At 47.3% G+C, this 48,148-nt stretch carries 37 protein-coding genes and 1 tRNA gene; 13 read left to right on the top strand and 25 right to left on the bottom strand.

Annotated elements, in window-relative coordinates:
* Positions 1-857: 857 nt before the first annotated feature.
* The 3 genes from JTN23_RS24675 (at position 858) to JTN23_RS24665 (ending at position 5,726) form a co-directional block, all read left to right on the top strand.
* Positions 858-1,754, top strand: coding sequence for a poly(ethylene terephthalate) hydrolase family protein (locus tag JTN23_RS24675; RefSeq protein WP_247237787.1), 897 nt, complete (start codon positions 858-860; stop codon positions 1,752-1,754).
* A 439-nt stretch (positions 1,755-2,193) separates the two neighbouring features.
* Positions 2,194-4,590: a TonB-dependent receptor gene (locus JTN23_RS24670; protein ID WP_247237786.1), complete on the top strand. Its 2,397-nt coding sequence runs from the start codon at positions 2,194-2,196 to the stop codon at positions 4,588-4,590.
* A 41-nt stretch (positions 4,591-4,631) separates the two neighbouring features.
* Positions 4,632-5,726, top strand: a complete 1,095-nt coding sequence (locus JTN23_RS24665; protein ID WP_247237785.1) for a DUF4249 domain-containing protein — start codon at positions 4,632-4,634, stop codon at positions 5,724-5,726.
* 31 nt (positions 5,727-5,757) lie between these two features.
* On the opposite strand, the gene JTN23_RS24660 is transcribed toward JTN23_RS24665, so the two are convergent.
* The 12 genes from JTN23_RS24660 to JTN23_RS24605 form a co-directional block, all read right to left on the bottom strand.
* Positions 5,758-6,756 (bottom strand): GRP family sugar transporter, encoded by a 999-nt coding sequence (locus JTN23_RS24660; protein WP_247237784.1) that lies wholly within the window; start codon positions 6,754-6,756, stop codon positions 5,758-5,760.
* Between the two features lie 167 nt (positions 6,757-6,923).
* On the bottom strand, positions 6,924-7,730 hold the full coding sequence (locus JTN23_RS24655) for an SDR family NAD(P)-dependent oxidoreductase (RefSeq protein WP_247237783.1): 807 nt from the start codon (positions 7,728-7,730) through the stop codon (positions 6,924-6,926).
* A gap of 250 nt (positions 7,731-7,980) precedes the next feature.
* Entirely contained in the window at positions 7,981-9,702 is a 1,722-nt protein-coding gene (locus JTN23_RS24650) for a sulfatase family protein (RefSeq protein WP_247237782.1), read from the bottom strand.
* A gap of 183 nt (positions 9,703-9,885) precedes the next feature.
* Positions 9,886-12,432 (bottom strand): alpha-L-rhamnosidase-related protein, encoded by a 2,547-nt coding sequence (locus JTN23_RS24645; protein ID WP_247237781.1) that lies wholly within the window; start codon positions 12,430-12,432, stop codon positions 9,886-9,888.
* Between the two features lie 406 nt (positions 12,433-12,838).
* Positions 12,839-13,090, bottom strand: a complete 252-nt coding sequence (locus JTN23_RS24640; RefSeq protein WP_247237780.1) for a hypothetical protein — start codon at positions 13,088-13,090, stop codon at positions 12,839-12,841.
* 775 nt (positions 13,091-13,865) lie between these two features.
* On the bottom strand, positions 13,866-16,289 hold the full coding sequence (locus JTN23_RS24635; RefSeq protein WP_247237779.1) for an ABC transporter permease: 2,424 nt from the start codon (positions 16,287-16,289) through the stop codon (positions 13,866-13,868).
* A 402-nt stretch (positions 16,290-16,691) separates the two neighbouring features.
* The gene (locus JTN23_RS24630) at positions 16,692-18,212 is read right to left on the bottom strand and encodes a PQQ-dependent sugar dehydrogenase (RefSeq protein ID WP_247237778.1); all 1,521 of its coding nucleotides are present in this window, start codon (positions 18,210-18,212) and stop codon (positions 16,692-16,694) included.
* A complete protein-coding gene (locus JTN23_RS24625; RefSeq protein WP_247237777.1) occupies positions 18,209-19,456 on the bottom strand; it encodes a M14 family zinc carboxypeptidase in 1,248 nt (415 codons plus the stop codon). The genes JTN23_RS24630 and JTN23_RS24625 overlap by 4 nt, the downstream gene beginning before the upstream one ends.
* Before the next feature lie 42 nt (positions 19,457-19,498).
* Positions 19,499-20,941, bottom strand: a complete 1,443-nt coding sequence (locus JTN23_RS24620) for a RagB/SusD family nutrient uptake outer membrane protein (protein WP_247237776.1) — start codon at positions 20,939-20,941, stop codon at positions 19,499-19,501.
* A 20-nt stretch (positions 20,942-20,961) separates the two neighbouring features.
* Positions 20,962-24,432, bottom strand: coding sequence for a TonB-dependent receptor (locus tag JTN23_RS24615; RefSeq protein ID WP_247237775.1), 3,471 nt, complete (start codon positions 24,430-24,432; stop codon positions 20,962-20,964).
* Positions 24,433-24,698: 266 nt separating this feature from the next.
* On the bottom strand, positions 24,699-25,883 hold the full coding sequence (locus tag JTN23_RS24610) for a FecR family protein (protein WP_247237774.1): 1,185 nt from the start codon (positions 25,881-25,883) through the stop codon (positions 24,699-24,701).
* A 64-nt stretch (positions 25,884-25,947) separates the two neighbouring features.
* Positions 25,948-26,547, bottom strand: a complete 600-nt coding sequence (locus JTN23_RS24605; RefSeq protein WP_247237773.1) for an RNA polymerase sigma factor — start codon at positions 26,545-26,547, stop codon at positions 25,948-25,950.
* 320 nt (positions 26,548-26,867) lie between these two features.
* On the opposite strand from JTN23_RS24605, the gene JTN23_RS24600 reads away from it, so the two are divergent.
* Together JTN23_RS24600 and JTN23_RS24595 are read left to right on the top strand one after the other, a co-directional pair.
* Positions 26,868-26,941, top strand: a tRNA-Arg gene (locus tag JTN23_RS24600).
* A 103-nt stretch (positions 26,942-27,044) separates the two neighbouring features.
* Positions 27,045-27,917, top strand: coding sequence for a DNA/RNA non-specific endonuclease (locus JTN23_RS24595; RefSeq protein WP_247237772.1), 873 nt, complete (start codon positions 27,045-27,047; stop codon positions 27,915-27,917).
* A 101-nt stretch (positions 27,918-28,018) separates the two neighbouring features.
* Here the strand turns inward: JTN23_RS24595 and JTN23_RS24590 are convergent, their stop codons facing one another.
* Positions 28,019-28,342, bottom strand: a complete 324-nt coding sequence (locus JTN23_RS24590) for a hypothetical protein (protein ID WP_247237771.1) — start codon at positions 28,340-28,342, stop codon at positions 28,019-28,021.
* Between the two features lie 202 nt (positions 28,343-28,544).
* On the opposite strand from JTN23_RS24590, the gene JTN23_RS24585 reads away from it, so the two are divergent.
* Together JTN23_RS24585 and JTN23_RS24580 are read left to right on the top strand one after the other, a co-directional pair.
* Entirely contained in the window at positions 28,545-28,736 is a 192-nt protein-coding gene (locus tag JTN23_RS24585; protein WP_247237770.1) for a hypothetical protein, read from the top strand.
* 36 nt (positions 28,737-28,772) lie between these two features.
* A complete protein-coding gene (locus tag JTN23_RS24580) occupies positions 28,773-29,207 on the top strand; it encodes a hypothetical protein (protein ID WP_247237769.1) in 435 nt (144 codons plus the stop codon).
* Between the two features lie 34 nt (positions 29,208-29,241).
* On the opposite strand, the gene JTN23_RS24575 is transcribed toward JTN23_RS24580, so the two are convergent.
* From JTN23_RS24575 to JTN23_RS24560, 4 genes are all read right to left on the bottom strand, one after another.
* On the bottom strand, positions 29,242-30,093 hold the full coding sequence (locus tag JTN23_RS24575) for a hypothetical protein (protein WP_247237768.1): 852 nt from the start codon (positions 30,091-30,093) through the stop codon (positions 29,242-29,244).
* A 176-nt stretch (positions 30,094-30,269) separates the two neighbouring features.
* Entirely contained in the window at positions 30,270-30,485 is a 216-nt protein-coding gene (locus JTN23_RS24570) for a hypothetical protein (protein ID WP_247237767.1), read from the bottom strand.
* Positions 30,486-30,517: 32 nt separating this feature from the next.
* Positions 30,518-30,877, bottom strand: a complete 360-nt coding sequence (locus tag JTN23_RS24565) for a VRR-NUC domain-containing protein (RefSeq protein ID WP_247237766.1) — start codon at positions 30,875-30,877, stop codon at positions 30,518-30,520.
* 181 nt (positions 30,878-31,058) lie between these two features.
* The gene (locus JTN23_RS24560; RefSeq protein WP_247237765.1) at positions 31,059-31,316 is read right to left on the bottom strand and encodes a hypothetical protein; all 258 of its coding nucleotides are present in this window, start codon (positions 31,314-31,316) and stop codon (positions 31,059-31,061) included.
* Between the two features lie 168 nt (positions 31,317-31,484).
* On the opposite strand from JTN23_RS24560, the gene JTN23_RS24555 reads away from it, so the two are divergent.
* On the top strand, positions 31,485-33,830 hold the full coding sequence (locus tag JTN23_RS24555; RefSeq protein ID WP_247237764.1) for a tape measure protein: 2,346 nt from the start codon (positions 31,485-31,487) through the stop codon (positions 33,828-33,830).
* Between the two features lie 106 nt (positions 33,831-33,936).
* On the opposite strand, the gene JTN23_RS24550 is transcribed toward JTN23_RS24555, so the two are convergent.
* Positions 33,937-35,334 carry a phage integrase SAM-like domain-containing protein gene (locus JTN23_RS24550; RefSeq protein ID WP_247237763.1) on the bottom strand — a complete coding sequence of 466 codons (1,398 nt, stop codon included), beginning with the start codon at positions 35,332-35,334 and terminating at the stop codon, positions 33,937-33,939.
* A gap of 811 nt (positions 35,335-36,145) precedes the next feature.
* Between JTN23_RS24550 and JTN23_RS24545 the strand changes: the two genes are divergently transcribed.
* The 3 genes from JTN23_RS24545 to JTN23_RS24535 all read left to right on the top strand — a co-directional run bounded on the left by JTN23_RS24545 (position 36,146) and on the right by JTN23_RS24535 (position 40,132).
* The gene (locus JTN23_RS24545; RefSeq protein ID WP_247237762.1) at positions 36,146-37,975 is read left to right on the top strand and encodes a T9SS type A sorting domain-containing protein; all 1,830 of its coding nucleotides are present in this window, start codon (positions 36,146-36,148) and stop codon (positions 37,973-37,975) included.
* 382 nt (positions 37,976-38,357) lie between these two features.
* Positions 38,358-38,927: a hypothetical protein gene (locus JTN23_RS24540; protein ID WP_247237761.1), complete on the top strand. Its 570-nt coding sequence runs from the start codon at positions 38,358-38,360 to the stop codon at positions 38,925-38,927.
* 602 nt (positions 38,928-39,529) lie between these two features.
* Positions 39,530-40,132, top strand: coding sequence for a hypothetical protein (locus JTN23_RS24535; RefSeq protein WP_247237760.1), 603 nt, complete (start codon positions 39,530-39,532; stop codon positions 40,130-40,132).
* 83 nt (positions 40,133-40,215) lie between these two features.
* Here the strand turns inward: JTN23_RS24535 and JTN23_RS24530 are convergent, their stop codons facing one another.
* From JTN23_RS24530 to JTN23_RS24505, 6 genes are all read right to left on the bottom strand, one after another.
* Positions 40,216-41,664 carry a DUF6371 domain-containing protein gene (locus JTN23_RS24530; RefSeq protein WP_247237759.1) on the bottom strand — a complete coding sequence of 483 codons (1,449 nt, stop codon included), beginning with the start codon at positions 41,662-41,664 and terminating at the stop codon, positions 40,216-40,218.
* A 158-nt stretch (positions 41,665-41,822) separates the two neighbouring features.
* Positions 41,823-43,025: an AAA family ATPase gene (locus tag JTN23_RS24525; RefSeq protein ID WP_247237758.1), complete on the bottom strand. Its 1,203-nt coding sequence runs from the start codon at positions 43,023-43,025 to the stop codon at positions 41,823-41,825.
* Position 43,026: 1 nt separating this feature from the next.
* Positions 43,027-43,329, bottom strand: a complete 303-nt coding sequence (locus tag JTN23_RS24520; RefSeq protein ID WP_247237757.1) for a hypothetical protein — start codon at positions 43,327-43,329, stop codon at positions 43,027-43,029.
* Positions 43,326-43,640 carry a helix-turn-helix domain-containing protein gene (locus JTN23_RS24515; protein ID WP_247237756.1) on the bottom strand — a complete coding sequence of 105 codons (315 nt, stop codon included), beginning with the start codon at positions 43,638-43,640 and terminating at the stop codon, positions 43,326-43,328. Before JTN23_RS24515 ends, JTN23_RS24520 begins: the two co-directional genes overlap by 4 nt.
* Positions 43,641-43,734: 94 nt before the next feature.
* The gene (locus JTN23_RS24510; RefSeq protein WP_247237755.1) at positions 43,735-44,685 is read right to left on the bottom strand and encodes a hypothetical protein; all 951 of its coding nucleotides are present in this window, start codon (positions 44,683-44,685) and stop codon (positions 43,735-43,737) included.
* Positions 44,686-44,741: 56 nt separating this feature from the next.
* Positions 44,742-46,130, bottom strand: coding sequence for a site-specific integrase (locus JTN23_RS24505; protein WP_247237754.1), 1,389 nt, complete (start codon positions 46,128-46,130; stop codon positions 44,742-44,744).
* Between the two features lie 585 nt (positions 46,131-46,715).
* Here JTN23_RS24505 and JTN23_RS24500 point away from each other — a divergent pair.
* On the top strand, positions 46,716-47,048 hold the full coding sequence (locus tag JTN23_RS24500; protein WP_247237753.1) for a DUF6883 domain-containing protein: 333 nt from the start codon (positions 46,716-46,718) through the stop codon (positions 47,046-47,048).
* A complete protein-coding gene (locus JTN23_RS24495; protein ID WP_247237752.1) occupies positions 47,045-47,275 on the top strand; it encodes a DUF4926 domain-containing protein in 231 nt (76 codons plus the stop codon). Before JTN23_RS24500 ends, JTN23_RS24495 begins: the two co-directional genes overlap by 4 nt.
* A gap of 73 nt (positions 47,276-47,348) precedes the next feature.
* On the opposite strand, the gene JTN23_RS24490 is transcribed toward JTN23_RS24495, so the two are convergent.
* Positions 47,349-47,840: a recombinase family protein gene (locus JTN23_RS24490; protein ID WP_247237751.1), complete on the bottom strand. Its 492-nt coding sequence runs from the start codon at positions 47,838-47,840 to the stop codon at positions 47,349-47,351.
* Positions 47,841-48,148 lie beyond the last annotated feature (308 nt).

The following is a 48,148-nucleotide window of genomic DNA, read 5'->3' as shown; positions in this document are numbered from 1 at the left end:
TTCCTATGCTCGGGAAGTTTTATAGGACTTTCTTATTGTTAAAAGAAAGGGCCCCGATTTAGTAGCGGGACCAGAAGTATAACAGCAGTTACTCTTCGTAAAGTTCCTAAGTACAGAAAGATTTTGTAGATAGTCTTTCCTCATAAAGGAACGGCCTTGGCTTTGTCAGTGGGATCTTATATAGAACACTTCTACCTCTTCTTGAAGTTCCTCCTTAATATGAAGATTTTGTAGAGGTCCTATATCGCCAGAGGATCGGGAAGATAACATGGGTGTTATTTCCGCCTCTACTCGCAGTCGTTTTAGGGCAGCTCATTCCCATAAAGACTAGCGCAAGGTAGTCTGCCTGGATGGTCTAAAAGCTGCTGCTCCGAAAGGTTGTGTTTGCGGTGCTCTCGCCTGGTACTTCTTTTCAACTGGGGGAGCTATCTTGGTCCGAGTACTATCCGCCGTAGATTGGGCGCCTGCCCAAGCGGAGAATCCGCCTATCAAAACTTTGATTATGATAAATGATCTAACCTTCATATCCCTATAGTTTATAGCGTTGATACGCTCATTATTAATAGAAACGAAGGTCAGGTAATTCAGTTGATGAGGATACCCTTTAAATATATGCCGGCTGCTTCCCCTCCTACTTACCTGAAGTACCATGCAAAGTACCGGCTGGCATTTGATCTGTAATGTTTTAGGAATAGTAGTACGCTAAGATTTCATACTTTTAGAGTTCTATTAGCAGCCTGGCTTCTCTTTCAGTAGATTGCCTCCCGCCAATAACTAGTCAAAGCAGTTTTCCAGACTCAAGCAGTACATTGTAGCTGAAATCCAAATTGATAACATAAACTAAATACATGAGCTAAATGAAAAAATCAAATTTCATAGTACTGGCTTTGGCCCTATTTATTTCACTACATGCATCATGGGCACAGGAAGTAAGTTCAAGAGTTGTTGAAGATGGAGGAACGGGTAAGCACCCTGCCATTATGATGACGGAGGCTTCCCTGCCAACGCACACCATCTTCAGACCAAAAGATATGAGTGCATTTGGCAAAAAGGATAAGTTGCCGGTCATTACTTGGGGGAATGGTGCATGTTACAATTCACCTTGGGAGCATGTCAACTTCTTGAATGAGGTAGCTTCCCATGGTTTTCTGGTCATTGCCGTTGGTGTAATGCCCAGGGAGACTGGTGAACAGGTAAAGGATCGCTCAAAATCTACCCAATTGTTGGATGCCATTGATTGGGCCACCGCACAGAATAATGACAAGAAAAGTCCATACTATAACAAAATAGATTTATCAAAAATCGCCGTGAGCGGCATGTCCTGTGGGGGTCTGCAAACTCTCGAGGTCGCCGGCGATCCAAGAATCACCACCACCGTTGTTTGCAACAGTGGTATTTTTGTCAATCCATCTAACAACAGGATGCCCGGAATGCCTCAGCTTGGTAAAGATCAGTTAAAGAAGATACACACCCCTACACTCTATCTTTTAGGCGGCCCATCGGATATAGCTTATAATAATGGCATGGATGATTATAAACAGATAAACCACGTGCCTGTTTTTGTAGGTAATATGGACGTAGGGCATGGCGGTACATACAGTAAACCGCATGGTGGCGAATTTGCGAGGGTGGCGACCCATTGGTACAAATGGCAGTTGAAAGGGGATCGTGAAGCAGGTAAAATGTTTAGCGGTAATCCCGCCGGGCTTGCTCAGTCACCGGGATGGACGGTCGAGAAAAAGAATATGCCTTAATCTGAAATGGTCCCGACCTAACCAGACAGTTAAAGAGTTTGAAGCTTTTTTCCGACGAGTCCTGCCATGTTCAACTACAATGGCAGGACTCGTCGGTTTATTGCGAAGCCATAGTATCCCCTACCCGGCACATCTCCCAGTCATTCAAGATAGTTTAGCATTGTCCCAAGCCTTATAATCACCCATTTTAAATACCCCCATTTGGATCAACATAACTTTCCAAAACATTTTACACATAGACTATTATGTTTAAGAGTACAAGTACGTTAAAGCTTCTCCTCCTGACCTCATATGAAACCTGTGGGTCAACAACCTACTATTAATTATTTATGAAGCCCTTGTTTAACTACTATTTCCACCTTTACTTTGAAAAACAAAGTACTTTCTAACAAAAGAAGTACCTGGCTATATTCGTATCAATCAAAACAACCCCCGGCTTATGCGTCTAAGTTTTACGTGCCTGCTCATATGCTTGTCCCTGATAGCGGTGGCCCAGGACAAGGTTACCATCAGTGGCTTTGTGAAAGAAATGGGCAGCCAGGAACAGTTGCCGGGGGTGAATGTTTACGTGTCAGGTACAGCCTACGGGGTAGTGACCAATACCTACGGTTTTTACTCGCTTACCCTGCCCGCCCATGATAGTATTCGACTGGTTTATTCCTACGTAGGCTACCAGCAAACCGTGCGGAACCTGTACCTAACCGAAAATACCCGGATTGATGTACTGCTTACCAGTGTCAACCAACTGGAAGAAGTGACCATTTCGGCGCGCAGACAGGATGATTACAGTAGTCGCTCGGCCCAGATGAGCCAGGTGGAAGTACCCATTCAGCAAATCAAGAAGATCCCGGCTTTCTTCGGGGAAAAGGATGTACTCAAAGTACTGCAGCTGATGCCGGGTGTACAGAAAGGATCGGAAGGACAGACGGGGCTGTACGTGCGAGGCGGCGGACCGGATCAGAACCTCATTATCCTAGACGATGCGGTGGTATACAATGCCAATCATTTATTCGGCTTCTTCTCTATTTTTAACAGCGATGCGCTCAAAAGCGTCGAGCTGACGAAGGGTGGTTTTCCGGCTCGGTACGGAGGGCGGTTGTCGTCGGTACTGGATATGAATATGAAGGAGGGCAGTAAGGACAAACTGCACGGCGAGGGCGGCATCGGTATTATTTCTTCGCGCCTGACGCTGGAAGGACCGCTGGTCAAGGGAAAATCTTCTTTTCTGGTATCGGGACGGCGTACGTACATTGATGCACTGGCCGCGCCGCTCATTGCCTCACAGCAGAGAAACGAAGAAAACAAGGTCAGCCCCGGGTACTACTTCTACGATCTGAACGCTAAAGTCAACTATGATCTGGGGCAAAAGGATAAACTATACCTCAGCGGGTACTTTGGACGTGACCGGTTTTATGTCAACGAAGCCGGCCCTGATACAGACTCACAAAACGGCCTGAACTGGGGAAATACCACGGCTACCCTTCGCTGGAATCACCTGTTCGGACAAAAGCTCTTTTCCAATACCTCGGTTATTGCCAGCAATTTTGTATTCGGGATCCACAGCAACATCAAGAACAAAAACGAAGATGGTAGCGTAGCCAATGAATTTAGCCTACGCTACGACTCCCGGATCCGTGACTACGGCATCAAGACTGACTTCGACTACTACCCTGCCTCCGGTCATGCCATCAAGTTCGGGGCTCAGGTGACTCTCCACCAATTTGTACCTTCGGCCGTTGCGATCCAGGGGTCTTTCCTCAATCAGGCGATCGAGCGCTCGGTAAAACCCGTCAATACAGTAGAGAGCGGACTGTATGCGGAGGACACCTGGCAGCCTTTCGACGCTCTTAAGATGAATATAGGTTTGCGGTTGAGTTCTTTCAAAACCGAGACTAAAAACTACATCCGCCCCGAACCCCGATTTTCGGCGGCCCTGCGACTGGCGCAGGACTTTTCGTTAAAAGCGTCTTACGCGCAGATGAACCAGTACGTGCACCTGCTGTCCAATACCGGGCTCGGACTACCTACCGACCTGTGGGTACCTACCACCGACCGCGTAGCACCTCAGCAGTCGCAACAGGTAGCCGTGGGCCTGGCCAAAGACCTCGAGAAGCCCGCTCTGACCCTAACGCTGGAAGGGTACTACAAAAACATGAATAACATCCTTAACTATAAGGAAGGAGCCTCTTTCCTGAGTCTGAGCGGAGAGAATGCCAACGAATTAAGCTGGGAGGATAACATTACCGCCGGGCGCGGGTGGTCGTACGGTACTGAATTTCTGATCCACAAAAAGACCGGCCGGTTTTCTGGCTGGGTTGGCTACACGCTTTCCTGGACCAAGTGGCAGTTTCCTGAGCTTAACTTCGGCGAAATCTTCTTCCCCCGCTACGACCGCCGTCACGATATATCGGTGGTTGGTATTTACGAACTCAGCAAACGCGTGACCCTGTCGGGCACCTGGGTATATGGTACTGGCAACGCCCTGACGGTACCTCTGTCGCAATACAACGCCTACCCCGACAATGCTACCACGCCCCGGAACCAGATGAATTGGTTTGGTATACCGGTCAATGAGTACGGGGCCAAAAACAGTTTCCGGGCGGAGCCCTACCACCGCCTCGATCTGGCGATACAGCTACATAAGAAGATGAAACGCCACGAACGTACCTGGGAATTTGGGCTATACAATGCGTACAACCGTCGTAATCCGTTTTTTTACAACATTGACTCTGAACCTACGACCGATTCTAAGGGACAAACTAAAACCCGGATGGTACTGAAGCGTTACTCGCTGTTTCCCTTACTACCTTCTGTTAGCTACAACTTTAAGTTTTGAGAAAGTACCCAAACCGACACGACAAGAGCCCAGATAAGGTTATGATACCAACCATAAAAGCTACCTTTACCACAATGCTACCCGCACAGGGAAGAGCCGCCAAGGCGGGCCATCTGCGGCCTCAATTCCGTCTGTACATGAGCCACAGCCTGGTAGGTATTCTGTTCCTGCTACTGATGGGGATGTCGTCCTGCGAGACGCTGGTCAATACCATACCCGAGTCCAAACTTCCCAGGACGGAATCACAACTGACCGTTTTTTCTTTCATCTCCCCACAGGACACAATTATTAGGGTGAAGGTGAGCCAGACCTATCCGCTGTTCAGTGAGTATAGTAGTTCGCCGGGTACTTCATTAGTCATTTCGGATGGAGATACGGTAGTCAACAACATCGATAGTTTTGCCACTGCTACCGTGGTGATTAGTGACGGGGCTACGAGTGTTACCCTACCCTACGACTCCCGGGAGCAGGTCTATTCACTACCAGTCCAACGTTTCCCGATCAAGGCAGGCATGACCTATTCACTTACCGTTACCGATGGAAAACGTAGCTTACAAGCCAGTTGTACCATTCCCCCGGATCAGGTACCTATTACAAACTATACCCTCGACACTACCCTCATCACCAGTTTCACAGGCCGCGACACCACTCTTCGGCTGAGTTTCAGGTGGAATGACATCGCCGGCAAAGAAAACTACTACCGGGTGAGAGCCTATGAGCTTTTTGAGTACTCAGAGGTCAATGTAGACTCCATTTTACAAACCACCCGGGAAACGCGTAAGGTGGGACGGTCCTATTTCAGGTGGACCGATGCCTTTAGTAGCGGGGCTTTTCAGAACGACACGAATCTGGACGGTACTCAATTTTCCTCGCCGCAGGGCCGTAAGCCCAGGGTAAATGCACAGTACGTTGAATCATTGGTGAATAATCCCGTCAAGCCCAGGCGTGGCCCCGTTAGTAAGGGCCTCTATCTTTTGCTTCTGAATACCGACTCCCACTACTACCGGTTTCACCGCAGCGTGCAGGCACAGGACGATAATCCTTTTTCGGAGCCAGCCCTGATTTACACCAACGTCACGGGCGGGCTGGGTGTTTTTGCTTCCTATAATCAGAGTGTGCGAGTAGTCAGACCCTGATAGTACCACCTGCCGGGCGTACGGTTACCAGCTATCCCCGCGCCAGTACGATAAGTACAAGACCCGCCACATAGGTGAATCCCATCAGCCACAGGAGGCGAATGGCTTTCTTTGGAGCGTCCTTAAATTCAGCCCAGGCAAATAAGCCCCATAGAACCGCGATAATAGTAGCCCCCTGGCTGAGCCCGAACGATACGGCTTCGCCCGCTTCAGGTGATCCTAGCAGAAGGGTGATCATGCCTATGCCCCATATGACTCCGCTAGCCAATCCAATGCCGTGTAGCTTTAAAGGTACTTCTTTGTATGCAGTTTTATCTTCTGAATCCGCGAGCTTAAAGTGCCGCACGAGCCTTTCGATAAGTGGATTACTGATGCCAACACCTAGTGCAAACAAGAGCAAACCGGTATAAGGTGTTAGTAACTTTGCTTCCGGCTGGGCCAGCTCTTTAGCTAAAGAGCTGGAAATAACCACAAAGAAGAAACCCAGTGTGAGACCGGCTGCCAAAGCGATCCACAGGCCCTTGTGGCTTTCGGATGAAGACGCTTCCTGACCTTTCAGCTTATAGGCAATCGAACTTAGCACAATGGCTACCAGGACCAATCCACCTCCAGTAGCCAAAAAAGGCAGCTTACCGCCAGGCTCGGCCAGATAGTTGACAACCAACCCCAGGGCTAACGACAGACCAGTACCTACCGGCATGGCTATCGCCAGTCCGGCCAATAATATACTTACGGTTAAGAGCGTATTCCCGATGTTGAATATGATACCTCCAGCTACCGCTAATAAGATGTTCCTGAGGTCAGCCTGGCGAATGTCTTCCAGAAAGGGACGTCCTTCTTCTCCCAGACTACCCAGCGTAAAAGCCAGGAGAACTGAGACTAGTACGATGCCGTAGACATAATCCCTGTAAAATATGGTCAAAGGGGCCGATTGGGTAACGATTTTTTGACCGTTGGTCCATGATCCCCAAAATAGCATAGTGATCAGACAAAAGATAATAGCTACTGTGGGCTGACTGACAATGAACATGTACCATAAGTTAAGTATTCACCTATAACAGCTCCACAGGGTAAGTGTTTGTAGTAAATCGATAGTTACTTAAAACAAAAATGACTCTTACTGAATTTATTACAGACTAATAACGGTGTATAGACGTAAAAAAAGCCCTCCTGGCGGAGGGCTTTTTTTACGTATGATTAGTTGTCCTTATCTTCATCCCGTGGCTCCTGCATCTTGTTCATTTGCTCAGCTACGGTGGACTCTGGCATTATATTACTCATACCTACCATTACCTTATTCTTCAATCCTGAAACTACCTTGTCATCACCGCTCATGAGGGCCTCGTACCCATCCTTCGCTACTTTGGCCGGATCCGATAACTTGGTATCCAGTATTTTGGAATCCTGCATGTCGGCTTTGTTAAAAAAGTCGGTATCGGTAGCTCCCGGTTGTAGAGCCGTAAGTGTAACTCCGGTGTCTTTTAACTCACTGATCAGAGCTTCGGTCAACGAAAGTACGTAGGCTTTGGTACCATGGTATACCGCCTGCCAGGGTCCCGGCAGCTGAGAGGCAATAGAAGCCAGCTGCAGTATCTTACCTTCGTTACGGGCTACCATGTCTTTCAGGAACAGGTGCGTAAGCGCCGTAAAGGAGGCAACATTGAGCTGTATGATTTCGAGTAAACGATGGATATCCTGCTCCACAAAAAGCCCGTACTGTCCCTGTGCGGCATCATTTACCAGTACATTCACTACTATATTCCTGCTTTTCACTTCATCATACAATTCGAACGCTGCATTGGGCTGAAACAGGTCCTTGGCAATGGTAATTACATCTACACTGTACTGCTGTGTAAACTCCTGTTTCCGCTGCTGTAAATCTGTTTCCGTACGAGCTACCATGATCAGGTTGTAGCCATCCGCGGCAAAAAGTTTTGCCAGCTCGTAGCCAATGCCGCTGGTAGCACCAGTGATCAGGGCGTAACGGTTTTCTGTCTGTGCCATAGAAGTTTATTAGTCAAAGTTCCAAAATACAGTACCATCCAAAGGGTACCTATCTCTTGATCAAACTTCCGCATCAGTACTATGGTTTGTTAAATTTATGATTCAGGCGCTACCTGTACGGATGCAGCGGCTTGCCTGCTCCTACCTCCCAAAGGATTACCCAGTGGCTGGAAAGACCTTTTATATATAAAAAAGAGTCCTGCTTGTGAAGCAGGACTCTTTTAATTGAAGTACTAATCAACCTTTAGGATTATCGCTTACCCACGGTCTTGGCACGTCTGTCCCTGATCTCCTGCACTTTCTCTTTGCTCACACCAAACACTTTTCCGTTGCTGGCATCTTCCATCAGCCTGTCTACATACCCCTGGCTGAGCTGGTCACTGTCTTTGTACTGCTTCCGCAGCTGCTCCAGCTTGGCATGCAGCTCTTTCTTGACCTTGGCATAAGCCGGATCATCATACACGTTCTTCATCTCCTTGGGGTCCTTCTTACGGTCGATCAACTCCCACTGATCATCCGCATAGTAGTAGTGGATCAGCTTGTAATCCTTGGTCACTACGGCGTAGTGGCGGTTGACCATGTGCTCGGCCGGGTACTCGTAGTAGTGGTAGTAGACGGCATCCCTCTTCATCTTGTTGGTCTTGCCCGTCAGCAGCGGCACCATGCTCTCGCCCTGCATATCTGCTGGTGCTTTTACGCCGGCCGCATCCAGGAATGTCTGGGCAAAATCAAGGTTCTGCACCAGTTCATCCGAGCGGGTACCTGGCTTGGTCTTGCCCGGCCACGCCACCAGCAGCGGTGTCTTGAACGACTCGTCGTAGATAAAGCGCTTGTCAAACCAGCCATGCTCGCCCAGGTAGAAGCCCTGGTCGGAGGTATAGACGATGATGGTGTTCTCCATCAGGTTGTTCGCTTCCAGGTAGTCCAGCAGACGCCCTACATTCTCATCCACCGCCTTGATCGTACCCAGGTAATCCTGCATATAGCGCTGGTACTTCCACCTCATCTTGTCCTTTTCGGACATGGTAAGGTACTTCTTCCTGAAGTCCTCGTTGATTTTAGAATAAGCCTTCTTAAAGTTTGCGGCCTGTGAAGGACTTAAACGACTCATCTCCGCTTTATAACGGCGTTTGTCAAATCCAATCTCTGGAATACTCAGTTCATCCATCACCTCAGGGAAGACTTTGTTGTCTCCCGCCCATGCCATGTGGTGCAGGATGCTCATTTCGGCTTCGGAGGCAGCGTGAGCCCGACCCGAATAATCATCAAACAGCGTCTCCGGCTCGGGGAAGGTCCTGTTGGTGAACTCTTCCAGATGGCGCTCGGCCATCAGCCACGAGCGGTGGGGAGCCTTGTGCAGGTACATCAGCATAAAAGGCTGGTCCTTCTTACGCTCTTTCTGCAGCCAGTCCAGCGTCATGTCCGTAATGATATCTGTCACGTAGCCATCGACCTTGATGTTGCCCTCCTTCTTGGTGATGAAGTCAGGGTTGTAGTACGCGCCCTGATCAGGCAGGATCTTAAACTGATCAAACCCTTTGGGGTTGTTGCCAAAGTGCAGCTTGCCGAACATGGCCGTCTGGTAGCCGGCCTGCTGAAGGATCTGCGGGAAGGTGATGTTGGTCGTGTCGAAGGGGAAGTGGTTGTCGACCTTGCCGTTGATGTGCGAGTGCTTGCCCGTCAGGATGGTAGCGCGGGAAGGGGCGCAGATCGAGTTGGTGACACTGGCCTGGGTAAAGAGCATGCCTTTTTTGGCAATTCTATCAATGTTGGGCGTCTGGATCAGGCGGTTATCATAGGCCGAGATAGCCTGATACGCATGATCATCTGACATGATGAAAATGATGTTGGGCCGCGCCGACGCTCGGTGGTTGGGAGCCGGTGGCCTGGGTTTGAAGCCCGGTGCAATGACCAGTAGAATGGCTAGTGCCAGTACACTAAGCCCTAGTCCATAAGCTATCGGTTTTTTCATGTAAGTACTACGAAATTAAGGGTAGGTAATAAAATTGTTACATCATTAAGTGGAGAGACGTACGGAGAGAACTTGAACAGCTTATAGCCAATGCGTTATCTCCACACAATGTTAGCTAATTTATTTATAAGCATTGTCAACACATCGCATTAAAAATCAAATTATCCTCCGTAAAACTATATTTTAAAGGGAGAGTGAATTCTTCCCTGACTTCAGAGGATGCGTCTTGCCTTTCCAGACAAAACTACCAGCTGTCTTTTCGGGCAGATTGATTTCTGCCCGTAGCCTCCCCTGCTGTACCTTGTAATTGACAGCTACCTTGCCATTGGGATGCGGAATTTCTCCGCTGATGTCATCGATTGCCCCCAAATGCGGCGTAATCCTGACTCTGGAGAAGCCGGGCGCGTCACTTTCGATGCCCAGAATGGTACGGAAGAATTCAATATTGGGGCTTGATCCCCAGGCGTGGCAGTCTGAGCGGGTGGTACTTACGTCCGAGGTTTCGGCCCAGGTAGTGAGGCCCATCGCCATGTTTTCGCGCCACTTGTCCAGCCAGTTCAGGTAGTCATTGCCCCTACCCGCTTTGGTCAGGGCCTGGTGGAGGTAGTACTTGAAGTAGATGGATGCCGGAGCCAGCGTTGTATCTGTCAGCAACTTTTGGGCTACGGCTGTAGCCTGCTCGGCTGAGGTTACCCCCGCCAGGATAGCCAATGAATTGGCGTGCTGGGAGTAGGTATCTTTGGTTTCAGTATCGGCAAACAAGCTGCGGCTGGCATTCCAGTACTTGCGCTGGATGGTCTTTTCAAGCTGTTCGGCCCGGCTCAGGTACTGGCTGGCCAGGTCCTTAAGGCCCAGCCTGTTTTCCAGGTCGGCGGCCAACTGGTACGTCCACAGCAACTGCATATCCAGTACGGCCGATTCGCCATTTTTACCGGTAGGCGCCATCCCGAAGTCCCAGCCCTTGCCCTCCGACCAGTCGGTAAACACCCAGTAGGGTACATTCTTCAATGATCCATCGGCTTGCTGATAGCGCTCAAAGAAGGATAGTACCTGACGGGCACCAGGCAGCTTGTCTTTGATAAACTGGGCGTCGGGCCGGTACATGTAGTAGTCGTGGAGCATGGCCACCCACCAGAGCGAAAACGTCGGGATCTGCTGATGCAGATCGGTCGGGTACCTGCTCAGCGTAATACCTTCGGGGATACGGGAGTGATCCATGAGGGTCAGGCCGTATCGAGCCAGCCGGTCATCTCCGGCGTAGTACATGGATACCAGCGCCTGTATGCGGGCATCGCCGATGTACTGCAACTGCTCGTAGTAGGGACAGTCCATATAGGTCTCAAAGGCGCAGAGACGGGCCGTCCGCCAGCCAATGTCGAGCATTTGCTTCATCTCGGGGTTAGGGGTCTGGAGCCTGGCCTGTACCTCAAAAGGATACCCCGTAAAAGTACCGTACAGGTCTTCAATGACCAGCGGGTCGGCTTTTGTATTTACCGCCAAGCGTATGTACCGGTAGGTGCGCCACCAGAGTGGGGTGTACTCCTGATTAGCCGATCCGTCCGATAGCAGACTGTCTGCCTTGCCAATAAAGGTCTTACCCTCTACTTCGTTTCGATTGCCCTTCGCGGGCATTCCCATCCGGAGGTTGGGCCTGCCTTCATAAAGGGCTTCGGCGTAGCCCATTGACAATGTAGCATCCCGTCCCCCACTGTATACCAGCGTCGGATAGGCGTTGGTCAGCTCGCCCTGGTCCAGCAGGAGCGTGGCCCTGGTATTGGCCGGTATAGTTACTCTGGTTCGGGTAGCCGGAAAGCTGGCAGGTACCTGTACCCCTTCGGCCTGGCGCGTAGCCACCAGCCGTTGCGTGGTCATTTCCATGGGCGGTATAGGTGACGGTACCAGCATCCAGCCGGTGGAATTGACGGCAGCGTCTTTGGTGAGGCCCGGCCCGATCATCCGCGCTTTTACCCAATTTCTGTCGTTAAAGCCTGCCTTATACCAGTCCTTCACGTGTTTGGTCATATCCACCAGTTCGGCCGGTCCGGCCACATAATACCCCGGCACGCGTACTGCTAAAGGCTGGTAGCTCTCGTCCCTGATGGTCTTCCAGCTGTTATTGGTATTCAGTACTTCTTCGGCAGCCGTGTTACCCTGAAGAATAAAAGCGGTCAGGTACGAGATCTGGGCTTCCGGTTTCAGGCGGCCATCGTTCCATACCACCGCCGCCACGGTATTTGTGCCCGCCTGGAGGTATGGAGCCAGGTCCACCGTCTCGAAATTCCAGAAGTAGAGATCGCCGCGGGCAGGCCCTTGAGATACCTGCTTTCCGTTGACAAAGAGCTTGTACCGGTTGTCCGCCGATACATGAATGACAAACGAAGCCGGTTTGGTTGCCAGCTCAATGGTTTTCCAGAACTTGTAGACGCCATAGTCCCTAAGGCTAAGGTCGGAGGTAGCGGTATACTGGTTGATGGGCTGACCAGGGCCGGTGATCCACTGGGCTTTCCAGGGCTTCTGCATCAGGTCAGCACTGAGCTGCTGAGCCAACAGCGGCCCCGGCAACCATAATGCAGCCGCAATACAGAGCGTAACGATAAGTTGTATCTGAACTCGCATGGTAATAGTTGAATATAGGTAGTTTAGGTACTCAAATTTTCCGATGGATTGCCACATGGTCAGCTCCTGGCTGTACCGGTTGTTAATTACCTCGCACTGGGTATCAATGCGCATGGTAGGCTGGCTCTTCAGATTGTAAGCAGGCTATGAAGGAGCCCCGGTGGCCCCAACTGCTCTCCTTCACCCAAACCTGTATTACCAGCCAACTTAGCTCCTTCACCGATACATTAATTATCTTAAAAGCGAGTCGCTCAGAGTTATACTTACCTACCTACTAGCCCGCATCTACGAAATCTACCACTGCAATCAGACTGGCAGGAGCTAAAATGGTGTATGTACTTGCGTAAATAACTTACTTGTTACGACAGGCTAAAGTAAAAAAAGGTATAAGCCGCAGTACATAAGCGGCTTATACCTTTTTGATATAATTTTTATACTTTAAAATGGTCTTCTCTTATCCCAGCGTATGGGTATACTACCTGGTACTCTCCACCAGAGGTGAGGGCAGCCTACTTATACTTTACTCAATAACTGACTGGCTCAATAAACTAAGGCTTACTTCGGGGGTAGATGGAGCGGCAATGTACTGTACTTCCCTCTTTTTCCAGAAGCGTGGTCTGCCCATGATCAGCCAGATCAGGACGACCTGAACCACCAGGGCTGCTATACCCAAGCCTACCATACCGGCAAGAATAGCAGGCAAAGCCCCTACAGTACAGAGGGTAATAATGTTAACAGCGACGACTTTGGCGCAAATTTTTAATGCTTTCATGGGGAGGGTGTAATGGTTAAACTTCTGACTTATGCTATTTCTTATTCTTAAACGCGATGCAAATCCTGTATTGACAGCCTGGTAGTACCTGCACCCAGCAATCGAGAGGCTCCATACTATATCTGCCATTGAAGGTCTTAAATAATGAATGCCAAGCTCTCCGGTGAAGAGAGCCAACAGGCCAGCAGTACCTTTGTCTTTTATCACAGAGTAGATAGACATGTATAGTAGGCGCAAGTACTTATACAGACTATCGCCTATATAGATACCCATACACGTCATGCACAAACCATGCCATTTTTGCCAATGGTTACATAATCATTTTAAGAAAATATTTTTACACAGCAGCCTCGAGTAGAAGTACAGCTAAAAGTTATTACTGATTGTTAACTAAGTTGCTTACTACGTATATATAGGTACGTTGTACTATACGTAGTAGTTATACTACTTTTTGTAACTCATAATATACTTGGCATTGTGGTTGCTACCAGGTGTAGCATGAGGAGATCTTAGGTCTTTCATAAATATAGTTTGTGTGTGTGTACTATGGAGAGTCAGTGGCTTGTAGCTACTGACTCTTTTGTTTGGGTTTTTCCAGCTACCCACGGCCAAGGTACCCATGGGTACGTCAGTTTTCAAACTGGCCGAACTATACCAGGTGCTTTGTTAAAGTTGTAAGTACACAGGTCCCCCACCAATTTCAGGATATACCATAGCATGATTTTCAGAAAGAGATTTAGCAGAAGCAGGTCCAATTAGGGGTAAGGAGTAGCCCCTATTCGCTCTTCAGGACTTCCACCGGATTACTTCTGGTTGCCTTCAGCGTCTGCGACCCGATCATAACGAATGCGATCAGTAATACCGCCAGCAGACCGACCAACAACTCAGTGACCTGTACGGGTGTGTGATAGGGAAAATTGGTGAGTACCACCTTTTCGAAGAAGAGGTACGTCACAGGCAGAGCGATGAGTGCCGATATCGACAGCAGTACGAGAAAGCCGCGGCTCAATAAGTAGATCAGGTTGGCAGAGCTTGCACCCATCACCTTGCGGATGCTGATCTCTTTTAGTCTTGTTTCAGTTGTGAATACTACCATTCCGAACAATCCCATTGATGCGATAGAAATGGCGAGGAATGAAAGAAAGCCAATGATCTTGATCATGGAGGAAAACTCGCTGTATGCCTCTTCTATTGATTCGTCATAAAATTTAGCCTGGAATGGATGAACACGATCGATCTTCTTCCATGCAGACTCGATCCTGGCTATGGTGGCCAGCATGTCGGTACTTTGTATTTTAACATTGATAATTGTCTTGTCTTCGGGTGTCCAGGGCAGGAATGCTACCGGTCCGACGAGGTTCTCGACCTTTCCGTAGTGGAAGTCTTTCATGACTCCAACAATTGTCATCTTCCGTCCATGTCCCTGCGGATTACTGAATATGATTTCTTCCCCGATTGCTTTTTCAGGGTTGTTAGTACTTATATTGAATAGCTTTAAGACTTGCTGGTTAACGATTACTTCTGTGGCGGATGCGGATGTAGAGGGTCGTGCCTTAAAATCCCCCCCGGCAATGAGCTTGTATTCATGCAGGGACAGGTAGTTTTCATCAACGTGGTTGGTCATGACCAGGGCAGAGTCGCGCGAGTCCCTGTATTTCATAAATCCACCCCAGTAATTCCCAACGCCGGTGATGATTAATGACCGCGATAGCGCCGTTACTTCCGGCATCTCGCTCAGTTCCTTAATAAGCGCATCAGGCTTATTACCCTGCATGTCAATGTTCAGGATGTTTTCGGTGCGGAATCCCAGGTCAAAGGCGAGTATGTTTTTATATTGCACATAACCAATGGCGGTTGTTGTGATAAAGATCAGGGTGAGCGTGTACTGAATCACCACCAAGGCGCGTCTGAGGGTTACGTGTTTGTATACTTTTACCGAGGACACATTCCTGAGCGCACTGATCGCGCTGACTTTCGTAAAGAATAGAGCAGGCATCAACCCGGCCATAACACCTACGGTGACCGAAAAGACGATAAAGACTACGATCATTAATGGGGTAAGCTCGAGCTTCACCGTGCGCTGCATCTCCGGAGCCAGGTTGATCAGTTGCGGTCGCAATACGAGAAAGAGGAAGAATGAAAGAAGAAGGGCTGCCAGGGAAATCATGATCGCCTCCGCCAGAAACTGTTGCCATACCTGGCTCTTGCCGGCACCGATTGCTTTGCGAAGACCTACTTCCTTAAAGCGGCGCATGGCTCGCGCCATCGAAAGATTGGTATAGTTGAAGCATGCAGAGAGAATCACAACGAATGCAAGCCCACCGAGTATCCAAAGCACAACTGTAGGCACATGAGGACCCACAGAGCCAGGTCCCCCCTCGGAACCACGGAACGTTTCTCCGACTACAATATCATACAAAGGCAGAAGCTCGAGTTGGATCCTAGTGGCCACTTCGGCGAGATTTTCCTCCCTGGCAATGGCATCAAGCTGCGACTGAATGGAAGCAATGTCGGTAGTTGGAGGAAGCCGGAGGTACACGTAATTCGACGCCATACTTGTCCATTTTCCAAAGTCGTTGTTGTTTCTGTTGAACTGCTCGGCCGTTGACAGCGATACGAGCGCTTCAAAGTTGATGTGCGAAAAGAAGGGAACATCCTTCATCACACCCGTCACCTGATAATCGAGTGTATCGACTTTGATCACCTTGCCCAGTGCATCTACGCTTCCAAATAGCTTTTTGGCTGCCGTCTCCGTGAGAACGATCGAGTAAGGATCTTTTAGTGCCGTGGCGGGATTGCCTTCCAGCATCGGAAATGTAAAGATCCTGAACAGTGATGGGTCCGCCCAGAAGCCCTTGATAGGAAGAATATTATCGCCAATCTTCGCGTCCTGCGAAAAGCCACTGCGCATAATAGCCACTTCTTCGATGCCCGTTACTTTCTCGCGGATTAGTTTTCCGGCCTTTATGGATGTGGTTGCAAATTTGCCTCGGTCATCATTCGAGGTCAGTACGCTGGTGATGCGATAGATCCGCTCCCCATCAATGTGGAACCTGTCGTACGAACGCAGGTCGAGTACGAACGCGATCAGCAGTAACCCAACTGACATACTGATGGCCAGTCCAACAATATTGATGAACGAGAACAGCTTGTTGCGCATTAAGTTACGTCTCGATGTTTTGATGTAGCTTTCGATCATGGCTCAGTTGATAATGGTTTGGTCTCAGGCTATGTAGCTATGCGATAGTTCCTGCGGCAAGAATACTATGGTAATTTAAGCCAAATGAAAACATGATGTGAACCAGGCCGAAAATGGGATGAATAAGAGGATCCTCACGTTCCTCACAAAGTTATTGGTCACCAGTAATTTTATAAAAACCCGGCTGAATTTAGTCAGCCGGGTTATCAGAAAGAGCGGAAGAAAGTAGGTGAAAGCAGTAAGTGGTATAGCAGGAGGAGACCCAACAAGAGATACAGAAAAGTTAGAAGTATATTTCAATCAGTAAAGTTGTCAATCTGTATCTGGACGGGGCAAAGTATCTCGATCTGATGTCAGTTACTACTTGTACCTAATGAGATTAGGCAATCAAACTATAATGATTTACTTGCTCGATTTTCTGGCCCTGGCGACTTCATCAGCACTTACCCCCGGCGCTCCTTTCGCAAATTTGTCCCTGGCGTAGGAGCTAATGGCCGCGAGCTGGACATCACTCAAAAAACTAAAAGCTGGCATAGCTTCTCCGGCAGATGACTGAGAGCCTTTTAGTAAAAATTTGATCAAAGTACTTTTCTCTCCGGCTAGTCTGGTAGAAGTGACCAGTGAGGGAAAAGAACCAGCCACACCCCTACCGTCTCCTTTATGACAGGACTCGCAATAGCTTTGATACAGGGAAGCGGCATTGCTGGTCCCGGCCTGGCTTTGCACTTTTGCAGTCTGCATTGACTGCGGTATTGTACCTGACTTACGAATGCGAATGATGCGGTCGTCGGTCTTGATGGGGAAGCTGGCGGGCGGATTCCAGTCGCGGTTGCTGGTGGATATATATATGTCACCCGCGGGCGAAACACATACATCCCGCAGCCTGCCATATTTCCCGCTGAATACAACGCTCTCGCTAATTATTTTTTCCTGCCTGGCATCCAGATGCAGGACGCGCAGGCTCTGATCTTTTAGCGTTGTCAGCAACAGGGCGTTTTTCCATTCTGGGATAGTTCCATTATAATAGTCCATACCCGCCGGAGCAATCGTAGGCGTCCAGGCTTTAACGGGGGCCACCGCCGAATCCGGGCAATTCCCCTGTTCGTCGGGTTGATCGCAAAATCCGGCAATATAGGGCCAGCCGTAGCTAGCCCTTTTAGTAACTAGATTCACTTCATCATCGGTGGCATCGCCATGCTCAGCAATGAACAGATTACCGTTGACGGTATACGTAAGGCCCTGCGGTACCCGAAAGCCCATGCTCCAGACCGGACTACCAGGGTACGGGTTATCCTTCGGAATGGTACCATCAAGATTGAGGCGAAGTACTTTTCCATTCGGATAGGTTGGGTTCTGGACGGTTTCCTTTTGTTTCAGATCACCCGTTGCCCAAAGTATCTTCCGGTTCTGGCTGATTACCAGTCGTGATCCATTATGACCCAGATAGCCCGGTATCTGATAAAGGAGCAAAGGGTTGACAAGGCGCTTGCCGTCGTAGGTGTACCGAACCAGTCTGGACACAATGGACGAGTCACTCTGGATATGACTGTAATTGATGAATACCTGCGGATGGCTTTCAAAATCCGGATGAAGTACCATACTCATAAGCCCCAGCCTTTTCCGGTAATAGTCCTGGATCTGTAGGAGCTCGATGATCTGCCCGGTCTCTGGATTAAGTCGGCTAACCTTACCATCCTGATCCGTAAACCAGATCCAGTTGTCGGGTCCCCAGGCCATGTCCCAGGTTGCATTCAGATTGGAAGCAACGGTACTTAGTGTCAGTACCGTCGAATCCAGTTCGTATGTTTCCGAAAGTGTTGAGTCAACGGATGGAAGGTTACTGGCCCGCTGATGCCCAACAGACATACTAAGCAACAGCGCTAGTACCAGAATCCACGCCAGCCCATACAACAGGTTATTCATCGCGCTTGTGGAGTTTCAAAATAATCGTAAAACACCTTCGGAAGCATACCTCCCAGCGACACCCAGTCGGCGCCCAAAGGTACTTTTTTGAGTCCCTCCACCCATTCGTAGTTCAGCTCATACACGAGTGCTTCAATTCCAAACCGATCCATAAAGCCCTCCCCCAGCGTACCCGGATTCCGGAAACTGGGCTTGGTGGAGCCTTCGGTGTACCAGGTATGCTTCCGCAAGAGCCCATCCAGCTTTTCCATGTTGGCCAGGTAAGTAGTGATATCTCCGTCCGGCCGGCTTATGTGCAAATTCCCGCCCGCGTCGTTGTGCAAGTCAATGGCCAGATCCGGCTTCTTGTTTTCTCTGATCATCTTGCTCAGCCACTTCTCCAGGTAGTAGTTTTCCGGAGCAATGAGCGAGTCGGCCGGCTTATCCCACTTGCGGTTCAGGTCGTAGCCGTTGCTGTTGAAGCGCGTTTTGCCCCGGGCTACCCCATCCTTATTAGCCATCGGCATGATGTACACACAGTACCTTTGCAGGTGTCGTTTTGTCTCCTCGTCATTTTGTAACAAGCGCTGCACCAGGCCCTCTACCGTCCAGTTCCCGCCAGACTCGAAAGCGTGTGCCCTTGCCCGCAGGAACACCCTTCTGGGAGCTTTCTCATTTCCAACCTTGATGATTTCCAGGGGCCGCCCCTCCGAAGTCTTACCTATTTCGGTAACGGTCACGAGTTTATTGCTTTTTATCCTGGTCAGGAACCGGTCCAGGTCACTGATCCGGTAGGGTTCTACGCTGGCAATGTATACGCTGGGCGCATTCATCTTCACCTTTATCTGCAACCGGTTACCCGGCAGCAGCTCACCGGGGGTACTTACCCAGGTCTGATTGTCAAAGGAGATGACAGCGTGTGAGCGTTTGGATACCTGGCTGGCATGCATGTTATTCCATATGTTGTCAAAATTCTGCAGAATAATGACCACCTCTCTGCCAACCGGGGCCTCTACTTTGAAATGCCAGTGACCGTTCGCCCGATTTCGTGAAAAGCGCTCGCGATCATACACCAGACTACCAACGATTCTGCCAGCCGAGTCTATTTCCCAGTTCATAGGTGACGCATTTTCAAACCCGGTATTGACGAATACTTGTGGCGCAATGATACTATCCGCTTTCACCGACTGCCATACTGCTGATGTCTTGGCCGGGTTAGCAAGGCTTACCTGTATGGATGTAAAAAGAACTAGCAGTGTTCGCACAAGTGTATTTGAGTACATAAGTAGATCTATTTAAGATGAGAGTCAGAACGTATACCCTGGGTTTTGCTTGATGCCCTGCGGATTTACATCAACCTGGGTTTGGGGAATTGGGAAAACCGTATTGTGTTCTTTCACGACGGGAGCCTGGAAATGCTGGTTCATGACCGTGACTGCCTTACCGGTACGGACAAGATCAAACCAGCGATGACCTTCAAAAGCCAGCTCCACCTGGCGCTCGTGCTCAATAGCCTGCGCGAAAGCCAACTTGGATAAGCCCTCAGGCAAGGCCGCTAACTTTGCTCGTTTCCTTACCGCATTGATGGCCTCGTACGCTTCGGCCGTAGGTCCATTATTGGTTTCATTGAGGGCTTCGGCGTACATCAGGAGTACATCGGCGTACCGGAGTACCACCCAGTTATTATCCGCGTCGCCTTCTGAAAAGGGCGTACCATCGTGGTATTTGAGCGTATAAGGATCCGCGACAAAAACACCCGCCTGATTGGTATAACCCAGCGAGAGCGAAGCCGCTTTTCTGATGTCACCCGGCTCATAGGCCGCCACCATGTCGGAGGTTGGGAGGTTTCTGCCGCCGGCAAAGCCAATCTTGGCAACCGAGCTTCCCGAGTTACGGGGTGCGAAGTTGTTATAAAAATTACTACCGGTCCCCGTACCGCCTTTCTTGAACTGTACCTCAAAAATAGACTCCTGGTTGTTGGCGTTGGCTACCAGCCACAAGGCGGCATAATCATCGAGAAGTCTGTAAGTACCCTGAGTGATTACTTCCTTTAGGATGTCTCTTGCCTTTGCATAGTCACCCGTTGTCAGGTACACCTTTCCGAGTAAGGCTTTGGCGGCTCCTTGGGTGGCTCTGCCTACGTCATTTCCGGTGTAGGTAGTTGGAAGCCTTTGTGCGGCGTCTATCAAGTCTGCGATGATCTGCTTATATACTTCCTCCTTTGCCACCCGTGTCTGGTTGTAGCCCTCATTGACTGACTTGGTCTCCGACAGTACCAGAGGTACATCGCCAAAAGTCCGCACCAGATTGAAGTACTTGAGCGCACGCAGGAACTTGGCTTCCCCGATAAATCTTTCGCGAAGTGCCTGATCCATCTGCGCACCGTCAATATGATCGAGTACGGCGTTGCAGGCCAGGATGCCTCTGTACGTATCGATCCACATAAGGCGGATAATTTCGTTGGTGGTAGACATTTTGAACTGATCCAGCTCGGCATCGGGCAGGTTGCCCCCGCCCTCCCAGTTCATGGTATTGTCAGAGCGTACCTCCGCTACATTGTAATAGGCGTAGCCATATTCACCCGCGGAGGCGAGCATTCCGTAGGCGGCGTTGACCGCAGCCTGCATATCCGACGCGTTCCTGTAAAAGTTGCTCACGTTGGCAGCATCCTTAGGCGACAGGTCCAGGAAGTCAGAGCAACTGGTTAGCATCACCATAAAGATGACGTATATATAGGTATGTAGTTTCATAGCGAGTTGATCGGGTTAGGTTAAAAGGTCAGGTTCAATCCAAGCGTGTAGGTACGTGCCAGCGGGTAGCCGTTAAAGTCGACACCGGGCGTCAGTGAGCTGCTTCCGTTCAGGCTCTGCTCGGGATTGTACCCCAGGTACTTGGTAAAGGTCAGGGCGTTTTGAACCGAGAGGCTGATGCTGGCCTGCTGGACAAACAAGGCTTTGGAAGCTCGTTCAGGCAGCGAGTACCGCAGGTTGATATTCCTGATCCGGAAAAACGAAGCATCCTCCACGAGCAGGCTCGATACATAGCTTACATTGCCTCCCGTGGCTACTGTATTGGCTCTCGGCGTACGACCATCGCCGGGCTTTTCGGGCGACTGCCATCTTCCCAGTACATCTTTACGGCTGTAACTGCCATGTACCAGGCCGATGTTTCTTCTGGACCCATTCAGCAATTGAATACCTTCTACCCCGTCGGCCAGAATGCTCAGATTGAATCGGGCGTAGCTGAAATTGTTGGTGATGCCGTAGAAGAAGTCAGGTATGTTGTCCCCTATTATGGTTACGTCGTTGGGGGTAATGACCCCATCGCCATCAATATCTCTGAATTTAAGATCCCCGGGACGAGATCCGGAAGCCCCCTGCACGGCAGGACTAGTCTTCACGTCTTCTTCGGATTGGTATACACCGATTGCTTCGTAACCCCAGAAGCTACCGATGGGAGAGCCGATGCGGGTAATGTGTGTATTGGGGCTGAATGAGGGGCTTCTTGAGATAATGGGTTTTCCGGATGGACCCAGAGCCTTTACTTCATTCTTATTAAATGAAATATTAAAGTTGGTTGACCATTTGAAGGCTCCGGTAAAGTTCTTGGAGCTGACACTAAACTCCCAGCCCCGATTGTTGAGCTTTCCGATATTCTGAAGTGCACTTTCATAGCCGGTCGAAGCGGGTACTGGTACGTTCAGAAGTAAGTCGGTAGTATTCTTATTGTAGTAATCGACGGTGAACATCAGCCGGTTTCTCAGCACGCCAAAATCAAGGCCAATGTCAAACTGCTGCATCATTTCCCATCCCAGGTACTCATTCGTAATGGAAGTTGGATATAGCCCATACGCCACGCTACCGGTACCTTCACCGAAGCTGTAGCGGCGGTTCGAGAGCAGTCCGATGTGGTTGTAATTACCAATCGTGTTATTCCCGGCTAGCCCGTAACTGGCCCTTAGCTTCATGTCGGTAATAAGGTTCTGCCCCTTCATGAAGGCTTCTTCTGAAAGATACCAGCCTACCGAAGCCGAAGGAAACGTTCCCCATTTATTCCGGGCCCCAAATCGCGATGAACCATCCCGCCGAAAGGTCGCAGAAAGCAGGTACTTGTTGGCAAAGGTGTAGTTGACCCTTCCCAGATACGATAGCAGCGACCATTCCGATATACCTGTCCCGCCGCTCGTCACCTGTCCCGCGTTCAGCGTCATTACCAGGTCGGTCGGGAAATTGGTGGCCGCCAGCGCCATAGCTTCGTACTTGGCTTTTTGAGAGGTAAAGCCACCCAGTACGTCCAGTTCGTGTTTCCCTCCGAAGGTTTTCTTGTAGCTCAGTATGTTTTCGTTGAGCCAGTTGAGGTCACGACCCGTGCTCGCGTTGGCCCGTGCCTGCACGGGAGCAGGCACCCCAAAGAAGCCCAAATCAGATGGGTAGTAGGCGCTTTGGCGGGCATCTGAGTAATCAAGCCCGAAAGAAGTCCGGAACTTCAACCCCGCCAGTATGTCAATCTCCGCGTAAACAGTACCTAAGGTCCGGAAAACCGTCTTGTTATCTTTAATCTTGCTGGCAATCGCGACCGGATTGTCGATCACCCCGATATTATAGGGAGATGGCCCCAGCAAGGTCGTAAAGGAGCCGTCCGGATTGTAAACCGGCACAGTAGGTGGCATGGAAAGCGCCGATCCCAGAATACCTCCTGAAAAAACCTGATCCTCGACGGGCAGCAGCTTGTTGGACGCGAACGAAGGAGACAGATTCATCCCTATCTTGATGGGCTGGGACACTCTGTGATCGAGGTTGATTCTGGCCGAATAACGGTCAAAACCTGTATTCATCACAATGCCATCCTGCTTGAAGTAGGCCCCTGATACAAACAGTTGGGTTTTGTCATTGCCTCCTGAAACCGACAACTGGTAATTCTGAATGGGAGCCGTACGGAACACTTCATCCTGCCAATCAGTACCTTTCCCCAATGATTCGGGGTTCATGAACATCTCGGGGATTTGCAGGTTTGCCGGGCGCACGCTGTTCGGGTCCGTAGCTTTACCACCACGATCTACCCAGGCATTATTGCGGGCTTCGGTGTTGAACTCAGCATACTCCCGGGCGTTGAGCATTTCGATTTTATTCGCCACCTGCTGCAACCCGTAGTACGTATCAAACTGGATCGTAGATTTGCCGGACTTACCCCGCTTTGTGGTTACCAGCACTACCCCATTGCTTCCCCTTGATCCGTAAATGGCCGCGGCCGAAGCATCTTTTAATATTTCAATCGACTCAATATCGTTGGGATTAATCGTCGAAAGTGGATTAAATGTACTGTTGAAATCTCCGGAAACCGGAAAACCATCAATGACATATAGTGGCTCATTGCCCGCACCGATCGATCCCGTGCCTCTTACCCGCACGGATACCCCCCCGCCGGGAGCGCCTTTAGTCTGCGCCACATTTACGCCCGCTATCTGTCCTCCCAGTGCCTGATCCAGACTGGTTATCGGCTGGTTTTCAATAGCCTTCATGGGTAAAGAGGCTACCGAGCCGGTGATGCTGCTCTTGTTCTGGGTACCATAGCCTACTACTACCACGTCGTTGAGCGACTTGGTGTCTACGGACATTCCGAAGTTGATTTCCTGTCTGTTACCGACAGCTATTTCCTGGGTTTTATACCCTACAAAACTGGCTATGACCACCAACTCACCGCCCTGAAGTACTCCGTCCGGTACATTTAACCTGAATTCTCCATTGGAATCTGACGTAGTTCCTATCTGTGAGTGTTTTACGAGAATGCTGACACCCGGAAAAGGAGCGCTATTCTCGTCCGTCACCTTCCCGCGGATCAGCCGGTCCAGGTTTTGGGGAGGGGTCTCGACTTCCCGGTAGTTCAGTTGTATAGCGGGTTTGCTCTCAGGTAGTTTCAGCGGCATCACCATTTCCTGAGCCTGGTTTCTTACCACTTTCTTCAGGACAATATTCTGATTAAAGATCTTGTAAGACACGGGCATATCTCTGAAAAGTGCGCTCAGTACCTGGTCAATGTTCGCATTTTTGACGCGTACCGATACTTTCTGAGCTTCGGGCAGGTCCAGCTTGTCGTACAGGAAGAAATAGTTGGTCTGCTTTTCAATAGTCTTAAGGACATTTTCCAAAGGAGCGTCCTTGGCATTGATGGACACCTTTTGACTGAATCCATCCGCCGTAACGTGCGTGAGGGTAATGACGAGCAAAAGCATTATCCTGGTCATGACAATCAAAATTTTTGCTGCAAAATAGGACTGCCTATGCCCTGCGTGGCAGGGTAAGAAGTTTATTTTCATAAATTTGTAAGGTTTAGGAGTAGCTAATTGACTTTGTGAGAGAAGCTCGGTGGCATGCCTGAACATCAGGGAAAATGTTGGCGCATTTTCCCTTTTTGTTTTTGGCGTAGGAGTTTCAAGGGGGTGGGTGCAGAATTGGTGTCATAAGATCAAGGGTTTAGGTTTAGTTAGTGTTTTGTGCTGTATATACCGTTCTACGGACTAATTATGATTTTTTTGTCCTGAATCCGACAGTTCACTCCTGCGTACCGTAGCATTCCTACCAGTTCTGAAAGCTCTACCTGACGGGAAACGCTGCCGGTAAATTGCTTCACCGGTACCTGGCCCTGGTACTCAATGTCGACATCGTACCATCGGGCTAGCTGCCTTGCCACTTCTTCCACACCGGCATTTTTGAAATGAAACATCCCCTTTCGCCAGGCCACGGCTTCATCCACCGGAATGTACCTGGTTCTGATCTGCCCCGTTGATAGTACAGCCGCCTGCTGCCCAGGCACAAGCTTCGCTTGCTGGTGAACATTGCTGATCGAAACGGAGCCTTCGACCAGCGTGGTCTTCGAGGTTTCTTCGTCGGGATAGGCCATGATATTAAAGCTGGTCCCAAGTACCAGTACTTCCGAATCGTTAAACCTGACCCGGAAAGGCTTGCTCCTATCTTTTGCTACCTCAAAATAGGCTTCACCAGTGATTTCAACCCTACGTTCGGTAGCCGCAAAAAGAGATGGAAAACGAATGGAGGAGGATGCATTGAGCCATACCTTGCTGCCATCGGGCAACAGTATCTCGTACTGCCCTCCTTTGGGCGTTGTGAGCGTATTTATTCCGGTAGCAGTAGACTTAGAGGCTGATTTGGCACTATACACCACGATGCCGTCCTGCTGCTTACTGATCTCGACATCGCCCTGCCTGGCCAAAACGCCTTGTTGTACCTGATCCAACGCGATGGCTGAGCCATCAGCCAGTGTGAGCAAGGCTTTGTTGCCCCCCGGCCTGATGCTGCTACTTTCTACGATTTGTGGCTGAACCCTTTCATTCTCCTGACTATTTTCAAAGCTATACCAGACGCCAAAGCCGGTTAGGATGATGACGGCGGCGGCGGCATACTGCATCCAGTTGAGTTTGAAAATCTTTGCTTCACCCCTATCTTCCTGTTGGGGATGTTCCAGGATGGAATTCAATATGGAATTACTTTTCACCTCAGCGAACAGCTCCTCTCCCTCCGCAGACTGTGCCCATTTCTCTTGAAGGTACTCCTCCAGAAGCGCATCAAACTCTCCCGTACGCACCAAAGCCATCAGCTCCTCTTTTTCCTGAGCAGTGGCAGTACCCTGATAGTAGCGGTCGAACAGTAGGTGTAGTCGGCTTTCTGGATTGTCCATACATTAAGATTATTGACGAACTCTGCCAATAGGACAATCAGGGATGTGCAAAAGGGGGTATAGATTATGAATAATTTTGAAAGAAAAAATCCATAATAGCCAAAGTACTTACCAATAAGCGATTACGGATATACGAAGAGATAGATTCTGTTGCAATTTGGAGATATTTCTTGACGGTTTCTTTCGAGATACTCATTCGGGCCGCTACCTCCGAATAGGGCAGACGCTCATGACGACTGAGCAGATACACCTGCCGCTGTTGGGAGGGCAAACGATCAATGGCTTCATCAATGAGCAGGTAGCGGTAATCCTCATCGCTCGTTTCGGGGGCATAGGCTGCATCAGGAATCAAGTCCAGGTCAACAGTCCTTACTTTTTCTCTGGCAACCTTTTTAAGACAGTTAAGTGCAGCGTTTTTAGAGATTACATACAGGTAAACCGGGAAATTATCAATGTCCGTCAGCAGTTCCCTGTTCAGCCATATTTTCATGAAGACGTCCTGAACTACTTCCTCGGCCAGTTCTTCCGACTTAGTGATTCTGTAAATATGAACCCCTAAGCGCTGATGGTAGTGATGGAAAAGCATAGCAAATGCCCTTTCGCTCCCCTGAGAGACCTGCAGCAAAATCTCACTTTCCTGTTTCAGAGCGGTAAGGTAGGGCATATCCAAAAGCTTAAGGCAGGAGTACTTTCAGAAATGGATGAATCTGGAAATAAGAACAAAGCAGCCAGATTTTACAATCTACTGAAACGCAGGATCTGCCTGTCGGCATAAATCAGCAAAAGAATTATGTATACGTGAAGCTTTGTAACACCATAAGTTTCACGCCGTTTTAGCTTGCTTATGAGTTTCTTTTAGATCAAAAAGATAGATTTATCCCCTTCTAAGCGGCTTTTAAATTTTCAAAATCCATTTTATGTATTACTTTTGTGCGCAGTTAAGTCGTCTTGTTTCCTTACTCAGGATGTCAAAACGCTCAACGGGGTCCCGTAGCTCAGCTGGATAGAGCATCTGCCTTCTAAGCAGACGGTCACACGTTCGAATCGTGTCGGGATCACTTAATAATCAGCCACTTACGTGTAGAATCGTGAGTGGCTTTTTCTTTATGTGCATTGCAAAGCGCATTGCATTAGGTGGTTATAAGCTCAAATAAGCGTGTTATGAGGAGGTATTTAAGCATTATTCTGCTGCTGTGGATTACGGCAGGATGTAAAGAAACAACAGCACCTACGCCCATTGCTGAGAGTATACATTTAAGCTTAGGCAACCCCACAAATGCGAAGGCTGACACTACTTCTGCTGAAAATTTTTTGATGTTGAAGGAAGAATTTGCGATTTCTTACAACCGGACGAAGAGGCATGCGAATTGGGTGGCCTGGGAGCTGTCTAAGGAGTGGCTAGGTAGTAGTGACCGGCAAGATAATTTCCGGCCTGATCCAGCATTGCCAGGTGGATGGTATAAGGCCGTAACAAGCGACTATACAGGCAGCGGCTTCGACAGGGGCCACCTTTGCCCTTCGGCAGACCGTACAAGCTCTGATGAGGCTAATGCAGCAACCTTCCTGATGACAAACATTATTCCCCAAGCTCCGGCGCTAAATAGGGAGTCATGGGCGCAGCTGGAGGAGTTCTGCCGAAGTTTAGCACAGAAAGATTATCGGCTTTACATAATAGCCGGTACTTATGGGACAGGCGGAGAAGGTAGCGCAGGGACAGCAACCACTATTCGCAATGGCATTAATGTATCTCTACACAACTATAAGGTTATAGTGGCTATTCCTGGGGGAGGAGGCATTGAGCAGGTTAGCGCTAATACCCCTGTCATTGCGGTAGATATGCCGAACCGGCAGGGGCTGGTAGACAACAAGAAGTGGACAGACTTTATCACTACACCAGAGGATATAGAGAAGGTAACAGGCGCAAGATTCTTTACAAATCTGCCTCAGCAGGTAAGGGATAGACTGAGGGCGGTTCATTTCAATCCGGCTACCTCGGTCTTACAACTTGATTTTGAGGCTTTCCAGGCAGAGTAGACATTCAAAAGAAGTAAAACATCTTTGTAAATTGAAAGAGGTAGAGCAGCTTGTCCTTTGCTTCCCTACCTCTTATACGGGGTATAATTTTATAAAACTACTTAACGAGCAATTTGAACCCCTTTGGGTGAAAACCAGGTGTTTGTAGGAAATACAACTCTTTCCCCATACATATCAATAAACACTAATGCTCCAGTGAATACTCCTTTATCAACAGACCAAATAGTCCCACTATAGGTAAGTCCCATAGGTGAACCTTCCATAAATTGGATTAAAGGTTGTGTTACTGCGTCATAGGCAGCTTTGACCGCAGGAGGAACATTACCAACTTCAACAGGTGCTTGACGTTGAGCATAGGCATCTTGACTGGTAAACGTGGACACAGTAGCAGTCAGCAGAAGAACAAATAACAATAGCTTTTTCATAGAGTAGTGATAGTGTGATTAAGTGGTTAAAATTAATTGAGGAAAGGCGTTAGCGGATTGGACTACTGTCCGTAACTGCGCAAATGTATTAAGCAAGATCTCAAATTCAAATACTCTTATTGCAGTATATCAATAGATTGTATTCCAATTACAGGCCATTAAATTCATGTCGCACAACCTCACTCACCTTCTAGCATTCTTTATGCATCGTTCCGCCTTGAGCCGATCTGATTTCATGGAGCCAATGCAACCCATCTTTCAGGAAGGAATGGATGTGTTGGAGGAAATAGGTTTCGTTTCGTGCTGCCGGATGAAGGATGGAAGGATAGACACCTGTATACTAACTGATATAGGAGTGCAGAAGGTGAAAGAATTGGTCAAGCAATGGAAATGAAATATATCTAGTGTATCTCAAGCCATTAAGCTTAGAATGAATAGTAAGAAGGCATACGAGTTGCTGAACGATCAGCGCAAACAGCTTTACTTCCCAAACTTGGAGCCAATTAGCTGGAAAGAAAGAACTGTTTCGCTAGTTAAAGAGGTCTTTGGCGATACGTCCATAGAATACTACTCTGTCTCCAATGCACCTCTGTCAGTTGATAAGGGGCCATTGGATGATTGGGATTATACAAAAGCTCAGTATAGCCGAAACAAAGAGTTGATGATAGAACTTCTCGGGGACTGCATGGACTCTATAACTGAAAATGGCTTGCCTCGAAAGAAGGGAGACGGCTTTTTTAGGTGGCTAATCAACAATGAGCCTTATATTGCTATGCCTATCCTTCTAACTTCATTTATACGCTTAATCCTTGTTATTGGTCTCTTTGCAATAATCATTTTCTTACTTTGGCGGGCCATCCTATAGTTACCTTGGCTTAGAGATAATAAAAAGCTTTAAACTAGGAAGTATGCTTCTTAATCGTCAAACTCAGCCTGTTGAATAGCTCAAAATCCTTCTCAGAGCTACCTGGGCTAAGGATTACCCCAAGTGAATCCCGGCACTCGATCAGCAGCTTAAGTAAATCAGGGGCATCCAGTGTAAGTGCTATGCTTTGGCGCTCTAGTAGATTTTTGATCGAAGCAAGGTGAGTCTTGTAGAAGGTTGTAATGAAGTATAGAGTTAGCTTATGCGGGTCCTTCTCAAAAGTCTCTTGCCAGAACTTGTGCAAGCGGTCTTCTTCATTAATCTGCTTTTGCTGTGATACGCTTATAATAAGCTCTAGGGAGTCTCGAAGTTGCTCAAGATCAGTTGAATTGTTAAATTCAGGACATAAAGCCCTTATGAAGTCCCAATCCGTCTCTTTCTGCTTTGAAGTTGTAGAAGATGGAAGAAGAGATTCATTCTCAAACAGCTCCTTAGATAAATAGAGCACCAAATCTTCCGCTGGATAATTACTATAGGCACTCTTTGCCTCAAGCAGCTCAAGTGCAGTAACATGAGGTGTAAACTCAAAACGATACCGCTCTTTATCCCTAAAATCCATCTTGACAGAACGCTCATTACCTACAAAGGTTACATAAAATCCGTTGCTAGCTATTGGTGGCGTCTTGAAGAACAGCTTATAGCTTATGCCGCCCTCCCTTAGTAAAGGCAAAACGGATGAAAAAGCTTCTTCGAACTCTTTAGTTCGCTTTCTGAGCTGTTCGGCAATGTATTTCTGCTCTAGTACCTGTTTCCGCTCGTCCTGCTTCCTTTTTGCTTGCTCCTTAGCCTTTAATATCTCCTTTGCTTTCTTCTGTATAGGGTTCATAGTGTGCTCTGATCAGGGGTTGCCTTCTTAAAAACGCTTAAATATCCTCTTTTCATAATAATATGTCAATGCAAATCTCTGTAAAGGACGTGTTTCATTCACTCTTGCAGCCTATAAACAAAATTCCCCATAGGTAACACCCACAGGGAATCTAAAAACGCATGGTCAACGGCAATTTAGGCGCTTATCAGGTCAGGATCAGGGATGGCTCCGCTGTATATCTCCTGTAGGTTCATCTCGTCAAGTTCTGCTGTGGTAAACTCCTCGCCGGTAGTTTCGCAGAGGTAGTAGTAGCGCGGGGCGGTAAACTGTTTGCCCCGGAAGGTAATGGCCTGTTCCCGGCTCTTTACGGGCATCTCTTGGCCTGTGTAAGGACTTGCAATAGGTTTCATCTTACATCAATACGCTTTTTTGAGAAACACACCTAAAAACTCAGTTTTGCCTCCTCCTCTTCGATAGGGCAGCGCAACACGAATAGCTCATTATCAGCCAGGGCGAACGCCTTCTGAAACTGTTCTATGAAGTGATCAAAGGACTTAGCCACCAGGTACACTCCACCGGCCCGGGCAATCTGGGCAGTTGTGGCTTTCTGCTTATCGCTCAGGCGGTCTTTCCCGTACTTTACCTCTACCTGTAAGGATCTGCCCTGAAACATCGCGTTAATGTCAGCTGCGCCCCGTTTGGTTGTGCCTGGTGTCCATATCTCCCGGCCTTTTACTTTGCGCTTTACTCCCATCGATTGCTGACGGGTAGCGTAGCCGCCGGTAAGGGTCAGATAAGCCACTATTGCGGCCGTCAGGGCATTGGCTGAGGTATCCTTGTATTTCTTGGCGTAGAAGCCTCTAGTCTGGGCTACGTGGGGATATTTGGCTGCGTTATACTCTTCTTTCAGAGCATTGAGCCGAGGTAGGTAGATGGAGGGTGTCAGGGCTGCTTATCGTTCGGGTTACGTATACAAGTAAGGGTTAGTACTCGTCTGTATCTATAAGCTTATCTAGCATCTCTTCCCACAGATCCACGCTTTCAGGCTGGTTTCGCTGTATAGCCTCCCTTAGAGTTATCACAGCGCTAAACACTTCATCCGGGAGGTCTGCTACTTCTACCCTATGTCCGGTCTGTGAATGAATGTAGCGGGCTACTAGCTCTTCAAGCCCCATTTCACGTATAACCAGGAGTAGGTTTAGCTCCTTAAGTTCTGACTGTTTTTTGGGTGTATTCGTCATTTCTGGTGCTGCAGGTGTATACCTACAATATAATAAAAAACATCTAATAATCATAGCACTTAGTAGATAATTTATCTACGATTATTAGGAAACTGAGGTAAAATTTTGTATCTTCCCCTATGGGTTTCGGCCCACTATTAGCCCTCTGAAAGATTAAATCTACTAGCCATGTCTGCAGCCGGTGTTGGAGCTGCTAATATCCGACTAGGAGCCGATATATCAGGCTTCTTACGGGGTATTTCTCAAGTCTCCGCTCAAATCAGTACGCTTACCGTACAAGTCAACTCCCAACTAACCGATTCCTTCCGTAGAGCCGATAACGAAGCCAAGGTGTTCAAAGCCGGGCTTGGTAGGCTTGGCGATGACATTCAAGGAATAGGAGCTAAAATGTCCGCTTTTGCTACCCTGCCTATGATCTTCGGATCGGGCCAGGCTTACAAAGAGTTCGCCAACCTGGAAAAGCTACAAATAGGCTTAAACCAGTACGGCGAATCTTTGGAAACGGTTAAGAAGTTAGCGCAACTTCCTAACATCAGCATTGAAGGTGCTGCCTCTTCACTTCTAGCGCTGCGTTCGGTAGAAATGGCATCTGACAAAGCACAGAAGACCATCAAAGCCTTTGCCAACGCATTAACGGCTGCGGGTAAGTCATCCACCGACCTAAACCCCGCTCTCGCCAACGTACAACAAATGATCAGTACCAATACGGTATCTGCCGCCGATGTAAAGGAAATGGCGAACCGTATTCCACAAGTCAGGAAGGCGCTTATTGATGCTTTTGGCACCGCCGAGGGCGCAGAGCTCACGAAGATAGGAGCTACGAAGGTGGTGGAAGGATTAGTAGCTGAACTCGAAAAGATTCCTCCGGTCGCCGGGGGTGCGGGTATGGCGCTGGAGAAGATAAAGGATTCCGCACAATTCTCTATGGCATCTTTTGGAGAGAGCCTGGAAAAGTCCTTTAACATCAGCGGCATCATTAACAGTATAGCCGAGAGTATGGAGAGCCTTACTTCAAAATTCAAAGGCTTAAGCCCCGAAACACAAAAGACTATCTTTGTCTTGGGCGGGGTGGCCGCTGCTGCGGGTCCGCTATTGGCAGGACTTGGCGCTGTGGTTAAGATGGTTCCTCTACTAACAACCGGGCTAGGTCTGATTAGTGCGCCGGTGCTAGCCGTAGGAGCCGCAATAGGAGTAGCCGTCGCCGCTATCATCTATCATTGGGATAGCGTTAAAAAAGCCCTTGTAAGCTCCGGAGCCTGGGACTCAATGAAAAGCATCGCTAAGAGTGCGCTTGGCGTCCTGACGGGCTTATTTGGCACTGTTACGAACCTAATTAAAGGGGACTGGAAAGCCTTTGGTCAATCCCTAGCTAATACGCTCAAGTCAGCGGCTAACCTAATGATAGATACTCTTAGCGGCTTTATTCGCGCTACCCTCGGGATGTTCGCTACCTTCAATAGAGCCATAGGTTTTGATGCTCTTGCCGACGGTGTAGGGAAAGCTATTGACGGAGTTGATAAACTAGCGAAGAGTATCAAATTTACTGTACCCGACTCCATGAAAGAGTTCAAGGAGATAACGAAGGCTCTCAGCGCGCCAGTGGGTGACAGCGGAGGTTCGGTAGGTAAGTCTGCTAGCGAGGGGGTAGAGGATCTGGGTAAAGCTATGGAGTTCGTGTCGTCCGCTCAGAAGGAAATGAAGAAGATTAACCAGGCGATGGAGTGGCACAAAGAGCAGGAGGCATTGAAGGGCGTTATAAGCGAGTATAAGAAGCTATTCGGGGTAGTGGCCGGACTGAACGTAGAGCGGTTGAAGGGTATGCAGATGAATTTCGGAGCACCGGAATTAGGCAAACTTCAAGGACGCGCTGATTCAATGATGAGCACCGCCAGCAACCTACCAGGAATAAAACAAGCGGTAGACGTGTATGAGAAGCAAGTAGGCAGAGTTGCCAGCCTCAACGCTGACATTACCCGTGCTTGGGATAACGCCAAATACAGCATGGCAGTAGGCATGGGCGAATGGATCGGCGGTATGATTGCCGGTGTTTCTTCTTTGGCCGACCTGCCCCGTATGTTTGGCTCTATACTCGGCGATCTTGCTACTCAAATAGGTAAATCTATGATTGCCTTTGGTACGGCAGGAAAAGCCCTGCAATCTATTATAAAAGATCCCATAACAGCTGTTGTAGCTGGGGTGGGACTCGTTGCCCTAGGTGCCGCCCTGAAAGCTAATGTGCAGCAAAGTATTAACTCCAAAATGAACGTTCCCGCTTTCGCTGAGGGTGGTATGGTTGGCTCCGAGATGTTAGCCAGGGTAGGAGATAACCCTAATGCCCGATTTGATAATGAGATAATTGCCCCTTATAGCAAGGTGGATAGGTCGCTGAGGGAGTCCATTAGAAAATATAGCAAAGGTGGGGATGGTATAGGCGAGCTGACTACCCGTATCTCAGGCTCTGACCTGGAGATAGTACTCAATAGAACCAGGCGCACAAAAGCGGCCATCGGCTGACGGTAAGCGGCTGTGGGTAGGCTTAGGGCAGTCTACCCTGCTATTGAAACAAAGGGGCAGAGGTTAAGAACTTCTGCCCCTTCTTTACGCCTACATTATGTCTGACTTAAGCGCCTGTCCTGAAAACCCTGAAAATCCCATGTACAACGGGCTTGCATTGCTGTACAACCTGGGGGCCAGAATACAGCCCTACGTTCTCATAATTAACCTCCCTATCAACCCCTTCCTTCTCTACCTCGGCATACTTACAGATGGTGTTAACGGACTTTAACCCCATCATAGTAGCCGTAACTCCTAGGGAGTGGCCCCAGATATTCAGGCATTGATAGGCAAAGGTATTGCGCCCTATCCCTGTGGTAAGTGTGTAAGGCAGCCCCATTAGTTGACCGAGCTTGATTAGGTAGTTGGCATTCGTCCGGTAGGGGAGCCGAGGCAGATTAGACAACCCGCCGTACTTCTCAATAATCGCTATTGCTTCCGGACGTAGCTTTATCATTGCTTTAGCCTTATGCCGCTTGGTCTTGCGCCGTACTTTCTCTATCCAGTAGTTGTTCCTCCAGAAGGAGTAGTGTTCATCCTGTAGCCCTTCCCGGTCACAATAATGGAAGGCTGTGTAACAGCATAGTATCATCAGATCCACCACTACCTGCATTTTCTCTCCGTAACAGGGAACAGCCGGGCCTTTCAGCGGCTCTAATGGCTCCTCAACCCCCGGCATGAATCCCGTAGGCTTGGTGAAGTCAGTAGACCGCAACCATTGAAGTTGATCTATTGTCAGGTGATCAGTATGTACGTCGCGGGTGAACTTAAAGGCAAAGTTAGCTATAAGGTTTTCGTGTATGAACTCGCGGTCATAGCCTTCTTTCATTGCTGACTTGATGAATACTATATTCTCATTAATGTACGAGTCCTTTAAAGGCTTTTTCCCCTTATTTCTCATCCAGTCAACAAAACGCTTCATCATAGCTCTATTGAAACTGTCAGCGGGTAACTCAGGCTTGCCGACGGTCGCCAGAAACTTCTCAATGTTATTGATGTAGGTTTGCCGGGTGCTCTTTGTGCCAGGCTCCAGCCTTACAGAGTTATCCTTGTACCACTTCAAAAGGTCAATAAGAGCACGTTTACCTCCTACAAGTCGCCCCTGCTTTAGATACTTGGCTACTCCCTTGGAATCGTCGCTATAAAGCCCCTTTTCAAGCCCTCTGTAGAACTCTTTTACCATCTTGGATGATGGACTAACGCCGTAGCCGTTAAGCGTCCCATAGGCGACTTTTGCGCCCTGTTTCATCTCCCATAGCGCCGCGTTGATCTTCATAGCTCCCGGCCCCTGGTAGAGCTCCTTACCTCCCATCCAGTTGAGCCCGTGCATGTAGCTAATCTGATCTCGGAGGTTTTTAGGTATCTTCATATTGGCAACTACACCGTCTATGGTTATACGTAGGGTTACATCTCCCTCTAGTTTCCAAAAAAGCAGCTTGATTGGTGATTTTATATTGGTATTCATAACAATAAGTAGTTTCGGCTGGGCATAGTAGACCCGCTCCAGCAAAGTGAATGATGGGATAAAATGATAATAAGAAGTAGGCGATGACTAGTTACTAGGCAGGCACAAACGCTTGTTGACGTAGTACGGCTCCAAGCTCTTAATAAGGTCTAGGAGCTGCCGGTAGACGAAGGCAAGATTCGCGTTCTGCGTGGCGTCCGTTGGAGTGTCTGAATTAGAAATACAACCGGAGAACATTTGCCATAGTCCTTCCTCAGTCATTTGAGAACTGCCGGAGTAGCTGAAGTACTCGTTGATAAGCGCCTGAACTGCATCAGGATTGGAGGCGACGGGAGATAGTACTCCCTGTGGGGGTAATGAGGGCTTGTTGCTTGACATTGCTTTGGATTGTTTGTGCGTTAAACAATATATCTATTCACCAGAATAGCCAAATAAAAAGACGGTGCGTTGACTATGCCCGTCGCACAATACCTCCAAAGGTGGTACGCCTACGCCATTACAACGTATGCACGGGATCAACGCACCGTCCATCTATATCTTTGCAGAATAGGGAAGCGCTAATCTATGTCCTTTGGAATTCTTGTGCGTTACAAAACTAAAGGTTTCGCTCAAGATTCCAAGCCCCTACCCTACCTCGTCCAATCTTTTTTTTGATAGCCCAAAGTACGGACTGATAGGGTATGAAACTTCAAGTCATTACATGGAAGGGTAATTTCATACGGTAGACGGGATACCTTGAGTATTAGTGACCGTTAGATAAAATTTTTTGCTTCACTTGGTGCTTTCCCCTACCATTGACATTAAAAGCAAAATGAAGGTTGTTTTTGATATATTACTTTTAGGAGCTATCACTTTGTTAGTTGGACTATTGGTGCCATTTGAAGGGAAGGCTCAAGATTTGTGTGAATATGGAGCTCAAAGGGGGGGCTTTACTGTGTTTCCTGAAGTGGGCTGTGCTCCACTAACAGTTACTGTAGGGGATACTACTAAAGGTTCAGACCCCAAACTTCAAACTTGGGCTTTTAACTATCAGGGAGGTTTTAATCCGGCTTCTACTAAATCCACTACCTATACCTATACAAAGCCAGGGTACTATACAATCCTGCTAATGGGAAGTGCTAATGGAGGAGGATTTACTGCTTGTAAAGGAGTAAAGGTATTGGATACAACACCTCCAAATGTACAGGTAAGTGTTCTTGCCGGTGGTATGGTAAAAGTAACTCTCATTAGTGACAGTATTGCCAGACAATATGATCAAATAGAAGTCTGGTGGAACGATGGAATGAGAAAAAGCTATATTGGTCCAGGCCATTCGTCCGAAGCTCAGCACATTTACTCAGGTACAGGTCAACGCTCTATCTTTGTACGTGGCATTTACTTTGGTAGGGCCTGTGGTGGAAGTAGGGAAGCAATTCATTCTTTCATCATAAATACTTGTGAGATGGATGTCAGTTTCACTGCTAATGGTACTAAGGAATTGTGTGAGGGGCAAAGTGTTGAGCTATTGGCAAATACTGGTGATGGATATACCTATCAGTGGTTTAGAAATGGCACTCTTATCGATAATGCTACTGCCAGGACGTATACAGCAAGTGTGACTGGTAGCTATGCTGTTCAGGTCAAAGATTCTAACGGGTGTACAAAGCGATCAGATGAGCAGTATATTCAGTTGAATTCTTCTCTAAATGTTTCTATTATCCCTCCTACTTTCAATGCAATATGCCAGGGTAAAACGGTTGAGCTGAAAGCTTTAGCCTCTTCATCCATTAGCCGTTATGAGTGGTACAGGAACGGCCAGCAAATACCCAATGCAGGTGCAGCTAATCTAATTGTAACTGAAGGCGGCACCTATGTAGTGAAAGCTACTAACAGTGTAGGTTGTAGTAAGATATCAGATGAGATAGTGATTGCCCCACCTTACAAGATAAGCCTACTTGCAGAGGGAAGCACAACTATTTGTGAGGGAGAAGGTGTGAAGCTATCGGCTCAAAGCAACAGCACATCCTTATCAAGCTACCAATGGTATCGCAATGGGACGGCTGTTCCAGGAGCTAATATTAATTATTATCAAGCTGAGAGTAATGGAAGCTATACAGTCGAGACAATGGATGCACTAGGATGTAAGGCTATATCAGAATCCAAACAAGTAGTAGTCAAACCTCTGCCTGGTAAGCCAAGCATAACTGCCAGTGGGGATATGAAGCTTATATCCAGCGCTGCTGCGAGTAATCAGTGGTTCTTAGATGGTACTGTTATTACCGGAGCTACCTCGGCTGAGTTTACACCAGTACAATCGGGGCTGTATACTGTACAAGTAACGCAAGATGGATGTGCAAGTGCGATGTCCGAGGCATACAGCTTTATCATTACTTCAAATGATCCGGCTGTAAGCACTTTCATCGTACTTTATCCAAATCCAACAAATGATCAGATCTTAGTATCTATTCACAATACTTCCGGCCCAATAGAAATAGAGTTAGTAAATCCATCTGGTAAGGTAGTAGGACAAAAACAGGTTGTTGCTACTACTCAGCAAAGTATAGTAGTACCATTTCAGTTAGAAGGAATGCCATCTGGAGTTTATGTGGTTAAAATTAAGAATAAGTTGTTCAATGGTATTCGGAAGGTGATTTTAAACTAACCCCTCCTGAATTTTATTACAATAAACATGAGGTTACTCCCGGTAGTATACATTAAGTGGAACTGAACTTCTAGCCTTATCCTAGTAGTACCCTTTTATGTAGATAAGGGTTACTTAAAAAAATAGGTACTGAGTTTTGACACGATACGCGTGGGGATGGGGCTACGGTATACATCGGAACTGGCTTAGACATTTCACCCACCCCTCCCCCAGGGGGGCATCAAAAGTTCAAGGAAGTCGGGGCGTATACCGCAGCCTTAGCCTCGCGTACATCGTGTCAAAATACAATAGGGGGGGTATGCTACATGCAAAGCAGGCAGACCGTAGGATAAACTTTCTTGCATCAGTCGGGGCTATCCATTAACCTTGAAAGAAAAAGCCTATGAGACGCACTATACTAGCTTTATCTGTCATTACTATCGCTTTTGTTCTAAAAAGCTGTGCTCCAGCTTCTACGCTTAAGCATACCGCATTAAAGGGTAAGCATCTGGAAGAGCCCTATGTAGTTATTACTGATAAGCCTTTTGAGGAGGTTTGGAACAACGTAGTAGATGTACTAGCTCAAAGTGGATTCCCTATCCGGTTCATTGATAAAGAGAATGGACTTGTAGTTTCTGAGCGAAGTTCACTGATAAATGACTTTACCTTTGAAGATAGACTAGGGAAATTAGAGAACCCTAACGCTCTAGTTGTGTTGCCAACTGTATCAATTTGGACATTTGGGGATCGCATCTATCCTACCTCTCTAACGGGAGTGGCAAGTATAAGGGTAAGGAAGCTAGGTGAGAATAAAACTAAAATCAATGTCAATTTGAACGCTCTAAATGTTGACGTTATAGAAGGAGTTGAAAGAAATACCACGGAGGATCTAAGGAAAGCGCAACTCTTGATTGCGCAGCAGATACGCTCTACTGGATTATTTGAGTATAAGATCACTGAACTGGTAAAGTAGCCTAAATGCTCGCGCTACTCTTGTATCAAAGTCGTCTAATATTCAGCTGAGGTAAGCGCTACTTGATTAGCTGCTCAATAGTGGTAGGGTGTAGCTTTACTTGGCCTTGCTCTTGCTTAGCAAGGTAGAGCCGCCCTTCCTCGTCTTTATACACCGCTCTGTTATTACAGCCTTCACAGATAAAGCTTTCAGACCTGCCCGGGCTTAGATCTAGGGCTATCCGTGCCAGGTCAATATCTGGATAGTCAAATGGGGTACACTCTGAACAGTAGTCGGCCATAGGTTAGCGCTTTTTTAGGAAGTAGAGATGTTTACAAAGCTCTCTCCTTTTTAATAACTCTTTGTTAAAAATCAATATAACGTGCTGTTTGTACGTGATTTTCATAGAAAACTCATTGTGTTTGGGCACATAGTGTTATTTCTACTTTTAGTAAGGGTGGATACGAGTTTAGACCGCCCTTCTCTTTTGAAAGATAATATTAAGGATAAATTAAAGACAACCACCTTTTAACTACTTTAATCTATCCAATATAAAGCGCGATTTATTAATTAATCATAGATTGATAGGAGCTTACTTGTTTTATAACTTATCATCAAATGGAATGGAGAACAATAGTGACCAATTGTTTAACAGACTAAAATCTGTTGCTGATGCTAGAGGGCTAGAAGATAAAAGGAAAGCCTTTTTACAAGAGAAGGGCTTTCAGTACAAACTATTTGATAACTTATTTAAATTTCTGAAAGAGAGAATTGAGGGCTTGAAGGCGTCGGGTATAAATTTTAAGATTGACTATTTTACCTTTAAAGGTAGGTTTAGAAACATAGACGGCGATTATAGAAAGTGGAATGACACAATTTGTATTACCAGCGAGGCTTTTAAAGTTGAAATAGAGTTGATCTTGAAAGCTTATAATAAGGAAGAAGAACATGGTGGTATAACAGTTGAGTACCTCCATAAAGAAAATCTAATTGAAATTCGCTACTATACATTTGAACTAGACGTTTATTACAATATTTCAGATAAGACAAAGGAGACAATGGGCTTCTCTGAGGATTTACAACTTTATTATTCCCTTGAGCAAGAAGAGATACTAACTGTAGACGTTGACAAGGACTTAAATCCCAAGTGGGGAGAAGAGACAAATGCGACCCTTACTAATTCAATACTAACTTGGTTTGTAGAGAAAATTGAGCGGGAGATGTAAAAAACGAATGGGATTGATTTCCCATTGAATTAAGAAGACTTTGGGAAGCTGGACTTGCACCCTTACTATGCAATAATCAAGTCTTACCTACTCCTCCAATTCCACCACTTCTTAAAGCTCCTTAACGCGGCAAAGGTTGCGGCTTCGGGTTCTGGATGCTCTAAAGCTTTGTAGTAGTCATAAACAGCGTGGGTAGTAATCCCCCCTTTGTCAAACACTCTATGTAGGATTGTATAAAGGGCTTCGCCAGTTGTGTAGTTGTGCGGGTTGTCAAGTACATCTGCAATGATAGCTCGATTGTAGTTGGTAGGGTAAGGTGATATACCTGTTCTTTGCGCTGATGTGGGTGGGTCTGGTATGTTATCAAAGGGGCTTCTATCGCTTTCTGCTGCGTTATTATTGGTTGTGGCACCCTTTCCTTCATCTGACACTGTACGATGCTCCAGTGGCTCTATTTCGGGCCTGCTGCTTACGTTATTAGGAGTTGGCTGAGGAGGCTCCGCCGAAACATATTTATGGTAGTCGAGTCTTACCAGGTAATCCGCCAAATCAAGCCCTTTCTCCCGTTCCTCATCAGTCGCATTCCTTTCTAACAAGTCAGAAACCCGAAAATTAGCCATATCAGCAAGCGTTCGGGACTTTTCAACCCATTCGGCAAACGCTTTTCCATCCTTAGACAAATCCGGAAACAGCACAACGTTTCTACCCGTCAATGCTTGCAGTCTATCCTTAGTAAGATACGAGAGGCTCCCCGTTGCAAGGCATAGATAATCGGGAAAGAAGGGGGTAGCAATTATGGCTGTCTTTGGCGCTTCAAACAATGCGATGGGCCTTGATGGATGTCTTTTCAATAGGTGTTCTCCATACAGGCAGTTAACCCGCTTTTCTTGCTCCTGGTAAGCTTCTAGCCAGTCGGGCAACGCTTTACCCTGCTTCTTAAACCGATAGCTTAAAACACTATGGACCCATGTGGTACACTTCCTTTTCTTCCCCTCTCCGTCTATGTATTCACTAGTATGACCTAAACTATCAAAGTGCTTTATCTGCCCCGCCCTTACCTGGCCTATAGCGTTTATAAACCAAAAGACTGTAGCACCCTCCCAACGGCTTGATACACCTATGTAGTAATCCGTAATGAGCTGGTTCACTACCTCAGCCGGGAAACGTTTCAGGAGAAAGGATATAAATTGATTCTTCTCAAATCCGGTGAGGCTGGCTTTGAATAGATCGGCAGGAATATCAACCTGAGCCGTAGGCGCACGAGGTGCCATAAGGGGCTTTTGTGGCGTCCAAGCTACATTCATGCCTCTTTCTTTCTCGTAGATCATCTTGGAGTACCCATCACTGTACGGATTCAGATGATAGCCGCAATTTGCCTCCCGGTTGCACCGGCCATACTCATCCGGTAGGAGCTCATCTGTATGCGTATCAATGTATGGTGAAAGGGTATGTCTAGATCCGCAGCTGGGGCATGTTGTTCTGTCGCTTGGAGTCTTGTATTGCTTTAACTTGAATCGGTATTGGGGTTCCATTAGAAGAGTGTTATTGATTATCTACTACCCGATTCCACCCGTGAAGAGTAATAGTGGTTGGGAGCTTGGAGGGAAGACGGTTTACGGTTTAAACCGGTTTACTAAACCTATGTCACATCAAGGTTTATCAGTTTATACGCCTATGTATAGGCGTTAAACTAAACCGTGACTATTGCAGAATCTGAGGTGTCAGAATTAAACCTCCCCAACTTGTAGGGGGCCTTTTCTTTCTCCTGATATACCCAATCATGGGTTTTGGCATAGACTACTATATCCTTCGTCTTATTATCGCCGATACTCTTTCCGAATTGGCTCTTGAAAGATAGTTTAACCCTTCTGACAAGATCCGAATAGGAGAGCTTATCTGCCCCCGCGAAAGAATCAGTCATCAGCTGATAGAGACGCCAATCTTCTATTTCATCGATACCAATACTGTTAGGCTTCTTATTGGTCCTAATCTGCCAGTTCTCCGCAATTCGTGGCATGCCGTACTCGTCCACTTCGAAGGCAAAAGGCTCCGGCTCTCTATCCCGGCAATACTCCGCCTGAACGATTGAAATATCCTTATCCTCTTCGGACTTTTGCACAGATAGTACGGTTTCAGCCTTGTTCACCAGCTCTGTCCCAATGTGCCCTCTGGCGTTGTTATCTCCCTTGTTTTGATGTAGTACACAAAGGATGTGTATTTCTCGCTCTTCAGTCCATCGGAGAAGATTGCTTGCCATAGCTGTAGCCTGGTCCTCATCATTGATAGAGGTTAGCAGGTCCCTTACTCCATCAATGACCACTAGCCCTACACCATCGGTATTATAGATAGCGGCCCCTATCATCTCCATGCGTTCGGCAGGTTTAAACTTGCGTAAACTATACACTAGGAGGTTGTCAGGTTGTAAATTCCCTGATAGCTCACAGATACGCTTTATACACTTCTGTACATGGTACTTACCCTGCTCTGTGTCGAAATATAGCACTTTTCTTTTATCAGGAGGGAAGTTGCCACGGATCACACCAAGCATAGTTCCATTACAGGTTGCAGCAGCCACAGCAATAGATACACTAAATGTTTTCCTACTCTTGGCCTTTCCTATCGTTAGACTGAAATTGCCCAATGTGGCTACCGTAGCGGTAAAGTCTCCGCCAACCATTTCTAAACAGACCGGCGGCGGTACAAGAGGCTCTGATGGGTCTATTCTTACCGATTCCAGGAGCTTCAGTACAGCGTCATTGTGTGTCTGCTGTTCAGGGGCTTCACTTGATATGTGAGATGATGAGGTAAAGCCTTCTTGATGATTAATTGATTCCCGATGAATGGCCTGGCCAATTCCGTCAGCGTCGAAGTTAAAATCAGGTCTAAGTTCCATATTAGAAGAGGGAGGTTTGGTTGGAGGTTGGGAACTTGGTAGGGTCGGTGGTCAGAAACTCAACCCATTCGCCTGATATTTTACATTTAGCTTTCTTGGCAACGGCTACGTTATTATGATCGGCTAACATCTTTACGTACCGGCAGACATTTTGAATTGGTATGCCGGTGTCAACGGCGACCATGAAGCGGGATGCGGGGGCTATTTTTAAATGAGCGTTTACCTTATGAAGTTGTGAGGCAAAATGCTTATCTTTACTAGGTCCTTGTTCGGGGGTAGGCTGTTGGTGATTCGGCGTCATCATTGCTTACCTCCTTTCTTATTTAGAGTGGCCCCTTCTTCTAGGTAAGCTATAAGCTCGGAACGCTTGAAGTATAGCTTACCAAACCGCTTAACGTGCGGTATTTTACGGATGTTCTGGTAAACTGTCTGTTGTGATACGTTAAGGATTGACGCGGCATCCTTTACCCCTACGTAATCATCTGGGGCTTTGGTGGCGGTGGGTTGAGTGCCGTTCAGTAGAGCGCTCAGTAGTAGCTCCATGCTGTCCAGCCTTTCGCCTATCTGATGGATAGCGCAAGGAAGTTGATCAAATGATAATGTGGTTTTTTGCATTTGCTTTGTCTGATTAGTGATAAAGCAAAGGTGCAACACCCAATAAGGGGTATCCGGATTCATCCAGATTCATCCGGATACTATTTATAAATCTTTATCTTTCTCCTAAAGCTAGGGTTTCTAAAAACATAGAATACTCATTTTCAACCCTCTTTAACGCTTCAACATCCCCCCTGGATTCTATTATTTTGATGACTTTCTCAAAGTCTTTTTTTCTAGTGCTTGGTTTTCTATTTGCATATCCTTCCCCTTCTCCTGTCCTTTCGGTAGCCAAGGATGTACGATAGTAGTCTATTATTTGCACTTGCTTTGGACTTAAATTTACCCCGTATTCTTCCGCTAGAGATTCTCTTTTTTCATCTCCAATGTACAAGCAGAGTAGAGCGAAAACGTGTTGGTTCTGCGGGCCTTGCTCAACCTTGCTCTTATCAGGACTGGGTTGCTCACTGTTTCTTGGATCCGTTTCGTCTTCCTCGTGGCTTAATCCCGTTTGCTCTTTAAGATACCAAATCAACCACTTTACCGCCCCCTGTTTATACATCATGGCATCGTGTAAATCCCAAAAAAAGCTGTCGGTTGTCCTCCCCTTCTCAAAATGAGGATCATCATAGGCTCCGGTTGAACGGGTAATAGGTATATTGAAGAAGTGGAAAAACTTCCATTCAAAGTCTAAGGAGCTAAAACTGTTTTTACTCCATCGATCCCAATGTTCAAAAAGAATCTTCCAGGCATCATTAATACGCTCATCTATCTGCTGTAGTCGCTGGATAACCCTCTTTACTACCTCATCTGGGAGTAGAGTCAACTCACTCAATGTATGTTGTGCAATGGCGTTAATAAATACATCATAGCCGTTAATATTATCATCCTTTCTTGAACAATATCTGCTTGCTCTTATTAGTACCTCTGGAGTATAGTCCTCCTCATCCTCATCCTCATCCTCATCATACTCTGGCTCTCCCCAGCGGTCATAATCAACGTAATCTAACTCAATGGTTGTAGCTTCTTGTGTAAGCTGTTCAAAGTAAGAGGATTTGTAATTCATTGTATGCCTTAAGAGAGTAGTTAAGTTTCGATAGATAGATCTTTAGAACAACTTTGCTACAGTAGCGCCTCTAGGTACTTCTTGGTCTTTTCGTCATCAAAGCTACCAAGATAGGACTCTGTAGTCTTGATGTTGGTATGCCCCAAGGATTGGGATATAAAGGCTAGCGGGGCCTCTGATTGCAACAATATAGTAGCAAAAGAATGTCGGGCATAGTAGCTGGTTATATCAGCTGTGATACCCACAGCCTGTGCTATTCGCTTGACATACTTGTTCGTCATCTTTGTGACTTGTTTGATGGCGTTATGGTGCTGATCGGGAGTCATACCTTCCCTAATGAATGGAAAGACGTAGCCCTTTGAGGTCTTAGGACTTGACCCCCATCTCTCCAGGATAGCCAACGTTTCTGGATTGAGTACTACTTTAACTTTGGTCTGATCAGTCTTCCTGCTATGAGAGGTCTTTTGACGTATGAAGGTTAGTGTTTGCTCCTTAAAGTCTATATCCTTCCACCGTAACCTGCAAATGTCAGCGATATTCATACCATTGCTGAAGTAGGAGAAGACCCATAGATCACGCCCCCGCTGCTCCATTCCAGGCATGCACTGATAGCTGATAAGCCTGCGTACCTCTTCTTTAGATAGAGCCTTTTTGATGTTCTTAGCGGCAGGTATGATGTATTTATTCCTTCCAAAGGGGTACTCTTCTGGCTTAATTGTATGCGCCTCCAGGGCATCATTGAAAACTGCTCTAAGGGCCCGGCAGTAGATACTAATGGTAGTAGGACTGGCTCCGGTGGCTGCTTTTTTGGGACTATGTGGGGCTTTCCCCTCTACAAGCATCCATTGCTCATAGAGGGTCAGAAAGTCTTTAGTAATGTGCTGAAATTGTAAAGTAGGAAGCTCATTAGAGGTTTTGGTTGGGAGCAGAGGAAGCCCTAATTCCTTTCTGTCGTCACGATCAAGAGTAGACAAAAAACGGTTGATTGACTTAGCTACTAGTTCGTAAATGGTCCCATTGCTAATTTGTCCTGCTGACTTCAGCCGTTCGCCCTTTGTTCGCAATGCTGCTATCAAGTCGTTGGCGTCGGCTACCTTCACCTTGCCATAGTTATCCAGCAGTTCTTTAAACTTCTCATGGGTAAAATTCGGACCTAACTGGCTGGCTATATCGCGGGCAATGTGAACCAATCCCAGCGCCTTACTTTTGTCGTATTTGTCGGGGCGGTTCCAAAGTGCGGCCCAAAGGTGCAAAAACTCTTCATCCTTGATTTTACCGTCTGGACGTTCTCTCTCCTCATTGTCCTTAAGTCGCTTCCAGGTAGAGAGGTCTGCTTTAAACCCTGTGCTGTATAACCGCTGCTTACGTTCGAATGTCAGGTAAAGCTTTATGGAATTGTCACCACGCCTTTTATCGTGGAAGAGAGTAACAGTTGCTGTTTTCATGGAGCCTTAACTTACGTGCATTGCATTGTGCATTACAAATGTATTGATTTAAGGCATAAAAGCAATAGAGGGAGATAAAGGGTATGCTTGTAAATAACTGTTATACAGCCATAAGTATAACGATTTATAAAAGACCGAAAGTAGATAAAATGGTGTGGCTCATGCCTTCTAAGCAGACGGTCACACGTTCGAATCGTGTCGGGATCACCAATAATACCATAAAAGCCCTGTAAGTTAGCTACTTGCGGGGCTTTTTTCTTATCTTGGGGCAACAATGGGGCAGCATTTTTATGCCTGTTGTTTTGGGCAACAAGGAGTGTCAGCTGTACCATAAAAATATTCCAATGACAGGGGCTGATGGCTGGATAAAAATCAGGCTTTGATGATATCGGAACTGGGAAAGCTATCTTTGTTAAGGTTAGTGTCTGTGCGAGGAAGATGTACTATACCTGATGGTCGTATTAGTTAATAGGTTTTACGTTGAGTGTGGATCGAGGCAATCTACTTTATGCTGGATGAAGGGAAACCTATGCAGCAAGCTTATTTGTTTTTTACCTGCTACTAGCCTACATTTCGCATATGTATATGCCAAGTCGAGAAAACGCCTTTGTAGAAGATACTAAAATAACCGGTTATCTGCTCAATCTGGAGCATCCGGACGGCAGAAGCAAAGCTAGTTTATTTTTGAAAGCGGGATTTAGGTTAGATAACATTGCCGAGTTTAAAGCGTTTTTACTAAACCATGCCCAGGTACATCAGGTAGCGAAAACGGAGCAAACGAGGTTTGGTACTAAATACATTATAGAGGGGCAGGTAGAAGGGGTAGATTCTTTCCGTTTTAACCTGCGGACAGTGTGGATAATAACCGCTAGTTCGAAGCAGCCAAAATTGATAACCGCTTATCCTTTAACGTTATGATAAAAGAGTTTGAACGAATTATTCTGACTGAGGACATACCCGGTACCGAGTTAAGAAAGGGGGATGTTGGTGTAGTTGTTGAAATATATAATGAGGGAGAGGGCTATGAAGTAGAGTTCTTTGCTTTGAATGGCGATACCGTAGCTGTGGAGACGTTAGAGAGCAGGCAAGTACGCTCGGCAACCAATAGGGAAATTCTTCATGTTCGTGAGTTAAATGCGGCTTAGATCCAATGTCACGTCCTGAAAATCGACCGAATAAACGGTGTCCCATCTGCAGCTAAGGTTTCATTAATTAATGTCAAGCAGCTCTTTTGTATTTTTTGATACCATTCTTTTTGATCCAATTTGACAGTGTAGCTTCTGTGATGCGGTAACGGTCAGCAATGTACTTCTGACTTGAACCATTCAGTAGCAAGGCTTCGATCTCTGGCCTGTGCTGGTCCAGCTTACTTTTCCCCGGACCCGTAGGACGACCTAATTTTACCCCGGATAGTTTCTTTGCTGCCAGTGACTCTCTGGTTCGCTTACTAATCAGGTCCCTTTCTATTTCAGAGGCCATCGAGAAAACCATGGCCATCACTTTGCTTTGGATGGAGTCGTCGAGCTGCCAGGCTCCTTTGACGGTATAGATCCTGATGCCCTTTTGCATGGCGATGGAAATGATCTCCATGCATTCGAGCATCGACCTTCCTAGTCTTGAAAACTCACTAAGCAGGATCACATCTCCCTTTTTTAGCTCTTCGAGAAGCGGTCCAATTTTGCGGCTGCGCCAGGCGACCTTACCTGACACCTTTTCCTGCGGTCCGCCGCCGCGGCACAAATTCGACCTTTTCTAGATTTTTTCTTTGGCTAGGTGCAGGATGTCGGCTTTGTTCTTTTCCAGGTCCTGGTCCAGAGTCGATACACGTAAATAGGCAATAGTACGAGGCATTTTATAGAGACTAGATGAAAACCTTATTATTGATAAGTGAATAGAGTCATAAAGTATGCGATTAGATGTGTCAGGCTGATTTCTATGACAAATGCAAGTTGTTCTGGTAGGTTGTCTGATTTTTTATCAGGGCGAATATCAGGTGAATGATCTTGTTTCTGACCGCA

The sequence above is a fragment of the Telluribacter roseus genome (assembly GCF_017355915.2).
Lineage (GTDB): Bacteria > Bacteroidota > Bacteroidia > Cytophagales > Spirosomataceae > Telluribacter.
Note: the sequence above shows the minus strand (reverse complement) of the source record. Positions and strands in the feature narration are given on the sequence as shown.

Bases quoted from the DNA above. Each gene is read 5' to 3' on its own strand.
- JTN23_RS24590 (WP_247237771.1), bottom strand. From the start codon at position 28,342: ATGAAAAAGCTATTGTTATTTGTTCTTCTGCTGACTGCTACTGTGTCC.
- JTN23_RS24545 (WP_247237762.1), top strand. From the start codon at position 36,146: ATGAAGGTTGTTTTTGATATATTACTTTTAGGAGCTATCACTTTGTTA.
- JTN23_RS24560 (WP_247237765.1), bottom strand. From the start codon at position 31,316: ATGACGAATACACCCAAAAAACAGTCAGAACTTAAGGAGCTAAACCTA.
- JTN23_RS24605 (WP_247237773.1), bottom strand. From the start codon at position 26,547: ATGCCCTACCTTACCGCTCTGAAACAGGAAAGTGAGATTTTGCTGCAG.
- JTN23_RS24495 (WP_247237752.1), top strand. From the start codon at position 47,045: ATGATAAAAGAGTTTGAACGAATTATTCTGACTGAGGACATACCCGGT.
- JTN23_RS24510 (WP_247237755.1), bottom strand. From the start codon at position 44,685: ATGAATTACAAATCCTCTTACTTTGAACAGCTTACACAAGAAGCTACA.
- JTN23_RS24550 (WP_247237763.1), bottom strand. From the start codon at position 35,334: ATGAATACCAATATAAAATCACCAATCAAGCTGCTTTTTTGGAAACTA.
- JTN23_RS24540 (WP_247237761.1), top strand. From the start codon at position 38,358: ATGAGACGCACTATACTAGCTTTATCTGTCATTACTATCGCTTTTGTT.
- JTN23_RS24595 (WP_247237772.1), top strand. From the start codon at position 27,045: ATGAGGAGGTATTTAAGCATTATTCTGCTGCTGTGGATTACGGCAGGA.
- JTN23_RS24650 (WP_247237782.1), bottom strand. From the start codon at position 9,702: ATGAAAAAACCGATAGCTTATGGACTAGGGCTTAGTGTACTGGCACTA.
- JTN23_RS24610 (WP_247237774.1), bottom strand. From the start codon at position 25,883: ATGGACAATCCAGAAAGCCGACTACACCTACTGTTCGACCGCTACTAT.
- JTN23_RS24525 (WP_247237758.1), bottom strand. From the start codon at position 43,025: ATGGAACTTAGACCTGATTTTAACTTCGACGCTGACGGAATTGGCCAG.
- JTN23_RS24655 (WP_247237783.1), bottom strand. From the start codon at position 7,730: ATGGCACAGACAGAAAACCGTTACGCCCTGATCACTGGTGCTACCAGC.
- JTN23_RS24665 (WP_247237785.1), top strand. From the start codon at position 4,632: ATGATACCAACCATAAAAGCTACCTTTACCACAATGCTACCCGCACAG.
- JTN23_RS24535 (WP_247237760.1), top strand. From the start codon at position 39,530: ATGGAGAACAATAGTGACCAATTGTTTAACAGACTAAAATCTGTTGCT.
- JTN23_RS24530 (WP_247237759.1), bottom strand. From the start codon at position 41,664: ATGGAACCCCAATACCGATTCAAGTTAAAGCAATACAAGACTCCAAGC.
- JTN23_RS24630 (WP_247237778.1), bottom strand. From the start codon at position 18,212: ATGAATAACCTGTTGTATGGGCTGGCGTGGATTCTGGTACTAGCGCTG.
- JTN23_RS24575 (WP_247237768.1), bottom strand. From the start codon at position 30,093: ATGAACCCTATACAGAAGAAAGCAAAGGAGATATTAAAGGCTAAGGAG.
- JTN23_RS24635 (WP_247237779.1), bottom strand. From the start codon at position 16,289: ATGATCGAAAGCTACATCAAAACATCGAGACGTAACTTAATGCGCAAC.
- JTN23_RS24640 (WP_247237780.1), bottom strand. From the start codon at position 13,090: ATGAAAGCATTAAAAATTTGCGCCAAAGTCGTCGCTGTTAACATTATT.
- JTN23_RS24520 (WP_247237757.1), bottom strand. From the start codon at position 43,329: ATGATGACGCCGAATCACCAACAGCCTACCCCCGAACAAGGACCTAGT.
- JTN23_RS24585 (WP_247237770.1), top strand. From the start codon at position 28,545: ATGCATCGTTCCGCCTTGAGCCGATCTGATTTCATGGAGCCAATGCAA.
- JTN23_RS24615 (WP_247237775.1), bottom strand. From the start codon at position 24,432: ATGACCAGGATAATGCTTTTGCTCGTCATTACCCTCACGCACGTTACG.
- JTN23_RS24675 (WP_247237787.1), top strand. From the start codon at position 858: ATGAAAAAATCAAATTTCATAGTACTGGCTTTGGCCCTATTTATTTCA.
- JTN23_RS24570 (WP_247237767.1), bottom strand. From the start codon at position 30,485: ATGAAACCTATTGCAAGTCCTTACACAGGCCAAGAGATGCCCGTAAAG.
- JTN23_RS24515 (WP_247237756.1), bottom strand. From the start codon at position 43,640: ATGCAAAAAACCACATTATCATTTGATCAACTTCCTTGCGCTATCCAT.
- JTN23_RS24620 (WP_247237776.1), bottom strand. From the start codon at position 20,941: ATGAAACTACATACCTATATATACGTCATCTTTATGGTGATGCTAACC.
- JTN23_RS24580 (WP_247237769.1), top strand. From the start codon at position 28,773: ATGAATAGTAAGAAGGCATACGAGTTGCTGAACGATCAGCGCAAACAG.
- JTN23_RS24505 (WP_247237754.1), bottom strand. From the start codon at position 46,130: ATGAAAACAGCAACTGTTACTCTCTTCCACGATAAAAGGCGTGGTGAC.
- JTN23_RS24670 (WP_247237786.1), top strand. From the start codon at position 2,194: ATGCGTCTAAGTTTTACGTGCCTGCTCATATGCTTGTCCCTGATAGCG.
- JTN23_RS24555 (WP_247237764.1), top strand. From the start codon at position 31,485: ATGTCTGCAGCCGGTGTTGGAGCTGCTAATATCCGACTAGGAGCCGAT.
- JTN23_RS24500 (WP_247237753.1), top strand. From the start codon at position 46,716: ATGCCAAGTCGAGAAAACGCCTTTGTAGAAGATACTAAAATAACCGGT.
- JTN23_RS24660 (WP_247237784.1), bottom strand. From the start codon at position 6,756: ATGTTCATTGTCAGTCAGCCCACAGTAGCTATTATCTTTTGTCTGATC.
- JTN23_RS24645 (WP_247237781.1), bottom strand. From the start codon at position 12,432: ATGCGCATTGATACCCAGTGCGAGGTAATTAACAACCGGTACAGCCAG.